This is a genomic window from Methylobacterium carpenticola (assembly GCF_042748905.1).
GTDB classification, from domain to species: domain Bacteria; phylum Pseudomonadota; class Alphaproteobacteria; order Rhizobiales; family Beijerinckiaceae; genus Methylobacterium; species Methylobacterium carpenticola.
The window spans coordinates 6,228,566-6,286,236 of the sequence record NZ_JBHZEO010000001.1; the positions used below are offsets into that span (position 1 = coordinate 6,228,566).

General features: G+C 71.1%; 43 protein-coding genes, 2 tRNA genes and 1 pseudogene (2 of these 46 running past the window's edge). 23 read left to right on the forward strand and 23 right to left on the reverse strand.

Annotated features, from left to right (window positions below; genetic code table 11):
• Positions 1-1,481, forward strand: partial view of a sodium-translocating pyrophosphatase gene (locus tag ACE101_RS28860; RefSeq protein ID WP_379137240.1) — the 3' portion only. 667 nt of this gene lie to the left of the window's left edge; only the last 1,481 of its 2,148 coding nucleotides appear in the window; the start codon falls outside the window, past its left edge; it ends in the stop codon at positions 1,479-1,481.
• A gap of 74 nt (positions 1,482-1,555) precedes the next feature.
• On the opposite strand, the gene ACE101_RS28865 is transcribed toward ACE101_RS28860, so the two are convergent.
• The 9 genes from ACE101_RS28865 to ACE101_RS28905 all read right to left on the reverse strand — a co-directional run bounded on the left by ACE101_RS28865 (position 1,556) and on the right by ACE101_RS28905 (position 23,429).
• A complete protein-coding gene (locus ACE101_RS28865; RefSeq protein ID WP_379137242.1) occupies positions 1,556-2,143 on the reverse strand; it encodes a hypothetical protein in 588 nt (195 codons plus the stop codon).
• A 196-nt stretch (positions 2,144-2,339) separates the two neighbouring features.
• Entirely contained in the window at positions 2,340-3,551 is a 1,212-nt protein-coding gene (locus ACE101_RS28870; protein ID WP_379137245.1) for a pyridoxal phosphate-dependent aminotransferase, read from the reverse strand.
• A gap of 58 nt (positions 3,552-3,609) precedes the next feature.
• A complete protein-coding gene (glgB, locus tag ACE101_RS28875; RefSeq protein WP_379139013.1) occupies positions 3,610-5,865 on the reverse strand; it encodes a 1,4-alpha-glucan branching protein GlgB in 2,256 nt (751 codons plus the stop codon).
• Between the two features lie 44 nt (positions 5,866-5,909).
• Positions 5,910-9,176, reverse strand: a complete 3,267-nt coding sequence (gene treS, locus ACE101_RS28880; RefSeq protein ID WP_379137248.1) for a maltose alpha-D-glucosyltransferase — start codon at positions 9,174-9,176, stop codon at positions 5,910-5,912.
• Positions 9,177-9,339: 163 nt separating this feature from the next.
• Entirely contained in the window at positions 9,340-12,708 is a 3,369-nt protein-coding gene (locus ACE101_RS28885) for a maltotransferase domain-containing protein (RefSeq protein ID WP_379137251.1), read from the reverse strand.
• A gap of 228 nt (positions 12,709-12,936) precedes the next feature.
• Positions 12,937-17,844, reverse strand: coding sequence for a malto-oligosyltrehalose synthase (locus tag ACE101_RS28890; protein WP_379139016.1), 4,908 nt, complete (start codon positions 17,842-17,844; stop codon positions 12,937-12,939).
• Complete coding sequence (gene treZ, locus ACE101_RS28895; RefSeq protein ID WP_379137254.1) at positions 17,844-19,661, reverse strand: malto-oligosyltrehalose trehalohydrolase; 1,818 nt, start codon at positions 19,659-19,661, stop codon at positions 17,844-17,846. The genes ACE101_RS28890 and treZ overlap by 1 nt, the downstream gene beginning before the upstream one ends.
• A gap of 163 nt (positions 19,662-19,824) precedes the next feature.
• Entirely contained in the window at positions 19,825-21,933 is a 2,109-nt protein-coding gene (gene glgX / locus ACE101_RS28900) for a glycogen debranching protein GlgX (protein ID WP_379137257.1), read from the reverse strand.
• 74 nt (positions 21,934-22,007) lie between these two features.
• On the reverse strand, positions 22,008-23,429 hold the full coding sequence (locus tag ACE101_RS28905; protein WP_379137260.1) for an alpha,alpha-trehalose-phosphate synthase (UDP-forming): 1,422 nt from the start codon (positions 23,427-23,429) through the stop codon (positions 22,008-22,010).
• A 330-nt stretch (positions 23,430-23,759) separates the two neighbouring features.
• On the opposite strand from ACE101_RS28905, the gene ACE101_RS28910 reads away from it, so the two are divergent.
• From ACE101_RS28910 to ACE101_RS28935, 6 genes are all read left to right on the forward strand, one after another.
• Positions 23,760-24,284 carry a hypothetical protein gene (locus ACE101_RS28910; protein WP_379137263.1) on the forward strand — a complete coding sequence of 175 codons (525 nt, stop codon included), beginning with the start codon at positions 23,760-23,762 and terminating at the stop codon, positions 24,282-24,284.
• A gap of 12 nt (positions 24,285-24,296) precedes the next feature.
• The gene (locus tag ACE101_RS28915; protein ID WP_379137265.1) at positions 24,297-24,692 is read left to right on the forward strand and encodes a phage holin family protein; all 396 of its coding nucleotides are present in this window, start codon (positions 24,297-24,299) and stop codon (positions 24,690-24,692) included.
• Positions 24,689-25,090 (forward strand): DUF3618 domain-containing protein, encoded by a 402-nt coding sequence (locus ACE101_RS28920; protein ID WP_379137268.1) that lies wholly within the window; start codon positions 24,689-24,691, stop codon positions 25,088-25,090. Before ACE101_RS28915 ends, ACE101_RS28920 begins: the two co-directional genes overlap by 4 nt.
• A 97-nt stretch (positions 25,091-25,187) precedes the next feature.
• On the forward strand, positions 25,188-25,955 hold the full coding sequence (locus tag ACE101_RS28925) for a hypothetical protein (RefSeq protein WP_379137271.1): 768 nt from the start codon (positions 25,188-25,190) through the stop codon (positions 25,953-25,955).
• A gap of 328 nt (positions 25,956-26,283) precedes the next feature.
• Positions 26,284-27,354 (forward strand): apurinic/apyrimidinic endonuclease family protein, encoded by a 1,071-nt coding sequence (locus tag ACE101_RS28930; RefSeq protein ID WP_379137272.1) that lies wholly within the window; start codon positions 26,284-26,286, stop codon positions 27,352-27,354.
• A 45-nt stretch (positions 27,355-27,399) separates the two neighbouring features.
• Positions 27,400-27,948 carry an RBBP9/YdeN family alpha/beta hydrolase gene (locus tag ACE101_RS28935; RefSeq protein WP_379137275.1) on the forward strand — a complete coding sequence of 183 codons (549 nt, stop codon included), beginning with the start codon at positions 27,400-27,402 and terminating at the stop codon, positions 27,946-27,948.
• Between the two features lie 135 nt (positions 27,949-28,083).
• Here the strand turns inward: ACE101_RS28935 and ACE101_RS28940 are convergent, their stop codons facing one another.
• Complete coding sequence (locus tag ACE101_RS28940) at positions 28,084-29,949, reverse strand: sigma-54-dependent Fis family transcriptional regulator (RefSeq protein ID WP_379137277.1); 1,866 nt, start codon at positions 29,947-29,949, stop codon at positions 28,084-28,086.
• A gap of 270 nt (positions 29,950-30,219) precedes the next feature.
• Here ACE101_RS28940 and adh point away from each other — a divergent pair, with 270 nt between their 5' ends.
• Entirely contained in the window at positions 30,220-31,740 is a 1,521-nt protein-coding gene (gene adh / locus ACE101_RS28945; RefSeq protein WP_379137279.1) for an aldehyde dehydrogenase, read from the forward strand.
• A gap of 118 nt (positions 31,741-31,858) precedes the next feature.
• A complete protein-coding gene (locus tag ACE101_RS28950) occupies positions 31,859-32,224 on the forward strand; it encodes a DUF779 domain-containing protein (RefSeq protein WP_379137282.1) in 366 nt (121 codons plus the stop codon).
• Between the two features lie 156 nt (positions 32,225-32,380).
• Here ACE101_RS28950 and ACE101_RS28955 read toward each other — a convergent pair whose 3' ends face one another.
• The 3 genes from ACE101_RS28955 to mbfA all read right to left on the reverse strand — a co-directional run bounded on the left by ACE101_RS28955 (position 32,381) and on the right by mbfA (position 36,720).
• Positions 32,381-34,654, reverse strand: coding sequence for a CDC48 family AAA ATPase (locus ACE101_RS28955; protein WP_379137284.1), 2,274 nt, complete (start codon positions 34,652-34,654; stop codon positions 32,381-32,383).
• A gap of 121 nt (positions 34,655-34,775) precedes the next feature.
• Positions 34,776-35,672 (reverse strand): metallophosphoesterase family protein, encoded by an 897-nt coding sequence (locus ACE101_RS28960; protein ID WP_379137287.1) that lies wholly within the window; start codon positions 35,670-35,672, stop codon positions 34,776-34,778.
• Positions 35,673-35,751: 79 nt separating this feature from the next.
• Entirely contained in the window at positions 35,752-36,720 is a 969-nt protein-coding gene (gene mbfA / locus ACE101_RS28965; protein ID WP_379137290.1) for an iron exporter MbfA, read from the reverse strand.
• Positions 36,721-37,001: 281 nt separating this feature from the next.
• Here mbfA and ACE101_RS28970 point away from each other — a divergent pair, with 281 nt between their 5' ends.
• Positions 37,002-38,303 (forward strand): 3-deoxy-D-manno-octulosonic acid transferase, encoded by a 1,302-nt coding sequence (locus ACE101_RS28970; protein ID WP_379137292.1) that lies wholly within the window; start codon positions 37,002-37,004, stop codon positions 38,301-38,303.
• Between the two features lie 2 nt (positions 38,304-38,305).
• Positions 38,306-39,289, forward strand: coding sequence for a tetraacyldisaccharide 4'-kinase (gene lpxK, locus ACE101_RS28975; RefSeq protein WP_379137294.1), 984 nt, complete (start codon positions 38,306-38,308; stop codon positions 39,287-39,289).
• 3 nt (positions 39,290-39,292) lie between these two features.
• On the opposite strand, the gene ACE101_RS28980 is transcribed toward lpxK, so the two are convergent.
• From ACE101_RS28980 to ACE101_RS28995, 4 genes are all read right to left on the reverse strand, one after another.
• Entirely contained in the window at positions 39,293-39,511 is a 219-nt protein-coding gene (locus ACE101_RS28980; protein ID WP_379137297.1) for a DUF2093 domain-containing protein, read from the reverse strand.
• A 65-nt stretch (positions 39,512-39,576) separates the two neighbouring features.
• A complete protein-coding gene (gene ldtR / locus ACE101_RS28985; protein WP_379137300.1) occupies positions 39,577-40,092 on the reverse strand; it encodes a transcriptional regulator LdtR in 516 nt (171 codons plus the stop codon).
• A gap of 171 nt (positions 40,093-40,263) precedes the next feature.
• Entirely contained in the window at positions 40,264-40,731 is a 468-nt protein-coding gene (locus ACE101_RS28990; protein WP_379137303.1) for a DUF6163 family protein, read from the reverse strand.
• 1 nt (position 40,732) lies between these two features.
• Entirely contained in the window at positions 40,733-41,782 is a 1,050-nt protein-coding gene (locus ACE101_RS28995; RefSeq protein WP_379137306.1) for an enoyl-CoA hydratase/isomerase family protein, read from the reverse strand.
• Positions 41,783-42,131: 349 nt separating this feature from the next.
• Here ACE101_RS28995 and hemB point away from each other — a divergent pair, with 349 nt between their 5' ends.
• The 6 genes from hemB to purB all read left to right on the forward strand — a co-directional run bounded on the left by hemB (position 42,132) and on the right by purB (position 47,768).
• Positions 42,132-43,184 carry a porphobilinogen synthase gene (hemB, locus tag ACE101_RS29000; protein ID WP_379137308.1) on the forward strand — a complete coding sequence of 351 codons (1,053 nt, stop codon included), beginning with the start codon at positions 42,132-42,134 and terminating at the stop codon, positions 43,182-43,184.
• Entirely contained in the window at positions 43,181-43,552 is a 372-nt protein-coding gene (locus ACE101_RS29005; protein ID WP_379137311.1) for a hypothetical protein, read from the forward strand. The genes hemB and ACE101_RS29005 overlap by 4 nt, the downstream gene beginning before the upstream one ends.
• A 103-nt stretch (positions 43,553-43,655) precedes the next feature.
• Positions 43,656-44,897, forward strand: coding sequence for a threonine ammonia-lyase (locus ACE101_RS29010; RefSeq protein ID WP_379137314.1), 1,242 nt, complete (start codon positions 43,656-43,658; stop codon positions 44,895-44,897).
• 70 nt (positions 44,898-44,967) lie between these two features.
• On the forward strand, positions 44,968-45,483 hold the full coding sequence (locus tag ACE101_RS29015; RefSeq protein WP_379137316.1) for an RDD family protein: 516 nt from the start codon (positions 44,968-44,970) through the stop codon (positions 45,481-45,483).
• Between the two features lie 133 nt (positions 45,484-45,616).
• Positions 45,617-46,363 carry an arginyltransferase gene (locus tag ACE101_RS29020; protein ID WP_379137318.1) on the forward strand — a complete coding sequence of 249 codons (747 nt, stop codon included), beginning with the start codon at positions 45,617-45,619 and terminating at the stop codon, positions 46,361-46,363.
• Positions 46,364-46,460: 97 nt separating this feature from the next.
• On the forward strand, positions 46,461-47,768 hold the full coding sequence (purB, locus tag ACE101_RS29025) for an adenylosuccinate lyase (protein WP_379137321.1): 1,308 nt from the start codon (positions 46,461-46,463) through the stop codon (positions 47,766-47,768).
• Positions 47,769-48,071: 303 nt separating this feature from the next.
• Here purB and ACE101_RS29030 read toward each other — a convergent pair whose 3' ends face one another.
• Positions 48,072-49,001, reverse strand: coding sequence for a dihydrodipicolinate synthase family protein (locus tag ACE101_RS29030; RefSeq protein ID WP_379137323.1), 930 nt, complete (start codon positions 48,999-49,001; stop codon positions 48,072-48,074).
• Between the two features lie 155 nt (positions 49,002-49,156).
• Between ACE101_RS29030 and ACE101_RS29035 the strand changes: the two genes are divergently transcribed.
• The 4 genes from ACE101_RS29035 (at position 49,157) to ACE101_RS29050 (ending at position 53,265) form a co-directional block, all read left to right on the forward strand.
• Positions 49,157-50,005 (forward strand): D-amino-acid transaminase, encoded by an 849-nt coding sequence (locus ACE101_RS29035; RefSeq protein WP_379137326.1) that lies wholly within the window; start codon positions 49,157-49,159, stop codon positions 50,003-50,005.
• Between the two features lie 176 nt (positions 50,006-50,181).
• On the forward strand, positions 50,182-50,529 hold the full coding sequence (locus tag ACE101_RS29040) for a hypothetical protein (RefSeq protein ID WP_379137328.1): 348 nt from the start codon (positions 50,182-50,184) through the stop codon (positions 50,527-50,529).
• A 162-nt stretch (positions 50,530-50,691) separates the two neighbouring features.
• On the forward strand, positions 50,692-51,984 hold the full coding sequence (locus ACE101_RS29045) for an adenylosuccinate synthase (RefSeq protein ID WP_379137331.1): 1,293 nt from the start codon (positions 50,692-50,694) through the stop codon (positions 51,982-51,984).
• Positions 51,985-52,062: 78 nt separating this feature from the next.
• A complete protein-coding gene (locus ACE101_RS29050) occupies positions 52,063-53,265 on the forward strand; it encodes a histidine kinase (protein ID WP_379137333.1) in 1,203 nt (400 codons plus the stop codon).
• Between the two features lie 34 nt (positions 53,266-53,299).
• On the opposite strand, the gene rpoH is transcribed toward ACE101_RS29050, so the two are convergent.
• Positions 53,300-54,190: an RNA polymerase sigma factor RpoH gene (rpoH, locus tag ACE101_RS29055; protein ID WP_379137335.1), complete on the reverse strand. Its 891-nt coding sequence runs from the start codon at positions 54,188-54,190 to the stop codon at positions 53,300-53,302.
• Between the two features lie 224 nt (positions 54,191-54,414).
• Positions 54,415-55,428 (reverse strand): RluA family pseudouridine synthase, encoded by a 1,014-nt coding sequence (locus ACE101_RS29060; RefSeq protein ID WP_379139019.1) that lies wholly within the window; start codon positions 55,426-55,428, stop codon positions 54,415-54,417.
• A 102-nt stretch (positions 55,429-55,530) separates the two neighbouring features.
• On the opposite strand from ACE101_RS29060, the gene ACE101_RS29065 reads away from it, so the two are divergent.
• Together ACE101_RS29065 and ACE101_RS29070 are read left to right on the forward strand one after the other, a co-directional pair.
• A tRNA-Glu gene (locus ACE101_RS29065) sits at positions 55,531-55,606 on the forward strand.
• 92 nt (positions 55,607-55,698) lie between these two features.
• Positions 55,699-55,774, forward strand: a tRNA-Glu gene (locus tag ACE101_RS29070).
• Between the two features lie 67 nt (positions 55,775-55,841).
• Here ACE101_RS29070 and ACE101_RS29075 read toward each other — a convergent pair.
• The 3 genes and pseudogenes from ACE101_RS29075 to ACE101_RS29085 form a co-directional block, all read right to left on the reverse strand.
• Positions 55,842-55,991 (reverse strand): annotated as a pseudogene (locus ACE101_RS29075) (IS3 family transposase); the annotation flags it as partial.
• A gap of 97 nt (positions 55,992-56,088) precedes the next feature.
• Positions 56,089-56,508, reverse strand: a complete 420-nt coding sequence (locus ACE101_RS29080; RefSeq protein WP_379137338.1) for a DUF2147 domain-containing protein — start codon at positions 56,506-56,508, stop codon at positions 56,089-56,091.
• A 261-nt stretch (positions 56,509-56,769) separates the two neighbouring features.
• Positions 56,770-57,671, reverse strand: partial view of an aldehyde dehydrogenase family protein gene (locus ACE101_RS29085; RefSeq protein WP_379137341.1) — the 3' portion only. Its footprint extends 508 nt past the window's final position; only the last 902 of its 1,410 coding nucleotides appear in the window; its start codon lies beyond the right edge, outside the window — the gene reads right to left on this strand; its stop codon occupies positions 56,770-56,772.

Here is a 57,671-nt window from a genome sequence, read left to right on the forward strand (position 1 = left end):
ACTGCGCCGGCATGGCCGCCGACCTGTTCGAGACCTACGCGGTGACCCTCGTCGCCACGATGGTGCTCGCGGCGATCTTCTTCTCCGGCCAGACGGATGTGGGCGGGCGCAACGTTCTCGAAACCATGCTGATCTACCCGATGGCGATCGGCGCGGCCTGCATCGTCACCTCGATCATCGGCACCTTCTTCGTCAAGCTCGGCGCCAACCAGTCGATCATGGGCGCCCTCTACAAGGGGCTGATCGGGGCCGGCGTGCTCTCCATCGCGGCCGTCGCGGCCATCAACGCGGTGCTGTTCGGCGGCTTCGCGACGCGCTTCACCACCAATACCGGCGTGAGCTTCACGTCGCTGAGCCTGTTCCTCTGCGCCGTGGTCGGCCTCGTGATCACGGCGCTCATCGTCGTCATCACCGAGTACTACACCGGGACGAACTTCCGGCCGGTCAAGTCGATCGCACATTCCTCGGTGACGGGCCACGGCACCAACGTGATCCAGGGGCTGGCGATCTCCCTCGAATCCACCGCCATGCCGGCGATCGTGATCGTGGCGGGCATCATCGCCACCTACTCGCTCGCCGGGCTGTTCGGCATCGCGGTCGCGGTCACCGCCATGCTGGCGCTCGCGGGCGTCGTGGTGGCGCTCGACGCCTTCGGCCCCGTCACCGACAATGCGGGCGGCATCGCCGAGATGGCGGGCCTGCCCAAGGAGGTCCGCAAGTCCACCGACGCCCTCGACGCGGTCGGCAACACCACCAAGGCCGTCACCAAGGGCTACGCGATCGGCTCGGCCGGTCTCGGCGCGCTGGTGCTCTTCGCCGCCTACACCTCGGACCTGAACTACTTCACGCAGAACGCCACGGAGACGCAGTACCGCTACTTCCAGGGCGTCAGCGTCGATTTCTCGCTGTCGAACCCCTACGTGGTGGTGGGCCTGCTGCTCGGCGGCCTGATCCCCTACCTGTTCGGCGGCATCGCCATGACGGCGGTGGGCCGGGCCGCGAGCGCGGTGGTGGAGGAGGTGCGCCGCCAGTTCCGCGAGAAGCCCGGCATCATGAAGGGCACGGACCGTCCGGATTACGGCCGCGCCGTCGACATGCTGACCCAGGCGGCGATCCGCGAGATGGTGGTGCCCTCGCTGCTGCCGGTGCTGTCGCCGGTAGTGCTGTTCTTCGTCATCAACCTCATCGCCGGCAAGGCGCAGGCCTTCGCGGCGGTGGGCGCCATGCTGCTCGGCGTGATCCTCACCGGCCTCTACGTGGCGATCTCGATGACCTCCGGCGGCGGCGCCTGGGACAACGCCAAGAAGTACATCGAGGACGGGCATCACGGCGGCAAGGGCTCGGACGCGCACAAGGCGGCCGTGACCGGCGACACCGTCGGCGACCCCTACAAGGACACGGCCGGCCCCGCCGTGAACCCGGCGATCAAGATCACCAACATCATCGCCCTGCTGCTGCTGGCGATCCTGGCGCATCACTGAGCGCGTGAACCCGGAGCCCGCGCGCAGTCGCCGCGTGCGGGCTCCCCGCATCCGGGGGGACCCGCGATGGCGGATCAGGGCTTCTCGCCCGCGATCGCCACGCCGCCGTCGAACCCGTCCCGGATCACGCCGACCAGAACCGTCTTCACGTTGAAGCCGCGCGGGGTGAAGGCGAGGCGGTAGCAGCTCCGCGCCGCGCCGATATCCGCGAACCGGCGATCGGATGCGGCCGTCGTGGCCTCCTCGTCGTAGGTCGAGGTGATCAGCCCGGCCTGTTCGAGGTCGAAATCGACCGCCGAGAACATCCGCATCTCGGATGTCGGCTTGCTGTACTGGCAGTGGACGCCGTTCTCCTCGAGGCTGAACAGGCGTTGCAGTTCCAGCCCGTTCAGGGCCTTGATCGTCGACAGGATCGTCTGCTGCTCGCCCGCATCCACTCCCGTGATGCGCGCGTTCTCCAGCGACACGACCAGGCGGTCCCTGTCCTTCAGGGTGAACTCGACCCAGCCCGCCTTCAAGCTCTGCACCCGCGAGGTCATCGCGAGGAGATCGCGGAACGCCCGGCTCACAGCGTTGAAATTGAGGAAGAAGATCAGCGCCAAGCCGACCGGCAGGACCACGCTCCAGATCATGCTGCCGGCGAGAGAAACAGCCTTTGCCATGTGCGCCTCCCGCCCGGGCGCGGTCTCCGCCGCAGCCCGGGCAGTTGCGAAGACTGTATTCAAGAGAGACGCCCGTCTGTGCGCCGCATCACTCTTCGATCGCGAAGGACAATTCTTTCCGCGATGCCAAGCTTTGCGTTCCGGTCGATCCGATCGACCGGAACGAGGTCCGATGAATAGCCTGCGCCCGCGGCGCTCAGCGCCCTGCCGCGAGCACCGGCGCGAGCCGCCGCACGGCCTCGTGCAGATCGGCGGCGCTGCGCGCGAAGCACAGCCGCAGGAAGCCCTCGCCGCCCGGACCGAAGGCGGTGCCGGGCGCCACGCCCACATTCGCCTCGTCCACGAGCCGCATGGCGAGGCGCCGCGCATCGGGCTCGCCGGGAATGCGCGGGAAGGCGTAGAACGCGCCCGCCGGCGGCGGCAGCTCGACGCCCGGCAGCCTTCCCAGTCCCTCGGCGAGGATGCGGCGGCCCTCGCGCGCCTGCGCGATCTGGGCCTGGATCAGCGCCTCGCCCTCGCGCATCGCCACGACGGCCGCGTGCTGGAGGAAGGTCGCGACGCCGGAGGTCCCGTAGAGGATCAGCCCGTCGACGATACGGCCCAGATCCGCCGGCCCTTCGAGCCAGCCCACCCGCCAGCCGGTCATGGCCCAGTTCTTCGAGAAGGTCTGGACGAACAGCACGCGGTCGCGGTCCTCCGGCTCCCAGACGTCGCGGAAGGAGGGCGCCCGCCCGAGGGCCTCGTGGGCCGGGTCGAAGCTGAAGCGGCCGTAGATCTCGTCGGCGATGATCCAGAGGTCGTACCGGCGCGCGATGGCGAGGAGCGCCCGCAGATCGGCATGGCTCGCGGTCCAGCCGGTCGGGTTGGCGGGCGAGTTCACCACGATGGCGCGCGTGCGCGGCGTCACCGCGGCGGCGAGGCGCTCGACGTCGAGGGCCCAGCCCGATTCCGGCGCGAAGCTCATCGGGACCATCACGCGGCGGGCGCCGCCGGCCTCGATCGCGCCGAAGAAGTTGGGCCATGTCGGCGTCGGCAGGATCACCTCGTCGCCCGGCCGCGCGGCGATCTTGAGGGCGATCTGGAAGGCCTGCATGCCCCCGACCGTGACGAAGACCCGGTCGGGGGTCGTCCCACCGCCGTAGACCCCGGCGAGATAGGCCGCGATGGCCTCCCGCAGCTCCGGGATGCCGAGCATGCGGGTGTAGAAGGTGTGGCCGTCCCGCAGGGCGCGGGCGGCCGCCTCGCCGATGAAGTCCGGGGTCGGGCGGTCGCCCTCCCCCACCCAGAGCGGGATCAGCCCCGGCCGGTCGACGCCGTAGGCGATCAGCTCGCCGATGCCGCTCGGCAGGACGTCGTCCGCCTCCGGGTTCACGGGCGGCAGCGACGGGGGCTTCGGCATCGGCGTCATGGGGGCTCCTGGCTGGGGGCTTCGAGCCCCCGAGCCTTGCCCCGGCCGCCCGCCGGACTCAACCCTCGCGAACGAGGATCAGGGTCCCGAGAGGCGGCAGCGTCAGGCAGAGGGAGAAATCCTGCCCGTGGGACGGCTCGGGCAGCGCCTCGACGCCCCCGTAATTGCCCACGTTGCCGCCGCCATAGGTCGCCGCATCGGTGTTGATCGCCTCCCGGTAGAAGCCCGGGGCCGGCACGCCGACCCGGTAGCCCTCGCGGGGGATCGGGGTGAAGTTCGAGACCACGATGGCGATCTCGCCCTCCCGCTTCCCCTTGCGCGCCCAGGCGATCACGCTGTTGTCGGCGTCGTCCGCCACCAGCCACTGGAAGCCCGCGGCCTCCGTGTCGCGCTCGTAGAGGGCCGGGGTCGCCGCGTAGAGGCGGTTGAGGTCGCGCACCAGCTCCTTGAGCCCGCCATGGAACGGGTCATCGAGGAGGTGCCAGTCGAGGCTCTGGTTGTGGTTCCACTCCCGCTCCTGGCCGAACTCGCCGCCCATGAACAGCAGCTTCTTGCCGGGATGCCCCCACATGAAGCCGAAATAGGCGCGCAGATTCGCGAATTTCTGCCAGCGGTCGCCCGGCATCTTGCCGAGCAGCGAGCCTTTCCCGTGCACCACCTCGTCGTGGGAGAGCGGCAGGATGAAGTTCTCGGAGAAGGCGTAGAGCAGCCCGAAGGTCAGGTCGTGGTGGTGGTAGCGGCGGTGGACCGGGTCCTTCGAGATGAAGCGCAGGGTGTCGTGCATCCACCCCATGTTCCACTTGAAGCCGAAGCCGAGGCCGCCCGTGTAGGTCGGATGCGAGACGCCGGGCCAGGAGGTCGATTCCTCCGCCACCGTCATGGTGCCGGGGGCGTGCGAATAGGTGGCCTCGTTGGTGCGGCGCAGGAAGTTGATGGCGTCGAGATTCTCGTTGCCGCCGTACTGGTTGGGGATCCACTCGCCCGCCCGGCGCGAATAGTCGAGGTAGAGCATCGAGGCCACCGCATCGACCCTCAGCCCGTCGAGGTGGTACTCCTCCAGCCAGAACCGGGCATTGGCGGCGAGGAAGGCCGAGACCTCCGTGCGCCCGAAATTATAGATGTAGGTGCCCCAATCCTGGTGGAAGCCCTGACGCGGGTCGGCGTGCTCGTAGAGGTGGGTCCCGTCGAACAGGCCGAAACCGTGGGCGTCGAGGGGGAAGTGCCCGGGCACCCAGTCGAGCAGCAGGCCGATTCCGGCCTCGTGCGCGGCGTTCACGAACTCGGCGAAATCCTCAGGGCTGCCGAAGCGGCTCGTCGGCGCGAACAGCGAGACCGGCTGATAGCCCCAGGAGCCGTCGAACGGATGCTCGGTGATCGGCAGGAGCTCGATATGGGTGAAGCCCATCTCCTTCACGTAAGGGATCAGGCGCTCGCCCAGCTCCCGGTAGGTGAGATAGCGGTTGCCCTCCTCCGGCACCCGCGCCCAGGAGCCGAGATGGACCTCGTAGATCGAGATCGGGCTGTGGCGATGGTCGGCCTTGCCGCGATTCGCCATCCAGGCCGCGTCGCGCCAGTGCGGCGCGGGGCGGCCCACGAGCCGCGAGGCGGTCTCGGGCGGCTGCTGGGCCGCGAAGGCGACCGGGTCGGCCTTGAGCGGCAGGAGCGACCCGTCCGGACCACGGATCTCGAACTTGTAGTGGGCGCCCTTCGGCAGGTCCGGGATGAACAGCTCCCAGACGCCGCCATTCTGCCACAGGCGCATCGGGTGGCGGCGGCCGTCCCAGTCGTTGAAGTCGCCGACCACGCTGACGCGACGGGCATTGGGGGCCCAGACCGCGAAGCGGAAGCCCGCGATGCCGCCGATCGTGATCGCCTGCCCGCCCAGCACCCGCTGCACCGCGTCGTTGCCGACGTCGCGCAGGAGCCCGATCTCGTCCTGGGTGAGGGTGGCGCCGAACTCGTAGGGGTCGCGCCGGACGCGCTCGGTGTTGTCCCAGCCCTCGACGGCGATGCGGTAATCCGGGCGACGCTCCTGGGCGACGCTCCCGACGAAGAAGCCCGCCGGGTGGCGGCGCTCCATCTCGATCCGCGTCTCGCCGACGATCAGGGCGGCGGCCCGCGCCTCGGGCAGCACGGCCCGCACCTCCCACTGGCCGGGAGCGACCTCGTGCGGGCCCAGCACCGCGAAGGGATCGCCGTGGTTCGCCGCCATGATCGCCTCGACGGCGTCGGGCTGGACCCCGCCATGGCGGGACGGCGTCGGCGTCCGGGCCGGCGCCGGGGCACCGGGCGGAATCGCGGCGTTCTGGGGCATCCGGGAGGGCGGAGCCGGTGGGCGGGCGCGGGTCGCGTCAACCGTCATTCGGGCACCTTTCGCATCTCGTCGAGCAGGGAGAGGACGCCGCGGGCCGGAATCTCGATCCAGTCCGGGCGGTTGTTGGCCTCGTAGTCGATCTCGTAGAGGGCCTTGTTGAGCAGGCAGAGCCGCAGCAGCCGCTCATGGGTGGCATCGTCCGTGACCGCGGCCCGGCTGCCCCGCACCGCGAGCCCGTAGGCTTCGAGGAAGGCGCCCTGGATCATCGCCCGCCACGCCGCCACCGCCGCGACCGTCCGGTCGCTGGCCTCGGCGAAGCGCGAGACGAGTTCGCGGGTCACGGTCTCGCCGCCATAGGCGAAGGAGCGCAGCACGCCCGCCACGTCGCGCAGGGGCGTCGCCTTGGCCCGGCGCTCGTCGACCGGCCGGGACGGCTCGCCCTCGAAATCGACGATGATGAGATCGTCCTGCGAGGCGAGCACCTGGCCGAGGTGATAATCGCCGTGGATGCGGGTCTTGTGCGCGCCCTCCGGCTCGTGCTGGCCGAGCCGCGTGATCAGCGCCTCGATATCCCCCCGCGCGGCCAGGATCTCGGCCGCCACCTCGCGCGCGCCCTCGGAGGCCGACGCACCGATGCCCGCGACGCCGCGCATCGCCTTCTCGGCCTGGCGGCGGGTGTCGGCGACGAGGCTGGCCAGATCCTCGGCCGTGAAGGGCTCCGCCGCGAAGGCCGGGTCGTCGGTCTCCATGGCGAAGGCGCGGTGCATCTCGGCGGTGCGCTGGCCGAGCAGGTTCGCCCAGCGCAGATGCGTGGCGAAGACCTCCTCGGCCGCCGGCGCCTCGCTCTCGGGCACGAGCACGATCGTGTCGAGGTCGCGGCGCAGGTACTCGCGCATCAGCGTCCACGCATCGCCCTGGTTGCGCACGAAGGCCTGGAGCAGGGCGAGGGCCGTGCGGGTGCCGTCGGGCGCCACCTGCTCGACGGTGCCGAGCAGCGCGGGCGTGTTGCGGAAGCCCGCCACCTCGGTGAGGAAGCGGCCGACCTCCACCTCCGGATGGGTGCCGGTCTGGAGCCGGCGCAGGATCTTCAGCATCAACCGCGAACCGAAGGCGATCGAGGTGTTGCTCTGCTCCGCGGTGAGGCGCCGGATGTCGGCCGGATCGAGGTCGAGCTCGGGATCGAAGGCGGAGGTCGCCCGGAACTGGATCTCGCCCGCCTCCGAGGGCAGGTCGAGGCCGCGGCGCATGCCGTCGACCATCGCGAGCGCGAAGTTCGCCGAGGAGGCCGCCCCGTAGAGGAGACCCATGCGGGCGCCGCGGCGCACGCGGGCCACCGCGTGATCGAGGAGCGCCTCGTCCTCGCGGCCCTCATCGACCGCGAGCGGCGTGAAGTATTCCTGCCGCTCGCCATTCGCCAGCGACACCGCGAGGCGCGGCAGCAGGAAGCCGCCCTTGCCCACGCGCTCGGGCAGCACGGCGCTGTCGGTGACCTGAACGCTGCGGATGCGCGAGCCCTTGGCGCCGAACCAGCGGCGCGAGCCGATGAAGAGCGGCGCCACCGTGCGCTCGAAGGCCTGCCGCTCGCGGCCCTTGATCAGGGTCTCGACGCCGCCGGTGAGGACGAGGGTGAAGAGTTCGGGCGCCTCGGCGCGGGGCGCGGCCTCGGCCTGACCCTGCGCGAGCTGGAACCAGTAGAAGCCGTAGGCCGGCAGCGTCAGCAGGTAGGGCAGATCGCCGATCGGCGGGAAGGAGGTGCCGCCAGTCAGCTCCACCGGCACGGCGGTGCGCAGTTCCGACAGGTCGAGCTGCACCGCCTGCGGCGCCCGCGACAGGTTGGCGACGCAGAGCACCTTCTCGTCGCCGGACTCGCGCAGCCACGCAAGCACCTTGCGGTTGTCCGGATAGAGGAAGCGCAGGGTGCCGCGCCCGAGAGCGGCCTGGTTGTTGCGGATGGCGATCATCCGCCGGGTCCAGTTGAGCAGGCTCGTCTGGGCGCGGCTATGGGCCTCCACGTTCACCGCATCGAAGCCGTAGATCGGATCCTGGATGGTGGGCAGGAACAGGCGCGCGGGATCGGCCCGGGAGAAGCCCCCGTTCCGGTCGGGCGACCATTGCATCGGGGTGCGCACCCCGTCGCGGTCGCCGAGATAGATGTTGTCACCCATCCCGATCTCGTCGCCGTAGTAGAGCACCGGCGTGCCGGGCATCGACAGCAGCAGGAACTTCATCAACTCGATCTTGCGCCGATCGTTCTCCAGGAGCGGCGCGAGGCGGCGGCGGATGCCGAGATTGATGCGGGCGCGCCGGTCGGCGGCGTAGAAGCTCCAGAGGTAGTCGCGCTCCTTGTCGGTCACCATCTCGAGCGTCAGCTCGTCGTGGTTGCGCAGGAAGATCGCCCACTGGCAGCCCTCCGGGATCTCCGGGGTCTGCCGCATGATGTCGGTGATCGGGTGCCGGTCCTCCTGCGCGATCGCCATGTACATGCGCGGCATCAGCGGGAAGTGGAACGCCATGTGGCATTCGTCCCCATCGCCGAAATACTGCGCCGTCTCCTCCGGCCACTGGTTGGCCTCGGCGAGCAGCATCCGGTCCGGATAACCCTCGTCGAGCGCGGCCCGGATCTTCTTGATGACCGTGTGCGTCTCGGGCAGGTTCTCGCAGTTCGTGTCCTCGCGCTCGATCAGGTAGGGGATCGCGTCGAGGCGCAGGCCGTCCACGCCCATGTCGAGCCAGTAGCGCATCACCTCGATCACCGCGTCGAGCACGCGCGGGTTGTCGAAGTTCAGGTCGGGCTGGTGCGAGTAGAACCGGTGCCAGTAATACGCCTTGGCGATCGGGTCCCAGGTCCAGTTCGAGGCTTCCGTATCGAGGAAGATGATGCGCGTGTCGCGATACTTGTCGTCGGTATCGGACCAGACGTAGAAGTCGCGCCACTTCGAGCCCTTGGGGGCGTTGCGGGCGCGCTGGAACCAGGGGTGCTGGTCCGAGGTGTGGTTGATGACGAGCTCCGTGATGACCCGCAGGCCGCGCTCATGGGCCTCGCGCACGAAGCGCCGGAAGTCGCGCATCGTCCCGTAGGACGGGTTGATGCCCTTGTAGTCGGCGATGTCGTAGCCGTCGTCGCGCAGGGGCGAGGGATAGAACGGCATCACCCAGATCGCCGTGACCCCGAGGTCGCGGATGTAGTCGAGCTTGGCGGTCAGTCCGTCGAAATCGCCGATCCCGTCGTTGTTCGAATCGAAGAAGGATTTGACGTGGACTTGGTAGATGATGGCGTCACGGTACCATTGCGGATCGCTGCGATCGATCATCGCGTCAGAGCCTCGTTCGACCGGGTTCCGTGCGCCAAGCGTGAGACGGTGAAGTCCCGCATGAACGTGGTGCGCCGGGAGGGAGTTCGGGAAACGACGGATGCGACCGGCCCGGGGCGGGGCCGCCTCGAACCGGCCGCGGGTCGTGCTGCCACGCGCGGCCTCAGACCGCAACCCGGCCGAGGCGCCAGATCACGACCGAGCGCTCGGCGGGGTCGAGGGCGATGCGGTGGGTCTTGCCGCGCAGCTGGAACTTGTAGCCGAGCAGCAGATCCTCCACCGCCACCGCTCCGTCGTCGGGCAGGCCGAACTGCCAGAGCGGCACCTCGTAGGTGCATTCCTGCCGGTTCTTCGGGTCGAGATTGACCATCACGAACACGGCGTTGTCGCGGGCCGGCGTCATCCGCAGGTAGGCGATGATCTGGTCGTTCCAGGCCGGCGTGAACACCACGTTGCGGAAGTCCCACAGGGCCGGGTTCTCCCGCCGGATGCGGTTGAGCTTGATGATGTGGTCGCGGATGTTGCCGGGCCGGTCGTGATCCCAGGCCTTGATCTCGTACTTCTCGGAATCGAGGTACTCCTCCTTGCCGGGGATCGGGGTGCCCTCGCAGAGTTCGAAACCGTTGTAGATGCCGTAGACGCTCGACAGCGTGGCCGCCAGCGTGCCGCGCACGATGAAGCCCGGCCGCCCGCTCGTCTGGAGGTAGAACGGGTTGATGTCCGGCGTGTTGGCGAAGAAGTTCGGCCGGTAGTATTCGCCCATCTCGCCGGCCAGCTCCAGGGCGTAGCTCGCCAGCTCGTCCTTGGTGTTGCGCCACGTGAAGTAGGTGTAGCTCTGCTGGAAGCCGGCCTTGGCGAGCTTCTTCATCATCTTCGGGCGGGTGAAGGCTTCCGCCAGGAAGAGGACGTCCGGGTAGCGGTCGTTCACGTCCCGGATCATCCAGTCCCAGAACGGGATCGGCTTGGTGTGCGGGTTGTCGACCCGGAAGATGCGCACCCCGAGTTCGACCCAGCCGACCACGATGTCGCGCAGGGTCAGCCAGAGCGAGGGCAGGCTGCCCTCCCGGTAGAAGTCGACGTTGACGATGTCCTCGTACTTCTTCGGCGGGTTCTCGGCGTACTTGATGCTGCCGTCCGGCCGCCAGTCGAACCACTCGGGGTGCTCCGTGATCCAGGGATGGTCCGGGGAGCACTGGATGGCGAAGTCGAGGGCGACCTCCATGCCGTAGGCGTGGCTTGCCGCCACCAGCCGGCGGAAATCGTCGATCGTGCCGAGTTCGGGATGCACCGCCTCGTGGCCGCCCTCGTCCGAGCCGACCGCGTAGACCGAGCCGACATCGCCATCCCGGGCCTTGAGCGAGTTGTTCTTGCCCTTGCGGTTCGTCCGGCCGATCGGATGGATCGGCGTGAAGTAGAGGACGTCGAAACCGAGTTCGCGGATGCCGGGAAGCCGCGCGATCACGTCGTCGAAGGTGCCGTGACGGTTGGGATCGCCCGATTGCGAGCGCGGGAAGATCTCGTACCACGCGGAGAAGCGGGCCGCGAGGCGGTCGGCGAAGACCTCCAGCACCACGGGGTAGCGCGAGAGGTTCACCTTCTCGGAATTGCGGTGGATCAGGCGCTGGTGCTCGATGATGCGCATGCGCTGGGCGTTCGAGCCGGGCTCGTCGGCTTCGAGGGCGGCGACGAGGCTCTGCAAGGCCGCGGCGTCGCTGCCGTCGGCGAGTTCGGCGGCGCGCCTGACCAGGGCCACGCCCTCGATGGTCTCCAGGTGGACGTCGACGCCCGCGAGCCGCTTCTTCTCCAGGCCGCGCAGCCAGGTCGAGAAATCGTCGCGCCACGCCTCCACGGTGTATTCGTAGCGGGCGTTGCGGTTGAGCGGGAAGGAGCCGCCCCAGCGGTCGTTGTCCACGAACACCATCGGGTCGCGGCGCCATTCGCGCTCGCCGGCGAGCCGCGAGAGCACCGCGGCGTTGATGACGTCGTGCCCGTCCGTGAAGATGTCCGCCTCGACGCGCAGGCGCTCGCCGACCACGCGCTTGATCGCCGAGCGGCCGCCGTCGATCTCGGGGCTCACCGCCTCGATGACCACGCGTCCCTCGAAGCTCGGATCGGCCTTGCGCCGCCGCGGCTGCACGGCGGCCGCGATGCGCCGCGCCGCCAGGATATGGATGGCGCCGGGCTGGAGATCGACCGACTGGTCGGGCCGGAAGGGCAGCGGGGCCGCGTCCGGCGTCAGGTCCTCGAAGGGGCCGAGTTCGCCGCCCGTGCCGGCGATGAGCGGGCCCGGATCGACCGGGACCGGCGCGTCGGTCGGATTGAACAGCACGATGACCGCGTGGTTGGCCGAGCCGGGATGGCCGGTATCGAGGCGCAGGAGCGCCACGTAGGGCGCGTCCGGGGCCGAGAGCCGCCACTGCGCCCCCTCGACATTGGCGGCCGGCAGCTCCGCCCGCAGGCGGTTCACGGCGGCGATGTAGTCGGAGATGTCGATCCCGCTGTCGGTCTCGCGGGAATCCGGGCTCGTCTCCACCACGTGGAGGGCTTCCCGGTAGCCCCATTCGTAGCCGATCGGCATCAGCACGCCGGCCGAGAAGAAGGCGGCGAGCGCGTAGCGGCTCTTCAGCCGCTGCGCGACGGCCTCCGGACCGCCCGTCACCCCGGCGGCGAGCCGGGCCATGTCGTGGTTCTCCGGGAAGGCGATCGAGGGCGCTACGGTGCGCAGGCGGTCGTACTGCTCCAGCGCCCAGGGGGCCTTGAGGTCCCACCACGCGAAGCTGTTGAACAGGTAGTCGAAGCCGGCTCCCGCGGTCGCCCGCGTCTCCTCGAAGGTGCAGCCGAGGGTCTCGGCGGCGAAGAGGGCGGCGTGGTCGCGCGCCTTCGCCCGGCCGATCAGCGCGCGCCAGACCTCCGGCGGAACCTTGTAGGCGGCGTCGCAGCGGAAGCCGCCGACGCCGAGCGCCTGGAGGCGGGCGATGTAGCCGTCCCAGTACTCGGTCAGCGCGGCGCGCGGCCCCTCCGCGTGGTAGTCGAACTCGGCGAGATCGCCCCAGACCGTGATCTTGGTCGGATCGTCCGGATCGACCGCCGCCGGGCTCACCGGGGTGCCGTCCGCCTCGCGCAGGAACAGGTCGGGCCGCTCATGCACCAGCCGCCCGTCATTGGCCGCGTGGTTGACGACGAGGTCGGTCATCACCCGCAGGCCCGCCCCGGTCGCCGCGGCCACGAAGTGCCGGATCTGCTCGTCGTCCGGGGTGCCGTCGGGATCGCGGAAGCGCGCGTCGAGGCGGTCCGGATCGCCGACCGCGTAGAGGGAGCCGGAGCCCCCGGTCTGATGGAAGGGGTTCAGGTAGACCCAGTCGAACCCCATCGCGGCGATGCGGGGCAGCTCGGCCGCCCAATCCGCCACACGCCCGACCAGCAGGGGAAAGAGGTTGTAGATGCGCGGCCCGGTGGCCGGCGGCGCGAGGGTCGCGGGCAACGGCGTCACGGCGCGCTCGGCGGGCGTGGTGCTGGTGCGGGGTGCGTTCATCGGACCGTTCCTGCCTGCATCCTGTCCTGGGCGATGGGCCGTATGCACGACGGCCGCGACGCGTCCGTGAAGTAGGGCCGGACGTGCACCTGACCTCCCCCTATCCCGGGGTGAAGTCGCGGATTCGCACGTTTCGGTTCGAGCCGACTTTCCGAGATCGAGCGCGTCTCCCCTCTCACAGGTGCGAGAAGGGTTCCGGCATCCGGCCTCGGATCGTCCGCTCAGGTATCAGGTCACCCGCCGCAGGGCCGCGACGGGAAGCCTCCGGAAGAGGCGTTCGACCGAAAGACGCCCGCCCTCCTCCCCGAGTTCCTCCCCGGTGATGAGATCGCGCCAGCGGCTGCCCTCCGGCACCGGGAGCGCGGTGTCGGCGAAGGCCTCGCCGACGCGGGCCACGTCCGCGTTCTGCCGCGGCACGACGACGAGAAGTTCGCCGCCGGCCGCGGGGTCGGCGCGCAGGAAGGCCAGGATCCGCCCGGCCCCGTCCCCCTCCGCCTCGACCGGATTGTAATCGGCCGCCGCGTAGAAGGCGGGCTCGGCCGCCCGGTCGGCGAGGAGCCGCGCCAGCACCATCTGCTTGATGCGCCCGTCCGGCCAGCCGACCAGCATCGCCTCCACCGGCCCGTCCTCGGTGAGCGCCCGCTCCCGCGCCGCATAGTCGACCGGCCGGCGGTTGTCGGGATCGACGAAGGAGAAGTCCCAGAACTCGGTGCCCTGGTAGGTGTCGGGCAGGCCCGGCAGGGTGCATTTGAGCACCGTGCGGGCGAGGCCCGTCACCATGCCGGCCTCGGCCAGCCGGCGGGCGAAGGGGCGGAAGGCCCGCAGGAATTCCGAATCCGGCGCGATCAGGACGTCGAAGAGCCGGGCCACCGCGCTCTCGTAGGCCTCGTCCACGTTGACCCAGCTCGACCAGCGCTTGCTCTCGCGCAGGGCCTTCTCCGCGTAGGTGCCGAGGCGCTTGCGGAAATCCTCGACCGCGGCGGCGTCCGAGAGATCGTCCAGCAATTCGAGCGGCCATGCCCCCAGGATCGCCTGGAGGAACATCCACTGGTCGTTGGCGTCCGGCGCCGGCTCGCCCTCCACCTCGGAGAGATGCGGTTCCGCGATCTCCCGCCAGCGCGCCCATTCGGCCCGCCAGAGATCGGGCATGGCCGAGAGGGCGAGGAGCCGGGCGCGGGCATCCTCGCCGCGCTTGGTGTCGTGGGTGGCGGTGGTGATCTGCGCGTTCGGCCAGTCGCGGGCGCGGGCGGCCTGGAGCGCGTGGAAATGCTCCGCCGTGAGCCCGTACTCGCCCGGATCACCCCCGACCTCGTTGAGCGCGAGAAGCTCCACGAAGCGGTAGAACAGGGTATCCTCCAGGCTCTTGGCCATGACCGGGCCGGTGAGCTGCTGGAAGCGGCGGCGCACCCGGCGCACGATCTCGGGCGAGGGCCGGCCGGGGCTGTCGGTGTCGATGCGCCCGAGGAGCACGCTCTGGGCGAAGTCGTGCACCGAGCGGTCGGGCAGGCGCGAATGGCGCTTGGCCTTGCGCACCGCTCCCTCGATCAGCCGCACGTCCTCCGGCTCCAGCTCGCCCTCGTCGAGATCCTGGGGCATGTAGCTGCGGTAGACGGGAAAGCGCGCCACGATCTCGGTGAGCGCCTGGCGCAGGGCGTTGACCGAGAAGTCGCGGGTCCGCCGGTCGGCATCGGCCACGCGCTTGAGGTCGGAGGTGAGCACTTCGAGCTCGCTGGCGAAGCTCGTCTCCAGGATCTCCGCCTTCACCGCGCGCAGCAGGAGCCCGTAGGGCTCGTCGGTGCCGGTGGCCTCCGCGTAGAGGGCGCGCACCGCCTCGCGCTGCGCCCGGTCGACGAACAGCCCGTCGATCTGGTTGAGCACGTCGTAGCCGGTGGTGCCGGCGACCGGCCAGGGCCGGAGCTTCTCGCCCGGCTCCAGGATCTTCTCCACCACGATGTAGAAGCCGGGCCCCACCGCCGCCTGGAGCGCCCGCACGTAGCCCGCCGGATCGGCGAGGCCGTCGATGTGGTCGATGCGCAGGCCGTCGATGCGCCCCTCGCGGATGTGGCGGAACAGCATCGCGTGCGCGCCCTCGAACACGCCCGGCCGCTCGACCCGCAGGCCGGCGAGGGAGTTCACGTCGAAGAAGCGGCGGTAGTTGATGTCGCTCGCCGCGACCCGCCAATGGGCGAGCCGGTAGGATTGCGCCTCCAGGATGCGGTGGAGCGCCCCGAAGCTGTCCGGGTGGCCCTTGAAGCCGTTCACCAGGGCGACCGCCCGGTCGATGGCCTCCCGCAGCGCCGGCGAGCCGGAGGCGGCCCGGGCGAGGCGCTGCTTGAGCCCGTCCGCCTCGGACGGGAAGCCCGCGAGGCGCTCGGGATCGGTCTCCTCGCTCATCCGGCGCAGGCGCTCGGAGATCGACAGCACCTCGGCGGAGGCGTCGTCGCCGACCTCCGGCAGGGCGGCGAGCGCCCGGTCGAGGATGATCGGATAGCTCAGGGGGCAGATCGGGAACTTGTGCTCGTAGTGCCAGACCGAGAAGCCGCCCTCCGCCGGGTCGAAGGCGAGCGTGAGGTCGCCCTTCTCCAGAGCCTCGCCGTAGCGGTCGCCCAGGAAGGGAACCACCAGCTTGTTGTGGGCGCCGAGGCGCTCCCAGTCGATGTCGAAGGCCTCGGAGGCCGGCGAGAGCGGGCCCCATTCGAGGACCGAGAGCCACCAGGGATTGTCGGCTCCGCCGACCCCCATGTGGTTGGGCACGATGTCGAGCAGGAACTTCAGCCCATGCGCCTTCAGCGTGTCGCTGAAGCGGATGAAGGCCTCCTCGCCGCCGAGTTCGGGGTTGATTTCCCGGTGGTCGACGATGTCGTAGCCGTGGGTCGAGCCGGGCCGGGCCTTGTGGATCGGCGAGGCGTAGACGTGGCTGATGCCGAGCTTGGCGAGGTAGGGAACGATCCCGGCCGCGTGGTCGAAGGTGAAGTCCTTGTGGAATTGCAGGCGGTAGGTCGCCCGCGGCGGTTCGGAGGCGAGCCGCGCGGCGCCCGAGCGCGGCCCGCGATCCTCGGAGGCGAGCGAGGCCGCGAGCTTGGCGAGCGGCCCGCCCGGCACCGCGATGGCGTCGAGGTCGCGGTCGAGCTTGCGGCGCCAGTTCGGGTAGCCCTCGACGATGCCCGGCATGTTGGCCTGGCTCACCTCGCCGAGCACGTCCTCGTACTGCACGGCGGTGAGCACCGAGGGCGCGCGGGCGAGGTAGCGCACGGCGGCGTCGAAGGGCGGCTGGTCCGGCGGCTCGGCGCCGGGCATCAGGGTCTCGTGGTGCAGGGCTTCGGCGAGGCGGCGGCGCTCGTTCACGCGCTCGGCCCGCTCCCCCTCCGCGCGCTCGGCATCGTAGAGGCCGAGCGACTGGCGCAGATCCGTGTCAACCCCTCGCCACCAGCCGACGAAGGTCGGCAGGTCGTGGGTGGTGATCGCGCAGAGCGCGTCGCGAGGATAGGATTTCGGGCTCTTGAACGAGCCGCCCTCGCCGCGCTCGAAGGCGAGGATGCGGTAGCTCAGGATGCCGGCCTGCATCAGCGCATCGGAGAAGCCCTCGGGCGCGGTGCCGAGATCCTCCGCGATGACGAGGCACTTGGAGCGGTGGCTCTCCAGCCGCAGCACGGCGAGCATCGGCTCGAAGGGCATCGCCACGTAGGCGCCGGCCTTCGCCCCCTGCCCCATCGGGATCAGGTAGAGCCGCGCGAGCTGGAAGGCGTGGTCGATGCGGATGGCGCCCGCGTGGCGCATGTTGGCCTGCACGAGCGCCCGGAAGGCCGCGAGCCCGTTGATCTCCAATTCCAGCGGATCGAAGGGCGGCAGGCCCCAATCCTGGCCGTTCGGGGCGAGGAGATCGGGCGGCGCGCCGATCGAGAGGCCGGTGGCGAAGCGCTCGGGGTGCGACCAGACCTCGGACCCGCCCCCGTCGGCGCCCACCGCGAGGTCGCGGTAGAGGCCGAGCCGCATGCCGGCGCCGTGCGCGGAGGCGGCCGCCTCCGCGAGCTGCCGGTCGGCGATGAACTGGAGCCACGCGTAGAAGGCGACGCGCTCCGGGTTCTCGGCCGCGAAGGCGCGCACCTCCGGCGTGCCGCTGCGGCGGTAGCCCTCCGGCCACTCGCCGAGCCAGTGCGCCCCCTGGCGGCGGAAATGCTCGGAGAGCGCGTCGAAGGTCGCGTGCGCCTCCAGGTTCTCGCCGCCCGCCGCCCGGAAGGCGAGGAAGGCGGTGTCCTGCCCGGCCCTGGCGCGGGACTCCTGCCAGAGGGCGTCGAGCACCGGGCTCAGCACCTCCCAGACGCCCGCGTGATCGACCAGAGCCGCGTCGCGCAGGCGCTCGATCTGCGGGCGCATCTCCGCGAGGAGCGCCGCCGCCCGGCTGCCGGCGAAGCCCGGCAGCGCGGCCGGGTCGATGTAGAGCGTCTCGAGGAAGAGGCGCGAGGAGGGCGAGTAGGGCGAGACCTTGTGGCGGTCGCTCGGGAACAGGGCATGGACCGGGCTGAGGCCCAGGAAGGCCGCGCCGCGCGCGCCCGCATCCCGCGCCGCCTGCCCCGCATCCGCGTAGGTGCCGATGCCGATATTGCCGGCCGAGCGCAGCCCGTAGAGCTGCGCGGCGAGGCCCCAGTCCCGCGCGCCCTCCTCGCCCAGCGCCCGTGGGCGCCAGCAGCGCTGCGGGGCCGCGATCACCGTCGCCTCGGCGCGGCTCCCGCCCAGCGTGACGGTGAGGCGGTGATAGCCCGGCGTCAGCGGCGGCAGGTCGAAGGCCGGGCTGTCGTCGCCCGGCGTCACCAGGGCGCGGCCGTCGCGGGCGCTGCCGCGCTCGTCGACGAGGCGCCAGTTCAGCGTGCCGCCGCCCCGCGCCCGCACCGGGATGCGGGAGGCGCGGCGCGCCTCCACCGGCACCAGCGGCGGCACCAGCCCGTGCCGAAGAGCCTCGACCTTGGCGAGGCTCGCGCGCGCCTCCTCCCCCGTGCCGCAGGGCAGGCCGAGGGCCGCGAGCACGCCGGCGCGCACGCCGAGCGGCGTCTCGACCCGCTGCCCGAAGGCGTCGGTGTAGCCGGCGGCGAGGCCCGCGACCTCGCTCAGCCGCGCGACGACATCCTCGGGTCCGGCCATCATGCCACCTCTTTCACGAACAGGCCCGTCCAGGCGGGCAGGATGATGTCGCCCTCCCCCTGGGAGCGCGCAGCCGGCGAGATCCAGATCACGCGGCCCGGGGGAAGCGGCAGGGTGAGATCGGCGCCGAAATTGGCGACGAAGCGCAGGCGCCCGTCCCGGAAGCGCCACGTCACGTCGAGCGCCTCCGGATTCGGCAGGGTGAAGGCGCCGCCGAGCCATTCGGACTTGGTGAGCGGCACGATCTCCGCCCGGCGCAGGGCCAGGAGCGCCGTCGTGTCCTCCAGCACCGCCCGGTGGGGCGGGCGCGTCCGCTCCGCCCAATCGAGCGTCGAGCGCCGGAAGGTCTCCTCCGCGGTCGGGTCCGGGATGGTCTTCGCCTTCTCCTCGTCCGAGAAGGCCGCGAAGCTGCGGAACTCCCGCCGCCGCCCCTCGCGCACCGCCCGGTTCAGCTCCTCGTCGGGGGCGAAATCCACGAAGAACAGGAAGGGCGCCGAGGCCGACCATTCCTCGCCCATCCACAGCATCGGAATCTGGGGGGCGAGCAGCCAGCCAGCCCGCGCCAGGGCGAGGCGCTGCGGGTCGGCGAGGTGGCTCAGCCGCTCGCCCATGGCCCGGTTGCCGACCTGATCGTGGTTCTGCAGGAAGGTGACGAAGGCGGAGGGCGGCAGGTGGCCGGAAGGCTCGCCGCGCGGGTGATTGTCGAGGGTGGGGAACGGCTCGCCCTGATAGGCGAAGCCCTCCGCGAGGCTGCGGGCGAGATGCGCCACCGGCTTGTCGGCGAAGCTCTCGTAATAGCCCGCATCCTCGCCGGTCAGCAGCACGTGCCAGCCGTGATGCAGGTCGTCGGCCCATTGGGCGCTGTGGCCAGCCGCCCGGCCGCCCTCCCCGCGTTCCAGCCAGCGGGCTTGGTTCGCCTCGTTCTCGAGGATCAGGTGGACCTCGCGGCCCGGGGTCGCGGCGCGGATGCGGGCCGACAGCTCGGCGAGGAAATGCGTCTCGGAATCGTCGAGGATGGCGTGGACGGCGTCGAAGCGCAGGCCGTCCACGTGGAACTCCTCGAGCCAGTAGAGGGCGTTGTGCAGGAAGAAGTCCCGCACCACCCGCCCGCTCTCCTGGCCGTCGAAATTGATGCCCGCGCCCCAGGGCGTCTGGTGGCGCTCGGTGAAGAAGGTCTTGGCGTAGGCGTGCAGATAGTTTCCGGCCGGGCCGAAATGGTTGTAGACCACGTCGATGAAGACCATCAGCCCGAGCGCGTGGGCGTGGTCGATCAGCCGCTTGAGGTCGTCGGGCGTGCCGTAGGCCGAGTCCGGCGCGTAGGGCAGCACCCCGTCGTAGCCCCAGTTGCGGCTGCCCTTGAAATCGGCGAGCGGCAGAAGCTCGATCGCGGTGACGCCGAGGTCGCGCAGCTCCTCCAGCTTGGCGGCGAGGCCCGCATAGGTGCCCTCCGGCGTCGCGGTGCCGACATGGGCCTCGTAGATCACCGCCTCCTCCCAGGGGCGCCCGCGCCAGGAGCCGTCGCTCCAGGGGAAGGCGCTCGGGTCGATCACCTCGCTCAGGCCCGAGACGTCCTCGGGCTGGAAGCGGGACGCGGGGTCGGGCACGACGAGGTTGCCGTCGATGCGGAAGCCGTAGCGCGATCCGGGCCGCGCCTCGGCGCGCGTCAGGCGCCGCCAGCCCTCGCCGGCCTCCGGCATGGGATGCTCGGTGCCGTCGAGAACGAGAGCGACGTCGCGCGCAGTCGGCGCCCAGAGCGCGAAGCGCACGCCCTCCGGTTCGACCTGTGCGCCGAAAGGCATGCTGTGGGCGCGCCGCATCGGAACCACCATCCTTCATTGGGGTGCGGGAGGCCGCGTGGAGCACTCCCCGGGAAAACCGGCTTCCCTCGGGGGCAATCCGCCGAGCTTCGCCCGGTTCCGCGCGTCCTCCGGTCCCGGATGGCGAGGTAAGGCGGTGTTGCGCCGGGACAACCGGCTCCGCTTACGCCCCGGTAGATTTCGCGGGCCGCGCCATGGTTCGCCCGAGCACGAGGAGGGCGCGCCCCGGCAGGGTCACGCTGGCGCCCGTGCGCAGGGATTCGTGACCGTGGGGCCGTCCGTCCGGGACCGAGGTGTCGAAGAGCGGCGTCCAGGGACCGCCGATCACCCGGGCGAGGTGGAAGGTCACCGGGTCCGGGGCCGCGTTGGCGAGGAGGAGCAGGCGCTTGCCGTCCGGCGCGTCGTTGCCGACCTGCATGCCGAAGCTGCGCCGGCTGCCATCCGCCCAGGCGGCCTCGTCCATCTCCTGCCCGCAGGGGGAGAGCCAGTGCACGTCCTTCAGGCCGGCGGGCGTCACGGTCTCGCCGGTGAGGAACTTGCGGCGGCGCAGCGCCCGGTGCTCGCGGCGCAGCGCCAGCAAGTTCGAGAGGAAGCCGGCGAGCGCGGGGTCGCCCCCGTCATTCTCCCAATCGACCCAGGAGATCGGGTTGTCCTGGCAATAGGCGTTGTTGTTGCCGCCCTGGCTGCGCGAGCGCTCGTCGCCCATCAGCAGCATCGGCACGCCCTGCGCCAGCACGATCGTGGCGAGCAGGTTGCGCTTCTGGCGCGCGCGCAGGGACAGGATGTGAGGATCGTCGGTCGGCCCCTCGACGCCGTAATTGCAGGAGACGTTGTGGCCGTGGCCGTCGCGGTTGCCCTCGCCGTTCGCCTCGTTGTGCTTGTGCTCGTAGGAGACCACGTCCGCGAGCGTGTAGCCGTCGTGCGAGGTGATGAAGTTGACGCTGGCTCCCGGCCCGCGGCCCGAGGGCGCGAAGATCTCCCGCGAGCCGGTGAGGCCCTGCGTGAGGCGCGGGAGCTGGCCGTCGTCGCCGCGCCAGAAGCCGCGGGCGGCGTCCCGGAACTGGTCGTTCCAATCGCTCCAGCCGATCGGGAAGCCGCCGAGCTGGTAGCCGCCCATGCCGACGTCCCAGGGCTCGGCGATGAGCTTCACCCGCGACAGCACCGGATCCTGCAGCATGGCCTGCAGCACGGCCGCCCGCGGGCTGAACTCGTGGGGCGTGCGCGCGAGGCTCGATGCGAGATCGAAGCGGAAGCCGTCGATCCGGTAGACCTCGACCCAGTGGCGCAGGGAATCGAGCACCATCTGCATCACCCGCGGATGGGAGACGTCGAGGGTGTTGCCGCAGCCGGTGAAGTCGAGGGTCTCGCGGCGATCCTCGGGGCGCAGCTTGTAATAGGCGGCGTTGTCGATGCCGCGGAAGGACAGGCTCGGACCCGTCCGGTCGCCCTCGCCGGTGTGGTTGTAGACGACGTCGATCAGCACCTCGATCCCCGCCGCGTGGAGCTGGCGGATCGCCGCCTTGAGGCCCGGGATGCCGGCAGGGCCGAGATACCGCGGCTCGGGGGCGAAGTAGTTGATGGGCTGGTAGCCCCAGAAGTTGGACAGGCCCTTGTCGACCAGGAAGCGGTCATCGAGGAAGGCCTGGATCGGCAGCAACTCGATCGCGGTGACGCCGAGGCGCCGGAGGTGCTCCACGATCGCCGGATGGCCGAGCGCCGCGTAGGAGCCGCGCCAGGGCAGCGGCACGCCCGGATGGGCCTGGGTGAGCGCCTTGACGTGGGCCTCGTAGATCACGCTGTCGACGAGCGGCCGGCGGATCGGCGGGTCGTCCGCCAGCACCGCCTCGGGCGCCGTGACGACGCCCTTCGGCACCATCGCGGCGCTGTCGCGCCGGTCGATCACGTCGTCGCGGTGCAGCCCGCGGCGGTAGGCGTAGACGGCGTCGTGCCAGCGCACCCGCCCGACGATCTCCCGCGCATAGGGGTCGAGGGAGAGCTTGTGGTGGTTGAAGCGGTGGCCCTGGGCCGGATCCCACGGCCCGTGCAGCCGGTAGCCGTAGACCTGCCCCGGCAGCAGGCCGCCGAGATAGCCGTGCCAGACGTCGTCGGTGCGCCGCGGCAGGCGGATCACGTCGGTCTGGTGCCGCCCGGTCGGATCGAACAGGCAGAGATCCACGGCGGTGGCGTGGGCCGAGAACAGCGCGAAGTTGACCCCGCGTCCGTCGAAATGGGCGCCGAAGGGGGCCGGCAGGCCGTCATCGAGGGCGATCATGCGCCCTTCATCGGCGCGGGGCTGGCCTATGGTCAAGCCTGCCCGTGGGGCGGCGGCGCGCCGTCCCGGGAAACCTATTGCGCCGCCTCCGCCGTGGTCGGCGGCTCGCGCTCGATCGTCCGGAAGGCTTCGAGTTCGGCGAGATAGGTGCGGGCCCACCAATCGACATCCTCGCGGGCCATGCGCTCGACCATCGGCCGCCAGCGCTCCAGGCGCTCGGCCTTCGGCATGTAGAGGGCGGCCCGGATCGCCTCGGCGACCTCGAACCGGTCGTAGGGGTTGACGAGGAGCGCCTCGGGGAGCTGGCGCGCGGAGCCCGCGAATTTCGACAGGACGAGGACGCCGGGATCCTCCTCGCCCTGCGCCGCCACGTATTCCTTGGCGACGAGGTTCATGCCGTCGCGCATCGGCGTGACGAGGCCGACCCGCGCCGCCCGGTACAGGCCCGCCAGCACCGCGCGCGGATAGGCCTTGGTGACGTACTGGATCGGCGTCCAGGACGGCTCGCCGAGGGAGCCGTTGATGTTGCCCAGCACCTCGTTCACCTCGCGGCCGAGCTGCTCGTACTCGGGCACCTCGGTGCGCGACTTCGGGGCGATCTGCAGGAAGACGACGTTGCCGCGCTGATCGGGGTTGGAGGCGAAGAAGCGCTCCACCGCCTCCATGCGCTCCGGCACGCCCTTCGAGTAGTCGAGCCGGTCGACGCCGATCAGGAGCTTGCGGGTGCGAAGGCCCGCCACGGTGTCGCGCACGGTCCGGTTCATCCCGGCCCGGTCGGCGGCCTGCCGGAAGCCCTCCACGTCGATGCCGATCGGGAAGCTGCGGATGCGGGTGCGGCGCCCGTCCACCATGATCGAGCCGCCGCCGAGCGGGATCGCCCGCAGCTCGTCGACGAGGTTGCGCGACAGGTTGTGGACGTCGCTCTCGGTCTGGAGGCCGATCAGGTCGTAATCGGCCACCGCCCGCAACAGCTCGTTCGAGGCCGGAAGGGTGTTGAACACCTCTCCCGAGGGCCAGGGGATGTGGTGGAAATAGCCGATCGGATTGGAGACGCCGAGACCGCGCAGCTCTGAGGCGAGCGGGATCAGGTGGTAGTCGTGAACCCAGATCAGGTCGCCCGGCTCGATCAGCCCGGCCAGCGCCTGCGCGAAGATGCGGTTGACGCGCTGGTAACCCGCGTAATCGGCCCGCGAATAGGCCGCGAGGCCGAGGCGGTAATGCATGATCGGCCAGAGGGCCCGGTTGGCGAAGCCGCTGTAATACTCGCGGTGATCCTGGGGCGAGAGGTCCATCACCGCGTAGCGGACGCGGCCCCGATCGGCGATGGTGGGGGTGCTGGACGGCTGATCCGCGATCTTCCCGCTCCACCCGAACCACAGGCCCTGATACGCGTTGAAGGCCTCCTTCAGCGCGACCGCGAGGCCGCCCGCCGCGACGGCCTTGGATCCCGCTTCCGGGACTGCGACGCGGTTCGAGACGATGATCAGGCGTGACACGGCGGTTACGGACTCCCTCGGTGGGAAGGGTTCCGGACCCCGGTCCCCTCCTCACGGCACGAACCTAGAACGCGCCGCAAGCAAGCGCGATCCGTAGGCCCTGGTCAACCCTTGCCGAACCTATCGGTTGCATTCCGGCCCGCCGGATGCGGGATGCCGCTCCACAGGAATCGGCCGCCTTCCCCGGCTCCGTCGCGGCATCGTCACCCGCTCCGTGCGAGCGTCGCATGGCGACCGGAACCGCGGGACGCGGCTGTGGTTACTCGCTCAACTGCATAGCGCGCCGGACGCCTGTTCGTCGCGCCCTGACCGATCCAAGGAGTTCCAGTGATGAGCGCGGGCTACCAGAACGGGCAACACCAGACGCGAGGGGCGGGGGCGTCCGTGGATCAGCCCGCCGATTGGACGGAGCTGCGCGACGACGTGCGCCAGCTCGGGGACGTCGCCATGGAGCGCGGCTACAGCCTCGTCGAGGCGGCCCGGGAGCAGGTGACCGGTTACGTGGACCGGCGCAAGGAGGATGCCGCGCAGTCGGTGGCGGATTTCGCCCGGGCCATCCGCGAATCCGGCAACGGTCTCGATCAGCAGCCGAACGTGAAGGCGTTCTTCGACAGCGCGGCCGAGGGGCTCGACCAACTCTCCGACACGATCCGGCAGCGCAGCTTCGAGGAATTCTACACCGACGTCGAGGCGATGGCCCGGCGGCGGCCGGCGGCGGTGGCGATCGCGACCTTCGTGACGGGTTTCCTGGCGGCGCGCTTCATCAAGTCCTCGGCCCATCCGGCCCACGCCATTCCGGGCCGCGAGGCGTTCGAGGCCGAGCGCCGGCCCGTCCCACGCAGCACCCCGCTCTGAGGAGAGGCAGCGATGGCCGAACTCGGCAACGGCAGTATTCAGGGCCTCCTGGCGGAGGCCCTGCGCGAGACGACCGACCTCGCCCGCAAGGAGATCGCCCTCTTCCGCACCGAGATGTCGAACAACCTGAGGACGCTGTTCCTCGGGCTCGGCATGATGGTGGGCGCCGCGGTCTTCGCGGTGGTCGCCCTGCTCGTGCTGGTCGACGCGCTCGTCAAATGGCTGGCGACGGTGGTCCATTCCGAGGCGCTCTCCGCGCTCATCGTGGGCGGCGTGTTCCTCGTCGTCGCGATCGGCCTCGCCTTCGCGGGCAGCCGGGCGATGTCGATCTCGACCCTCACGCCGACCCGCACGACGCGGCAGGTTCGCCAGGACGCCCGTGTTCTCTCGGAAAGGGTTTCCGGATGAGCCAGTCGATCTCGGATCTCGAGCAGGACATCGAGCAGACTCGCGCCCGGCTCGACCGGACCATCGATCAGATCCAAGACCGTCTGTCGCCGGCCAGCATCGTCGACGAGATGCTCGGCACGGTGCGCCAATCGCCGATGAACGGGCTCTACGACGGGGCACTGGCGGCGGTGCGGCGCAACCCGGTGCCGGTGATGCTCATCGCGGCCGGGGTCGGCTGGCTGCTGCACCGGGTCTCCGAGGATGCGCGGCGGCGCCGGCACATGGAGGAGGCGGCCCGCAGCGCCGAGGCCGTCGCGGTGATCAACGACGGAGCGGCCCGGGTCTACGACCCCGACCGCCCGACCGATCATCCGGCCGCGGACGCGGTCGCCCGTCCGCAGGCCGCCCGGATCTGACGGGGGCCAAGCCCCCGGCAGGCAAGCCCCCGGCAGGCAAGCCGCCAACGGGCAAGCCCGCCGACCGAGGATGTTTCAGCTCAAGGATGTTTCAGCGATGGCCGACCACACCGTGAAGCCCGCCTCTCCCGACGCCCCCTCCGCCCACGTTCCCGGCACCGGGCCCGAGCGCAATCTCCATCAGGACCACGACACCGTGCGTGCCGCCGCCAGCCAAGCCGCCAACGATGCGCGGGATGCCGCCGCCCAGGCGAGCGACCAAGCCGGGACCGTCGCGGCGCGCGTGGGCGAGCGGGTCGGCGAAGCCGCCGATCAGGTCCGCCAGGCGGCGGACGACGCCGCCGAGCGGCTCAAGCGCACCGCGAGCGACGCGGTCGCGCAGGCCCACGAGCGGGCGAGCCAGACCTACGGCACCTTCCGGAGCGGCGGCTCGGAGCAGATCGACCGCGCCCGCGACCTCGCCAACGACGCCATCGAGACCGGCGCGCGCCGCTACGCGGACCTGCGCGACCGCGGCGCCGCGCAATTCTCGCGCGGGCAGAGCGCGGTCGAGAAGTTCGTGGGCGAGAACCCGCTCCTCGTCGGGGTCGTCGGGCTCGCGGCCGGCATGCTGCTCGGCGCGCTGCTGCCGCGGACGCGTCGCGAGGATCAGGCGGTCGGCGCCTGGGCGGACGAGGTGCGCGACCAGGGCCTGCGCTATGCCCGCGACGCCACCGAGCGCGGCCGTCAATTCGTGGAGACCGCCCTCGATCAGGCGCAGGACGCCGCCTCCGCCGCCGCGACTGCCGCCTCCGACGAGCTGAAGCAGCGCGACACCGACACCCCCGCGCCGCGGCCCGGCGGGCCGACGATCCAGACGCATTGAGGCCGGGAACCGGAGCGGCGGCTGACGGACGCCGGTTTTGGCGCGCTTCCTCCCTCTCCCCGCGAGCGGGGAGAGGGCCTGCTCACGCCCGGACATGTGAATCCTCAGGCCTGCGTGGGACCGGGTTTTCTCGCGCTGCTTCCGTTAGGGAAGCACGAACGGAGAAGCCGCGACCTCGAAATCGAGGACTGCCCAGAACTTCCCTTGGCAAAACCGCCCTTGGCAAAACTGCCCTTGGCAAAACCTCCCTCGGCAAAATCTCCCTCGGAAAGCCGCTTTCTCCACCGGATCCGGTCGAACCCCGATCGCCCCGTGCCGTTATCGTCCCATGACGGATGAGACCCCCCGCCTCGGCTTCTGTTGCAAGTTCATCCCCGATGAGGCGCCCGATCGGCATGGGACCCAGAAGGCCGCCAAGGAGGCGGCGCTGGCGATGAACGTCACCAGCGTGACGATCGCGCATCTGCGCCGGCTCGATCAGGCCGCCGCCCGCGCGAAGCTGGGCGCGGTGGTCGGTCACAACCTCGCGGCGCTGCGGCGCCAGGTGGCATGGGTCGCGGCCCGGCCGCCACTGGAGCGGCTGCTGCGCCTCGCGAGTTCGATCCTCCCCGGCTACACCCATCCCGAGGTGCGCGACCTCTATGCCGACGCCGACTTTCGCCGCGCCATCGAGGCGGGGCTCGGCGCGGTCGGCGAGGCGGCCCGGGCCGGCGGCGTCCGGCTCAGCATGCATCCGGGGCCGTTCTGCATCCTGGCGAGCCGCAACCCGGCCGCCCTCGCGAACGGCATCGCCGAACTCGAGTACCACGCCGAGATCATGGCCATGATGGGCTACGGGAGCGGCTGGCACCCGCATGGCGCCCACGTGAACATCCATGTCGGCGCCCGCGATCCGGGGATCGCCGGCTTCCGCGAGACGCTGCCGCGGGTGAGCGAGGCGGCGCGCAACCTCGTCACGGTCGAGAACGACGAGGGCTCGTTCGGCATCGACGACGTTCTCACGCTCGCCGACCGCGTGCCGGTGGTGCTCGACCTGCACCACCACTGGATCCACAGCGGCGGGGAATACATCGAGCCGGAGGATCCGCGCATCGCCCGCATCCGGGAATCCTGGCGCGGCGTGCGCCCGGTGAGCCACATCAGCGTCTCGCGCGAGGAGTTCCTGCCCGGTCACGATCCGGACCGGCGGCCCGACTTCGCGGCCCTGCGCGCGAGCGGGCTCACCGGACGCGACCTCGCCGGCCATTCCGACCTGATGTGGAACCGGGCGGTCAACGCACTCGTGGCCCGCCACCTCGCCTGGAGCGACTTCGAGATCGAGGCCAAGCTGAAGAATCTCGCCTCGACCGGCATCGCCCGCCAGATCGGCGGCCCGGTTCCGGCCCTCGCCGCCGAGTAGAGCCGCCTCGACGCTCCGTCGCCCACGGGGTATCGATGGGGCATCATGCGAACCGCCGATTGCGACATCCTCGTCATCCCGGGCTTCGGCAATTCCGGGCCCGATCACTGGCAGAGCCGCTGGGAGGAGCGCCTCTCCACGGCGCGCCGCGTCGCGATGCCCGATTGGGAGCATCCGGAGCCCGGTCCCTGGCGCGATGCGGTGATCGCGGCCGTCCAGGCGGCCGAACGGCCGGTCATCCTGGTCGCCCACAGCCTCGGCGTGGTCTCGGCGGTCCAGGCCGCGCCCTACCTGCCCCCGGGTGCGACGCGGGGGGCCTTCCTGGTGGCGCTGCCCGACATCGAGCGTCCGGATACGCCGGCCCTGCTGCACGCCTTCGCGCCGATTCCGCGGGATCCCCTGCCCTTCCCGAGCGTGCTGGTGGCGAGCCGCGCCGATCCCTGGACGAATTACGGGCGGTCCGAAGACTTCGCGGCAGCCTGGGGCGCGGAGATCGTCGATGCCGGGGAATCGGGCCATCTCAACAGCGAGAGCGGTCACGGACCCTGGCCCGAGGGGCTGATGCGGTTCGCCGGGTTCCTGAAACCGCTCTGATCCCGGGGGAGGACGGGAATCCCGGTCCTGCATCCTCGCGTCTCGCAGGCCTGTCCGCGGAAACCATGGAGCGCCTCTCCCACTCGGGAGAGGGGTTCCCCGCGCTCGCAGTCCCGGGTTGATGATCGCTCTCGCTCAGAGCCGCTCCGACAGGCAACGCCGGTAGAGCGTGCTGCGGCTGATGCCGAGCCGGCGGGCGGCCTCCGAGACGTTGCCGCCCGCGGCATCGAGCGCGGCCCGCATCGCTTCGCGCGCGATGCTATCGAGCCGGTGGCCGGGCTCTGCCTGGGGCCGCGGCGCGGGCTCCGGCAGCGCGGCGGGCTGCCGCTTCCGGATCGGCTCCGGCAGGGCATCGATCCCGACGACGTCGCCCGGATCGGCCAGGGCCAGCAGGGCCCGCAGGGTGCCGACGAGCTGGCGGAAATTGCCCGGCCACTCGGCCTCCGCCAGGACCGCCGCGCAGGCCGGGGCCAGGGCGATGCCCTGCCGGGCGCCGCCGAGCCGCTCCCACAGCGCCCCGACCAGGGCGGCGCGGTCGCTGCGGTCGCGCAGCGGCGGCAACGTCACCCGGTAGGGGGCGATGCGGTAGAAGAGATCGGCCCGGAAGCGCCCCTCCTCCACCAGCCGGCCGAGGTCGCGGTGGGTCGCGCAGATGAGCGTGAAATCGACCGGCACGGGGCGCCCGCCGCCGACCGGCTGCACCTCGCGCTCCTGCAGGGCCCGCAGCAGCCGCGATTGCAGGGAGAGCGGCATGTCGCCGATCTCGTCGAGGAACAGCAGGCCGCCATCGGCCTGCCGCAGCAGACCCTTGGCGCCGTGCTTGGCGGCGCCCGTGAAGGCCCCGGGCTCGTAGCCGAACAGCTCCGCCTCGATCAGGCTCTCGGGCAGGGAGGCGCAGTTCACGGCCACGAAGGGCGCTTGCGCCCGGGCCGAGCGGGCATGGGCGGCGCGCGAGAACACCTCCTTGCCGGTGCCGGTCTCGCCCTCCACCACCACCGGTATGTTGGCATCGAGCAGGCGCACGGCGCGGGCGAGCAGCCCCTCGGTGCCCGGATCGAACACCGGCGCGTCGGCGGCCGGCAGGGCCGGTGCGGACCGGCTCCGCGGCCGGGCCGGCTCGGGCTGGAAATCGCCGTGCAGGGCACGGCCATTCCCGTCGCGCAGGTTCAGGCGGCCCGGCTCCCAGGCCCGCAGGTCGGGGAACAGGCTCTCGAACCCGGCCCGGTCGAGGGCGGCCCAGTCGAGCCCGAGCAGCGACAGGGCGGCGCGGTTGGCGCCGACGAGGCGGCGCTCGGCGAAGACCAGCACCCCCTCGCGGGGCGTGCCGAGCAGGGCCCGATCGGCATGGAGCCGCAGGATCGCGTGGTCCCGGCCCAGCTCCTCGAACTGCCGGTGCTCGATCGCGTCGACGGCGAGCCGGATCAGCCCGAGGGCGTGCATGTGATGCACCGCGGCCGGCCCCGAAAGATCGAGGGCGCCGAGGGTCTCGCCGCGCATGCCGAGGATCGGCATCGCAGCGCAGCTCAGGATCCGGTGCGGCTCGAAATAATGCTCGGCGCCCCGCACCTCGACCGGCCGGCGCTCGATCAGCGCGGTGCCGACCGCGTTGGTGCCCGTCACCGCCTCGCTCCAGGGCACGCCGGGCCGCAGGGCCACCTGCGCGGCCTTGCCCGCGAAGGCGTTGCTGCCGAGCGTGTCGAGCACCAGCCCGTCCGCATCGCTCAGGACCACGATGCTGTCGGTGGCCTGCGCATCGGCGTGGAGCGCCTCGATCTCCGGGCGGCAGCGGCGGCGCAGGGCCTCGTTGCGCTCGCAGGCCTCGCGGAGTTCGCGCGCGGAGAGCGGCTCGACCCGCGGCCGCGTGCCGAAATCGAGGCCGAGCGCCGCGCAGCGCTGCCAGGAGCGCAGGATCGGCTCCGGCACGCCCTCGACCCCACCCGCCGCGAAGACGCGCTGGCGCGCCGCCAGGAGCGTGCGGGGCGTCGCCACGCGGCTCTCCATGCTCAGCCTCCCGTCTGTCGCATGCTGCGACAGCTGTTGCAGCTGTCGCAGGATCAGTCGAGGAAAATCCGGCTCGAGCCGCGAGAAGCATCGTCGCATGCTTTCGTCCCCGTCGCGCAGATCTCGCCTGCTGGAAGCAGTCTCAAAGACTTACCGCGGCGCAACATCAATGCTCGACGCGGTTGCCCGCCCGCTGGCACGGCGGCTGCTCATCGGTGGGCGGGTCGCCGCGGCCGAGAAGACCGTGGCGACGGCCCTGGGAGGGACACGATGAACAAGCCCGAATTCCTGCACGGCAAGACTGCCTCGCCGTTCTCCGCGCGCTACGACAACTTCATCGGCGGCCAGTGGGTCGCCCCCGCGAGCGGGCGCTACTTCGAGAACACCTCGCCGCTCACCGGCCGGGTGATCTGCGAGGTGGCCCGCTCGGACGCGCAGGACATCGAGCGCGCGCTCGACGCCGCGCACGCCGCCAAGGAGGCCTGGGGCCGCACCGCGCCGGCCGAGCGCGCCCGCATCCTCAACAAGATGGCCGACCGCATGGAGGAGAATCTCGATCTCCTCGCGCTTGCCGAGACCTGGGACAACGGCAAGCCGATCCGCGAGACCACGCATGCCGACATCCCGCTCGCCATCGATCATTTCCGCTACTTCGCGGGCTGCATCCGCTCGCAGGAAGGCTCGATCTCGGAGGTCGATCACGACACCGTCGCCTATCACTTCCACGAGCCGCTCGGCGTGGTCGGCCAGATCATCCCGTGGAACTTCCCGATCCTGATGGCGGTGTGGAAGCTCGCGCCCGCGCTCGCCGCCGGCAACTGCGTGGTGCTCAAGCCCGCCGAGCAGACCCCGGCCTCCGTGCTGGTGCTGGCCGAGATCGTGGGCGACCTGCTGCCGGCGGGCGTGCTCAACATCGTCAACGGCTTCGGCCTGGAGGCCGGCAAGCCGCTCGCCTCCTCGCCGCGCATCGCCAAGATCGCCTTCACGGGCGAGACCACCACCGGCCGGCTGATCATGCAGTATGCCAGCCAGAACCTGATCCCGGTGACCCTGGAGCTGGGCGGCAAGTCGCCGAACATCTTCTTCAAGGACGTGATGGCGGAGGACGACGCCTTCCTCGACAAGGCGCTCGAAGGCTTCACGATGTTCGCCCTCAACCAGGGCGAGGTCTGCACCTGCCCCAGCCGCGCGCTGGTGCATGAGTCGATCTACGACCGCTTCATGGAGAAGGCGGTCGCCCGCGTGAACGCGATCAAGCAGGGCTCGCCCCTCGACCCCACCACGATGATCGGCGCCCAGGCCTCGGGCGAGCAGCTGGAGAAGATCCTCTCCTACATCGACATCGGCAAGCAGGAGGGCGCGCAGCTCCTCACGGGCGGCGAGCGCAACACCCTGGAGGGCGAGTTCGCGGAGGGCTTCTACGTGAAGCCGACCGTGTTCCGCGGCCACAACCGCATGCGGATCTTCCAGGAGGAGATCTTCGGGCCGGTCCTGTCGGTGACCACCTTCAAGGACGACGAGGAGGCGCTCGCCATCGCCAACGACACGCTCTACGGCCTCGGCGCCGGCGTGTGGACCCGCGACATCACCCGCGCCTACCGCTTCGGCCGGGCGATCCAGGCCGGCCGCGTCTGGACGAACTGCTACCACGCCTACCCGGCCCACGCGGCCTTCGGCGGCTACAAGCAGTCCGGCATCGGACGCGAGACCCACAAGATGATGCTCGACCACTACCAGCAGACCAAGAACATGCTGGTCAGCTACTCGCCGAAGGCGCTCGGCTTCTTCTGAGCGCCCGGACAGGTCCCGCCGGCGACGCGCCGGCGGGCTCGCGCACGCACCGCCCGGCCGGCCACGGCCGCGGCGGTGTCGTCGCCTCGACACCGAGAGAAGGCCCGAGGATACGCCGATGACCGACCTCCCCCTCCGCGTCACCGCCACGGACAAGACCCTCGCGCTGATCGACACCCTGCGCCGCGAGTACGGCCCGATCCTGTTCCACCAGTCCGGCGGCTGCTGCGACGGCTCCTCGCCGATGTGCTATTCGGTGGGCGACTTCCTCATCGGCGACAGCGATATCCGTCTCGGCGAGATCGGCGGGGCGGATTTCTACATCAGCCGCGCTCAGTTCGAATACTGGAAGCACACCCAGCTCATCATCGACGTGGTGCCGGGCCGCGGCGGCATGTTCTCCCTGGAGAACGGCCGCGACGTGCGCTTCCACGTGCGCTCGCGGCTGTTCACCGATGAGGAGAGCCGGACGCTGAACGGGTGAGGGCCGCCGCGAGGCGGCGGCGGAGGGTATCCGACATCCCGGGAATCGTCGCCTTCCAGGACTTGAAGATGGGGCGCCGCACCCCTCTCCCACTCGGGCGAGGGGTGCGGCGCGCTCGTCTCTTCCGGTGTTTGCCACAAGGTCCGCGAGAGCCCCCTACTCCGCCGCTCGCCGCACCGGCACGAAGCCGATCGGCTGGCGCTGCGGGCCCTCCTGCTTGAGGGTGCGCAGCATCGTCTCGTAATCCTGCTCCATCTCGGGCGTCACCGAGGGCCGCGTCTCGTGCAGCGCGGCGTCGAAATGCGCCCCCGTCACCTCGCTCGCCTCCAGATTCGCCCGCAGGGCCATCAGGCCGGCGCGCCGCGTCAGATCCTCCAGATCCGCCCCGGTGAAGCGCACCGTGCGCGCGGCGAGATCGTCGAGATCGACGTCGGGGCCGAGCGGCATGCCGCGGGTGTGGATGCCGAGGATGTGGCGGCGCCCCGCCGCGTTCGGCACCGGCACGTAGACGAGTTCATCGAAGCGGCCGGGGCGCAGCAGGGCCGGATCGACGAGGTTCGGCCGGTTCGTCGCGGCGATCACCACCACGCCCTGCAATTCCTCCAGCCCGTCCATCTCGGCCAGGATGGTGTTGACGACCCGCTCGGTCACGGCCGGCTCGCCGAGCCCCCCGCCGCGCACGGGTGCGAGGGAATCGATCTCGTCGATGAAGATCACGGTCGGGGCGACCTGCCGGGCGCGGGCGAACAGGCGCGAGACCTGCTGCTCGGATTCGCCGTACCACTTCGACAGCAGGTCGGAGGATTTCGTCGCCACGAAATTCGCCGAGGCCTCCCGGGCCACCGCCTTGGCGAGCAGCGTCTTGCCGGTGCCGGGCGGCCCGAACAGCAGGAAGCCCTTGGCCGGGCGGATGCCGATGCGCCGGAACGCCTCCGGATTCTTGAGGGGAAGCTCCACGCCCTCGCGCAGCTTGGTCTGCACCTCGCCGAGGCCGCCGACGTCGTCCCAGCCGACATTGGGCACCTGGATCATGATCTCGCGCAGGGCCGAGGGCTGCACACGCTTGAGCGCGTTCAGGAAATCCTCGCGGCAGACCTGGAGCTTCTCCAGGATCTCCGGAGGGATCCCCTCCTTGAGGTTGATCTGCGGCAGCACCCGGCGGAGCGCGTCCATGGCCGCCTCGCGGGCGAGCGCCGAGAGGTCGGCGCCGACGAAGCCGTAGGTGGTGCGCGCGATCTCGTCGAGATCAACGTTGTCACCGAGCGGCATGCCGCGGGTGTGGATGGTCAGCACCTCGCGCCGGCCGGGCTCGTCGGGCACGCCGATGACGATCTCGCGGTCGAAGCGGCCGGGCCGGCGCAGGGCCTCGTCGATGGCGTCGCGCCGGTTGGTCGCGCCGATCACCACGATGTTCTGGCGCGGCTCCAGCCCGTCCATCAGGGTGAGGAGCTGGGCCACGATGCGCCGCTCCACCTCGCCGCGGGCCTCCTCGCGCTTGGGCGCGATCGAGTCGATCTCGTCGATGAACACGATGGCGGGGGCGTTGCGCTGCGCCTCGGAGAAGATCTGGCGCAGGCGCTGCTCGGATTCGCCGTACTGGCTGCCCATGATCTCGGGGCCGGCGATGTGGAAGAACTGCGCCTCGGTCTCGTTGGCGACGGCGCGCGCGAGCAGGGTCTTGCCGGTGCCGGGCGGGCCGTAGAGGAGCACGCCCTTGGGCGGATCGATGCCGAGGCGCTGGAACAGCTCGGGATGGCGCAGCGGCAGCTCCACCATCTCGCGCACCTGATCCACCGTCGAGCCGAGGCCGCCGATATCGTCGTAGGTGACGTCGGCCCGGCGGGCCTCCTTGGGCTCCTCGAACATCGGCCGCAGCTCGACCTCGGTCTCGGCCGTCACCTGCACGATGCCGCGCGGCTGGGTCGAGACGACGACGAGGCGGATCTCCTGCAGGCCATAGGCCGGCAGGTTGAACATCGAGCGCAGCTCCGGCGGCACGTCGTCGCCGCCCATCCGCGACTGGACCGAGGTGGAGATCACGTCCCCGGCGACCACCGGACGGCGGTAGAAGGTGCGCCGCAGGGCCTCGCCCGAACCCTGGAGGCGCAGGTTCTTCTGCGCGGGCGCCAGCACGACCCGGCTCGCCGGGCGCACCTCGGCACGCTTGATCTCCACGTGATCGCCCGAGCCGACGCCCGCATTGACGCGCTGGAGGCCGTCGAGCCGGATGATGCTCAGGCCCTCGTCCTCGGAGCCGAGCGCGATGGCGAGCGCGGTGGTGTGGCGCTTGCCGATGATCTCGATCGCGTCGCCTTCCTGAAGGCGCAGGCTCTGCAGCACCGCCGCGCTCACCCGCGCCACGCCGCGCCCGACATCCTGCGCCCGCGCATTGGCGACCTGCGCCCGGACGGCGCCCGTTTCATCGGCCATGGTGACATCTCCCGCGCCGGCGCCTGGCGGCCGAGAGCCCGTCGTCGCGGGCCCTTTACCGGGCGAATGGATTACCCCGCTCGCCCGGAGAACGCCGGTTTCCGGGAAATGTTGCGCTGCCTCAGCCGTACAGGGTGAGGGTCCCGAGATCGCCGATCCGGTCGCCGGGCAGGAGCCCGCGCAGCGTCGCCGTCACGGCGTAGCCGTGATCGGTCCGCTCGAATCCGTAGACGTGGTAGCCGGCGCAGTGCTTGAGGGTCCCGCCGCGGGCGGAGGCCGAGGGCGCACCGATCACCGGCACGCGCCGCCCGTCCGGTCCGACCAGGAAGGCCACCGAGCCGACGTGGTTGTGGCCGTGCACGACGAGATCGGCCCCGACGCGGCGGATCATCGCCTCGAAGCCCGGGGAATCGGTGAGGTTGCGGCCCGGCAGGGCGCCGCCGACATGCGGCGGGTGGTGGATCATCACCACCCGGCAGGGGCGCTCGGGCTCGCGGGCGAGGCTCCCGAGCAGCGCCTCGACGGCGGCGATCTGGCGCGAACCCAGGCGCCCGCTCGCGACGAAGGGCGCGGTCGGGATCGCCGAGGACAGGCCGACCAGGGCGAGCGGCCCCCGGCGGCGCAGGTACGGGAAGGCGGATTCGCGCCCGGCATCGTCCCGGGTCCAGGGGCCGACCGCGCCGAGCAGGCCTTCGAGGGAGCCGCGCACATAGGCGTCGTGATTGCCCGGCACGAAGCTCACCGCCTCGGGCCCGCCGAGCGCCTCCATGAACACCCGCGCGGTCTCCCACTCGCTCGGCAGGCCGATGTTGCAGAGGTCGCCCGTGCAGGCGATGTGGTCCGGCGCGGCGGCCAGGAGATCGGCGACCAGCGCCTCCAGCACCGCCATGTCGTGGGTGAGGTGGCGCCCGCGGGTCCAGTTCACCCAGCCGGTGGCCCGCTTGCTGAGGAGCTGGCGCAGGCGGGGCTTCGAGAGCGGGCCGACATGCGGATCGGTCAGGTGGGCGAGGCGGAACATCGGGGGGAAACACCGCTCCGGCGAGCCGCGCGCGGGGCCCGGCCGGCTTATGTCCCAAGCGGGAAGCCGCCCGCAAGGTTCAGGCGCTGCCGATCACCACCCCGGCGAGCAGGACGAGCACGCCGCCCAGGATCACCTGAAGCGTCGCGCGCCAGAACGGCGTCGCCATGTAGCGGGTGCGGATGGTGGAGATGGCGAGCAGTTCCAGCGCCACCACGATCGCCGCGAGGACGGTCGCGATCGCGAAGGCGTTCGGCCAGCCATCCGGCACGAGGTAGGGCAGCGAGTGGCCGAGGCCGCCGACCGCCGTCATCAGCCCGCAGACGAGGCCGCGCAGGGCGGGCGAGCCGCGCCCCGTGATGCTGCCGTCGTCCGACAAGGCCTCCGTGAATCCCATGCTGATTCCCGCGCCGATCGAGGCGGCGAGGCCGACGAGGAAGGTCTGCCAGTTGTTGTGGGTGGCGAAGGCGGCGGCGAACAGGGGCGCGAGGGTCGAGACCGAGCCGTCGATCAGTCCCGCGAGGCCGGGCTGGACGTAGCGCAGCACGAAGAGCCGGTGGCGGGCCGCCGCCTCGCCCGCCGCGGCCGACTCGGTGAGATGCGCGGATTCCAGATCTTCCGCGCGGCGGCCGTGGCCGCGTTCCACCTCGGCGAGACGCGTGAACAGCCCGCGCACGTCGAGGTCGCGGGAGAGGTCCGCCGCGCGCTCGTAGAAGGAAGCCGCCTGGGCCTCCATGGCGCCCGCCTCCTGGCGCATCCGGGCCGGGTCGAGGCCGTCCCACCAGAAGGGGCGCCGCTTGACGAAGCCGCGCACATCCTCCCGCCGCAGGGGCGGCAGGTGCTGGCCGAAACGCTCCCGGTAGGCCGCCGTGAGCGCGTCGCGGTGGCCGCGCTCCTCCTGCGCCATATCCTCGAACAGGCCGGCGGAGGCCGGAAAATCCGGGCGCAGCTGCTCGGCGAAGCTCTGGTAGATGCGGGAATCCTCCTCCTCACTCGCGATGGCGAGGGCCAGCACCTCCCGCGGCGTGAGATCACCGAGCGCCTTCATCGACCGGCCTCCATCTGGAATGATTCCGATCTACACATTCGAATGATTCCAAACAAGCGAAAGGGGGCCATCCCGGACGCAGGCCCGGGCTGCGGGAGCCGCATGGAACGGCCGCGGTTCGTCCCGTCCACCTGCGGCCGAGCAGTGCCTGGGGTGAAGAGTTGCGCCGCGGCGGCCAAGAGCGGTAGAGGCGTGCGCATCCGGGACCTCCCATCCCGGGCCGCCGAATCGCGGCGGCCGCCGCGGCGTCACTCCCGAGGGTGTTCCGGTCGCATCGCCTCATGAGACCTCGCCCCGTTCCGCCCCTGCTGCGCGCCTACCATTACGGGCTCATCGCCCTCGAACCGGCTCTGGGCGGCCTGCTCGCGTGGCGCCGCCGCAAGGGCAAGGAGGATCCCGTCCGCCTGCCGGAGCGGGTCGGGCGTCCCGGCAAGCCGCGCCCGGCGGGTCCCCTGGTCTGGGCGCACGGGGCGAGCATCGGCGAGGTGCTGGCGCTGCTGCCCTTGGTGCAGCGGCTGACCCGGCGCGGCTTCACGGTGCTCGTCACCTCCGGCACCCGCACCTCGGCGGACCTCATCGCCGGCCGGCTGCCGCGGGGGGCGCTGCACCAGTTCGCGCCCCTCGACGCGCCCCGCTACGTCGCCCGCTTCCTCGACCATTGGCGGCCGGACCTCGCTCTCGTGGCGGAGTCGGAACTCTGGCCCAACACCATTCTGGCCCTCGACGCCCGGCAGGTGCCGCTGATCCTCGTCAACGGGCGGATGTCGGCGCGCTCGGCCCGCGGCTGGGAGCGCACCCCGGCCCTGGCGCGGGCGGTGCTCGCGCGCATCGCCGTCTGCCTCGTCCAGACGCCGGAGGAGGCGGAGCGCTTCCGCGATCTCGGCGCGCCGCGGGTGGCGGTCTCGGGCAACCTGAAATTCGACGCGCCGCCGCCGCCCGCCGATCCTGGCGCCCTCGCGCAGCTCGCCGCCATGGTGCGCGGCCGTCCGGTCTGGCTCGCAGCGAGCACGCATCCGGGGGAGGAGGCGGCGGTGATCGCCGCCCACAGGCACCTCGCCCCGCGCCATCCCGGGCTGCTCACGCTGGTCGTGCCGCGCCATCCGCGGCGGGGCGCCGAGATCATGGCGGCGGCCGCTTCCGCCTCCTTGCGCGCGTCGCGGCGGAGCGAGGGCGGCCTGCCGGACGGCCGCACCGACCTCTACGTGGCGGATACGGTGGGCGAACTCGGCCTGTTCTTCCGCCTCGCGCCCCTGGTGTTCATGGGCGGCTCGCTCGCCGAGCATGGCGGCCAGAACCCGATCGAGCCGGCGCGCCTCGACAGCGCGATCCTGCACGGGCCGCATGTCGCGAACTTCGCCCAGGCCTACGCGGTGCTGGCCGAGGCCGGCGGCGGCCTGCCGGTCACGGATGGGGCGACGCTCGCGGAAGCCGCGGGCCGCCTGCTCGCCGATCCGGCGCGCCGGGACGCCACGGCACAGGCGGCCCACCGGGCGGTGGCGGCCTGCGGGGGTGCCCTCGATCGCACCATGGCGGCCCTCGAACCCTTCATCTGCCAGATGAAGATCGCCGGCCGGCTCGATTGAGCATGCGCCCGCCCGGTTTCTGGTGGTCCGTTCCGCCCGCCCTGCCGGCGCGGCTTCTCGCCCCCCTGGGGCGGCTCTACGGACGCCGGGTGGCGCGCCGCATGGCCCGGCCGGGCGCGGAGGCGCCGCTGCCGGTGATCTGCGTCGGCAATGTCGGCCTCGGCGGCGCGGGCAAGACGCCGACGGCGCTCGCCGTCGCCGGGCTGCTGCGGGAGGTCGGGCGGAGCCCCGCCTTCCTCAGCCGGGGCTATGGCGGGCAACTGCGCGGCCCGGTGCGGGTCGATCCGGCCCGCCACGCCGCCGCGGATGTCGGGGACGAGCCGCTCCTCCTCGCGCGTGCGGCGCCGACGATCGTCGCGCGCGACCGCGTCGCGGGCGCCGCCCTGTGCGCGGCGGGGGGGGCCGGGGTGATCGTGATGGATGACGGGCTCCAGAACCCGTCCCTGCGCAAGAGCTGGTCGGTGGCGGTGTTCGACGCGGCGGTCGGCATCGGCAACGGCCTGCCCTTTCCGGCCGGGCCCCTGCGCGCATCGCTGGCCGAGCATTGGCCGTTCATCGACGCGGTCCTGATCATCGGCGCGGGCGCGGCGGGGGAGCGCGTGGCCGCGGAGGCCGCGCGGCACGGCCGGCCGGTGATCCGCGGGAGCCTGCGCCCCGATCCCGCGGCCGCGGCGGGTCTCGCGGGGCAGCCGGTGCTCGCCTTCGCGGGGATCGGCCGGCCGGAGAAATTCTTCGACAGCCTGCGGGCGATCGGCGCGGATCTCCGCGCGACCCGGGCCTTTCCCGATCACCACGCCTACGGGGCGGCCGACCTCGCCGCGCTCGAACGCGACGCCGCGCGCGCAGGGCTGCGGCTCGTCACCACCGAGAAGGACCGCGTGCGCCTGCCGGCGGGCGCGCCGGTGGCGGTGCTGCCGGTGAGCCTTCGTCTCGCGGACGCGGACGCCGTGGTCCTGCGCGCGCGTCTCGCCGCCCTGTTTCCGTGAGCCTCAGGGCCGGCCGGTCTCCTGCAGCCGCTGCATCGCGGCTTCCGGGCTGGCATAGGCCTCCTGCCGGGCGACGCTCCAGTAGCGCAGATCGTCGAGCGGGATCTCCGCGCCGGTCACGGCGCAGCGCACGAACCGCCCCGGCCGCACCACCTTGAGATTGCTGTCGCCGTACTCGACGACCGCCTCGCCCGATCCCCCGCGCTCGAACCGACCCAGCATGCCCCGCCTCCGTCTCCGATCGCGCGGTGTAGGCCGGAGCGGCCCGCCTGTCGACCGGTCCGCGTTCAGAGGCGGTAACGGATCTGGTCGGTCCAGAAGCGCTCCAGGCGGGCCAGCGACTGGTTCAGGCGCACGAAGTCGTCCTCGTTGATGCCGCCGATCGGCTGGATCGTCTTGGCATGCTTGTCGTAGAGGCCGCGCACGATCTCGTGGATCTCCCGGCCCTTCTCGGTGAGGCTGATCCGCACCGAGCGGCGGTCGGTCTTCGAGCGGGCGTGGTGCAGGTAGCCGGTCTCGACGAGCTTCTTGACGTTGTAGGAGACGTTCGAGCCGAGATAGTAGCCGCGGGTGCGCAGCTCGCTCGCGGTCAGCTCCTTGTCGCCGATGTTGTAGAGCAGCAGCGCCTGCACGCTGTTGACGTCCTCGCGGCCGCGCCGCTCGAACTCGTCCTTGATCACGTCGAGCAGGCGGCGGTGCAGCCGTTCGACCAAGTGCAGGGCTTCGAGGTATTGGTTGCGAACGGTCGGCTCGGCTTCGGGAGCCCGGGCCTGCTCGGCCACCTTCAGCGCCTGGTTCTTCATGGTTACGCCTCTCTGTACTGGGTGCGTTGGCGGTATTTCCCGCTCCGCTTATGCAGCCAACCTAGGCGGGCCCCGTGAATGTGGGTTTAAGCGACAGGCTAAATTCTCGATTTACCGATGAAGGTGAACTGACGATGAAGTCCGGGAACCGGGCCCGCGGATACTCCCGGTTCACCGTATCTCGCGCGACGCGAGCCAAGAGACCGTGAAGTACAACAGGACGATTGTTCCATCGAAAGCAAGGTTCGGTAAACTCATCGGCAGGAGCTGCGGCGTGAGCAGCGCCAGCACGAAGGCCGAGGTGGCGGCGAGCAGCCAGACCACGCCGCCCCAGGCGGTGGCGAGCCACAGCCCCACCGCCGCCAGGAGGTCGATCACCCCGAAATAGATGATGACCGCCTGCCGCCCGACCGGCGCGCCCTCGAAGGGCGGGGCGCCGGGCCGGGCGCCCAGGATCTCCGCCCAGGCGCTGAGCCCCTTGATCATCCAGATCACCGCGACGATGCGCATGAGCCAGACGAGGACCACGTCCCAGCGCGCGCCCTGCGGCTGGGGATTGCGCTCGATGCGGTCGCCCCCGTCCTCGGCGAGCGTCATCCCGGTTCTCGGCGGCGTGCGGACCTTGGACAGGGGGCGCATGTCAGCCGAACCGCGGCTCGTTAGGCAGCGGCGCGAAATGGGCCTCGACCATCTCCGGCGTGACGGCCTCCAGGCTGTCGGGCCGCCAGTGCGGGGCGCCGTCCTTGTCGATGAGCACGGCGCGCACCCCCTCGAAGAAGTCGTGGCCCTGGAGGATGCGCGTGACGATCCGGTACTCGGTCAGCATCGCCTCCGGGAAGGTCAGGGCGCCGCCCCGGCGCATCTGCGCGAAGGCGACGGCGAGGCTCGTGGGCGAGCGCGTCCGGATGGTGGCGGCTGCCCGGGCGGCGAAGTCCGAGCCCTCCGCCGCGGCGGCATCGAGCCGGGCCAGAACCGCGGTGACGCTCTCTGCCGAGAAGCACGAATCGATCAACGCCCGCTCGGCATGGACCGGGCCGGGGGGCACCGCCGGCCCCCGACCCAGCACCGTCTCGACGGGCTCGCCCGCGGCGAGCGCCTCGGTGATCGCGTCGAAGGATGCGGCGGGGGCTGCGTGGGTGGCGAGCCCGAAGGCGAGCCCGTCCCCCTGCCCCACCCGCTCGCCCGTGAGCGCCAGATAGGTGCCGAAGGCCCCCGGCAGGCGCGGCAGCGCGTAGGTGGCGCCGACATCGGGGAAGAAGCCGATGCCGACCTCCGGCATGGCGAAGGCGTAGCGCTCCCCGGCGACCCGGTGCGAGCCGTGCAGCGAGAGGCCGACGCCCCCGCCCATCACGATCCCGTCGATGAGCGAGATCACCGGCTTGCTCGAACGCTGGATCAGTGCGTTGAGGGCGTATTCCTCGCGCCAGAACGCATCGACCGCCGGCGGCCCGCCCGCCTTGGCCTCGTCGTGGATGCGCCGGATGTCGCCGCCCGCGCAGAAGGCCCGGCCGGTGCCGCGCAGCACGATCCGGGTCACGCCCCCGTCCGCGCTCCAGGCGTCAAAGGCCGCGCGGATCCGGCGGATCATCCCGAGATCGAGGGCGTTGAGCGCCTTCGGCCGGTTCAGGGTCAGCAGCCCCGCCGCGCCCCGCCGCTCGACCAGCACATCGTCCGAAGCGTCGCCCGTCATGGCCATCCTTCCTGATCCCAGCCGGAGACGCGTCGCCGGCTTGGTTCCCGACGTGCCGCGGCTCCCTGGACGGACGGCCGCGGACACGTTTCCGGAACCTGTCCTGCGCCGTTAACCGGCCGCCGGCCGGTGCGTCAACGCGACCGTCGCGCCAGGGCGTCGCTAGCCATGGCCCGAGGCGCTGCCGGCCATGGCCCGAAGGCGCTGCCAGCCATGCCCCCAAGACGCTGCCAGCCATGCCCAAGGCGCCTTGCCCACCGGGTTCCGGCGCGCGGGCGGAGTATGGTAGGCGTTCCTTAGAACAATGAGAGGGCCCGGCCCGGTCGGGTCCGGGAGGGTTCAGACTCCGATGCTCCAGATCCAGCCCTTCGCCGGGACCCTGGCCCGCGACACCGCCCGGTCGGAGACCGCTCCCGGCCTGAACCTCGCGCAGCGCCCGCGCCGGAACCGCAAGGCGGAATGGTCGCGCCGGCTCGTGCGCGAGACGACGCTCACCGTCGACGACCTGATCTGGCCGCTCTTCCTTATCGAGGGCGAGGGCCGCCGCGAGCCGGTCGCCTCGATGCCGGGCGTCGAGCGCCTCACCGTCGACGAGGCGGTGCGGGAGGCCGAGCGCGCGGCGCGCCTGCGGATTCCGGCGATCTCGTTCTTCCCCTACGTGGATCCCGCCCTGCGCGACGAGACCGGATCGGAGGCGCTGAACCGCAACAATCTCGTCTGCCGGGCGGTGCGGGCCGTGAAGGCGGCGGTGCCGGAGATCGGCGTCATCACCGACGTCGCCCTCGATCCCTATACGAGCCACGGCCACGACGGAATCCTGAACGACACCGTCATCGTCAACGACGAGACGGTGGCGCTCCTCGTCGAGCAGAGCCTGATCCAGGCCGAGGCCGGCACCGACGTGATCGCCCCCTCCGACATGATGGACGGGCGCGTCGGCGCGATCCGGGCCGGGCTCGACAAGGCCGGATTCCGCGACGTGCAGATCATGGCCTACGCGGCGAAGTACGCGAGCGCCTTCTACGGGCCGTTCCGCGACGCGATCGGCACCAACGCCACCCTGCGGGGCGACAAGCGCACCTACCAGATGGATCCCGGCAACACCGAGGAGGCCCTGCGCGAGGTCGCACTCGACCTCGAGGAGGGGGCCGATTCCGTGATGGTGAAGCCGGGCCTGCCCTATCTCGACGTGATCCGCCGGGTGAAGGAGGGGTTCGGCGTGCCGACCTTCGCCTATCAGGTATCGGGCGAGTACGCGATGATCGCCGCCGCGGCGCAGAACGGCTGGCTCGACGGCGAGCGCGCCATGGTGGAGAGCCTGATGGCGTTCAAGCGCGCGGGGGCGGACGGGATCTTCACCTATTTCGCGCCGACCGTGGCGGAGCGCCTGCGCGCGGGGTGAGAACGGCCTTCGCGCTCGCGGCGCTGTTGCTCCTCGCCGCCTGCGCCTCCGACCGCGATCCCGAGCGCGAGCGGGTCTGCCGCCGCGTCCTGCCCACGCTGGTGGCGACGGGCGGCAGCGTGCGCGTGCTCGGCGCCGCGCCCGGCCGCGCCCCGCGCAGCATCCGCGTCGATTTCGTGGAGGAGCGGGCCGGGCGCGCACCCCTGACGCGCTGGGCCGTCTGCCGCTTCTCGGAGATGAGCCGGACCGACCTCGCGGGCGTGACCAGCGACCGCGGGCCGGTGGGCGAGGCGGCGCTCTACCTGCTCAAGCACTATTATCTCGACACGCCCGACGCGGCGACGGCCGAGCCGGCCGGGGCCGGGTGAAGCCGTCGCCCAAGGGTGGGAAGCCCCCTCCCGCCTCGCGCCGCGCCCCGGATCGTGCTCGTATGCGGCGCGGCCCGGATGCGGGCGCATCCCGGAGCGAGCGGTGAGCGAATCCTACGCGATCAGTCCCGACGACGTCGCCCGGGCGGCCGAGACCATCCGCGGGCACGTGCTGCGCACGCCCCTCGTGCCTGCGCCGCGGCTGTCGGACCTCACCGGGGCGCGGGTGCTGGTCAAGCACGAGAACATGCAGGCGACCGGCGCCTTCAAGGAGCGGGGTGCGGTCAACCGGCTGAGCCGCCTCGATCCCGACGAGCGCCGCCGGGGCGTGGTGGCGATGTCGGCGGGCAATCACGCCCAGGCGGTGGCCTATCACGCGAGCCGCCTCGGGGTGCCCGCCACCATCGTGATGCCGGCGACGACCCCGCTGGTGAAGGTCGAGAACACCCGCGCCCACGGCGCCACGGTCGTGCTCGAGGGAGAGACCCTCGCGGAGGCGGCAGACGTGGTCGGCCATCTGGTGGCGCGCGACGGCCTCGTCCTCGTCCACCCTTACGACGATCCTGCGGTGATGGCGGGCCAGGGCACCGTCGCCCTGGAAATGCTGGAGGACGCGCCGGATCTCGACTGCCTCGTCGTGCCGATCGGCGGCGGCGGGCTGATGGCCGGCATGGCCGTCGCGGCCTCGCCCCATCCCCGGGTCGATCTCGTCGGCGTCGAGGCCGCGCTCTACCCCTCCTTCCGCAACGCCATCGACGGCGGCGCGCGGCCGATCGGAGGCCCGACCCTGGCCGAAGGCATCGCGGTCAAGACCGTGGGCCGGCTCACCCTGCCGATCATCCGCGACCGCGTGCGCGAGATCGTGCTGGTGGACGAGCCGCAGATCGAGCGGGCCGTGCACGATTACGCGACGCTCCAGCGCAGCCTCGCCGAGGGAGCCGGCGCGGCGGGCCTCGCGGCGCTCCTCGCACGGCCCGACCTCTTCGCGGGCCGCACGATCGGCCTCGTCCTGTGCGGCGGCAACATCGATGCGCGGCTCCTCGCCTCCGTGATGGTGCGCGAGCTGGAGCGGGAGGACCGCATCGTCTCCTTCCGCATGACCGCGAACGACCGGCCGGGCGTGCTCGGCCGCGTCGCCGGACGCCTCGGCGAACTCGGCGCCAACATCCTGGAGGTCTCGCACGGGCGCCTGCACCTCGACGTGCCGGCGAAAAGCGTCTCGATCGACGTCACCATCGAGACCCGCGGGCCCGGCCACACCGCCGAGATCCTCGGCACCCTCGCCGCGGAGGGGCTCGAGCCGCGCCGCATCGGGCCGCACGGGACAGCCATCACCGGAACCTGACGGCGGGCCCTTGAGCGGGGCGGATGCAAGCGCCACCTACATGCTGTGACGCGGCGCGAGGAGCGCGGACATGGCGAATTCTTGGCAGGGCAACGGCTGGCAGGGCCAGCAATGGCAAGGTCAGCCCTGGCAAGGCGCACCCGCGCCCGGCTACGGCGCGCCCGTCGTGGTGGAGCACGCCTCGCTGAGCCGGCGCTTCTGCGCCTATCTCCTCGACATCCTGTTCATCTTCGCCTTCACCTGTCTGCTCTGGCTGGCGATCGCCTTCATCGGCGTGATCACCTTCGGGCTCGGCTGGACGCTGTTCGCCATCCTGCCCGCGAGCGGGATCATCTACAGCGCCGTCACCCTCGGCGGGGCCTATCAGAGCACCTACGGGATGCGGATGCTCGGGCTGCGCGGCGTCCAGGCGGAGACCGGCGGCCCGGTCGACTGGATCACGGCCGGCGTCCACGCGCTCCTGTTCTACGTCGCGGTCTCCACCTTCCTGCTCTGGCTCCTCGACATCGGCATCGGCCTCCTGCGCGCCGACCGCCGCACCGGCCACGATCTCGTCGTCGGCCTCGCCATCATCCGGACCCCTTGAGGATTACGCCTCTGGACGTGGGGACAGGGATGAATTTCGCGGCTCGCCCGTGTGGACGTGTTGAGCCGCGAAGGTGGAATGTTATGGTGACAGCCGCGGTGTCCTCGTGCCGCCCCAGCAAGCGAACCGAAGCGTGACGAGCCACCCGCGCGACGCCCCCCAGTTCTATCTCACGGCGCCCTCGCCTTGCCCCTACCTGCCCGGGCAGCAGGAGCGGAAGGTCTTCACCCACCTCGTCGGCCGCCGGGCCCGCGACCTCAACGAGATCCTGACCCAAGGCGGCTTCCGCCGCTCGCAGACCATCGCCTACCGGCCGGCCTGCGAGACCTGCCGGGCCTGCGTCTCCGTGCGCGTCGTCGTCAACGACTTCGCGCCGAGCGCGAGCCAGCGCCGGATCATGCGGCGCAACAACGACCTCGTGGGCCAGCCGCAGCCGAACCGCCCGGCCTCGGAGCAGTACGCCCTGTTCCGCCGCTACCTCGACGCCCGCCACGGCGACGGCGGCATGGTCGACATGACCGTGCTCGACTACGCCATGATGGTCGAGGACAGCCACGTGGAGACGCATCTCGTCGTCTACCGCAAGCGCGGGCCGGACACGGCCATCAACGGCCGCGGGGTCGGCGGGCCGGTCGCGGTCTGCCTCACCGACGTCCTCTCGGACGGGCTGTCGATGGTCTATTCCTTCTACGAGCCCGCGGAGGCCGACCGGTCGCTCGGCACTTACATGATCCTCGACCACATCGAGCGGGCGCGGCTGCTCGGGCTGCCCTACCTCTATCTCGGCTACTGGGTCGAGGGCTCGCGCAAGATGGACTACAAGGCCAAGTTCGCCCCCCAGGAGCGGCTGATGCCGCAAGGATGGGCCCGGGTGGAGTGAGATGCGGGGCGCCGCGGGTGGCGCTTCGCGTTGAGCCCCTCCCCGGCCCATGCTACCGGCCGCGCATCCGAAGACGTCCTGGACAGCGAGGCGCCCGATGATCCCCCGTTACAGCCGGCCCGAGATGGTGGCGATCTGGTCGCCGGAAACCCGCTTCCGGATCTGGTTCGAGATCGAGGCCCACGCCACCACGGCGCTCGCCGAACTCGGCGTGGTGCCGAAGGAGGCCGCCGACAAGGTCTGGGAGAAGGGCCGCGACGCGGTGTTCGACGTCGCGCGCATCGACGAGATCGAGCGCGTCACCAAGCACGACGTCATCGCCTTCCTGACCCATCTCGCCGAGATCGTCGGGCCGGAGGCGCGCTTCGTCCACCAGGGCATGACCTCCTCGGACGTGCTCGACACCTGCCTCAACGTGCAGCTCGTCCGCGCCACCGACCTGCTGCTCGCCGACATCGACGCCCTGCTCGCCGCCCTCAAGCGCCGCGCCTTCGAGCACAAGCTCACCCCGACGATCGGCCGCTCGCACGGCATCCATGCCGAGCCGGTCACCTTCGGGCTGAAGCTGGCGCAGGCCTATGCGGAGTTCGCCCGGGCCCGGGAGCGCCTCGTCGCGGCCCGCGCCGAGGTCGCCACCTGCGCCATCTCGGGCGCGGTCGGCACCTTCGCGAACATCGACCCGCGGGTCGAGGAATACGTCGCGCGCCAGATGGGGCTGACCCCGGAGCCGGTCTCCACCCAGGTCATCCCGCGCGACCGTCACGCCATGTACTTCGCCACCCTCGGCGTCGTCGCCTCGTCCATCGAGCGGCTGGCGATCGAGGTGCGCCACCTGCAGCGCACCGAGGTGCTGGAGGCCGAGGAATACTTCTCGGAGGGGCAGAAGGGCTCCTCCGCCATGCCCCACAAGCGCAACCCGGTGCTGACCGAGAACCTCACCGGGCTCGCCCGCATGGTGCGCGCCTACGCCCTGCCCGCGATGGAGAACGTCGCCCTCTGGCACGAGCGCGACATCTCGCATTCCTCGGTCGAGCGCATGATCGGGCCGGATGCCACCGTGACCCTCGACTTCGCGCTCGCCCGGCTCACCGGCGTGATCGACAGGCTGCTGGTCTATCCGGAGAGCATGCAGCGCAACCTCGACCGGCTGGGCGGCCTCGTCCATTCCCAGCGCGTGCTCCTGGCGCTCACCCAGGCGGGCGTGTCGCGCGAGGACGCCTACCGGCTGGTGCAGCGCAACGCGATGCCGGTCTGGCGCGGCGAAGGCGAGTTCCTGACGCTGCTGAAGGCCGATCCCGAGGTGACCGCCGCCCTCTCCCCCGCGGCGATCGAGGCCTGCTTCGACCTCGGCTACCACTACAAGCACGTGGACACGATCTTCCGCCGGGTCTTCGGCGAGAGCTGAGGCGAGCACGCCGCTGCTCCCGCGCATCCGGCATGGCTGCGTGGAGATGAGAACGGGCACGTCCCCTCTCCCGAGCGGGAGAGGGGTTCCTCGCGCTCCTGCTGTTCACGGACAACCGTGCCGCATGCGGGGCGTGATACGGTTTCCGGAAGATCACTTTCGGAAACCGTATCACGAGCCCGCGCGGCGCCTGAGCGAGGCCGGTTTCCGCATCGCGAAGCGATCATCCGGAAACCGTATGAGTGGCTGCGAGGTGCTTCAGTCCCGCGCCCGCCGAACACCGGGCTCCTCACCCCCTGCCCGTCAGACGAGCCGCGCGCGCTCGTCCTGCCGCGCGAGGCGCGCGAGCAGGAAATCCACCTCCGCCCGCGCCGTCGCCGAGAGGCCGCCCGCGGGCTTGCGCTGGGCGTCCGAGGCGATCAGGCCGCGGCGCATCAGCACGTATTTGCGCACCGCGAGGCCCACACCCGGCTGCTGCTCGTAGCGCAGCAGCGGCAGATGCGCGTCGAACACGTCGTGGGCCTGCTCGCGTTCGCCGGCCGCGGACTGGCGCACCACGTCGACCAGCATCTCCGGGAAGGCGTAGCCCGTCATCGCGCCGTCGGCCCCGCGCTCGCACTCGAAATCGAGGAACAGGCCGCCGTTCCCGCACAGGATCGAGATCGGCCGCAGGGATCCGTCGCGCTGGAAGCCGCGCAGGGCCGAGATCTTCTCGAGGCCCGGCCAGTCCTCGTGCTTGAGCATCACGCAGGACGGGTTGTCGGTGACGATCCGCCGGATCACGCCCGGCGTCATCACCACCGACAGGGTCAGGGGATAATCCTGGATCACGAAGGGGATGTCGGTGCCGATCGCGTCGACCGCCTGGGCGTAGTAGCCGACGATCTGGTCGTCGGTGCGCAGGCTCGGCGGCGGGGCGATCATCACGCCCGCCGCGCCCGCATCCATGGCGGTCTTCGCCAGCGAGGCCATGGCGGCGAAGCCCGGCGCCGAGACGCCGACGATGACCGGAAGCGAGGTCCGCCGGATGAAGCGGGCCGCCACGGCGGCGGCCTCCGCCCCTTCGAGCTTGGGCGCCTCGCCCATGATGCCGAGCACGGTGAGGCCGGTCGCGCCGATCGCGCCGTAGAAGTCGGTGATCCGGTCGATCGAGGCGTCGTCGATCCGGCCATCGGACAGGAAGGGGGTCGGGGCGATCGGGTAGACGCCCTTCGCATCGGGAGAGAGCCGCATGAGCCGGGTCCATGCTGGAAGTGGAACGCGACCCTACGGACCCTGCGCATGTCGGCGCAACCGCCGTGCCCGCATGCGGACGGCCCGCGAATTGCGCTTGCGGCACGGCGGAGGTCGATGTTTGAAGGGGTGTTCCGCCCCCAAGGACCCGCACCATGTCCCGCATCGTCTACGTCAACGGCCGATTCCTCCCCTTCGAGGAGGCCTCGATCTCGATCATGGACCGCGGCTTCCTGTTCGCGGACGGGATCTACGAGGTGAGCGCGGTCCTGAACGGCCGGCTCGTGGACAACGAGGCCCATCTCGCGCGGCTCGACCGCTCGCTCTCCGAGATCGGCATCGCCAATCCCCACGACGCGGCCGGCTGGACGCAGCTGGAGGAGGCCCTGGTCGCCCGCAACGAACTCAAGGAAGGGCTCGTCTACATGCAGGTGACGCGCGGCGTCGCCGAGCGCGACTTCCCCTTCCCGATGCACGGCGTGCAACCCACCGTGGTGATGTTCACCCAGGCCAAGACGATCGCGGCGAATCCCGTCGCCGATCGCGGCGCCAAGGTGGTGTCGGTGGAGGACCTGCGCTGGAAGCGGCGCGACATCAAGTCCGTCGCCCTGCTCGCCCAGGTGCTCGCCAAGCAGGAGGCCGCCGCGGCCGGCGCCAGCGAGGCCTGGATGCACGAGGACGGCTTCGTGACCGAGGGCGGCTCCTCGACGGCCTTCATCATCACGGAGGACGGGCGCATCGTCACCCGGCCGCTCTCGACCACGATCCTGCCCGGCATCACCCGGCGCGCGGTGATGCGGCTCGCCGAGGAGCAGGGCCTCACCGTCGAGGAGCGGCCCTTCACCCTCGACGAGGCGCTCGGCGCGGCGGAGGCCTTCTTCACCAGCGCTTCGGCCTTCGTGATGCCGGTGACCGAGATCGACGGCCAGCGGGTCGGCGGCGGCCAGCCGGGCCCCCTCACCCGGCGCCTGCGCGCGCTCTACCTGGAGATGGCCGGCGCCTGAGATCCGGCGATCGAACCATCATTCCGCCGGCCGAAGCGGTCGATCGGAAACCGCATGATGCGAAAACAAAGACCTGAGCGGATTTACTCTACGCAATTCCGTTCGGGCCGCGAGCTTCGCCGGAACCGGACCGCGCCCGGCCCGGTTTCCTCCGCAACAGACGGAAGGAGACACCGATGCCGAAGCTGATGCGCGGCGCCGGGCTCGCGCTGGCGGCGCTCCTGAGCAGCGCCGCCCTCGCGCAATCGCCCGACGCTCCCCTCAAGGGACGCGACACCTCGCCCCTGCCGCCGCCGAACGAGCGCATCCCCGAGAAGATGCATCCGGGCGCAGCGCCCGCCGACACCGACACGACCGGCTCGACCTTGAGCGACCGCCTCCAGAAATCCGACGGCGTGCTGCGCCCGGCGCCGAACGCCGCGCCGGACATGAGCGTGACGCCGCCGGAGCCGAATCCGAACTCCACCCCGGTGATCAAGCCCGGCGAGCTGCCCGGCCGCGGGCCGGGCACCGAGGCGAAATAGCCGAGATTCGCCAGCGGCGTGGGCGGCGCATCCCTGGCCCGCTCCCGCCGCCGGGCCGGCTTCCTTGATTTCCCGGGCCGGATCGCCCAAGACCGCCGTCATATGACAGCCCCGGCCCCAGGGCCGAGGCTGTTTCTCTGCGTGACAGGATCGGATCAGCGCATGGCGAACGTCGTCGTCGTGGGCGCCCAGTGGGGCGACGAGGGCAAGGGCAAGATCGTCGATTGGCTTGCCGAGCAGGCCGACGTGGTGGTGCGCTTCCAGGGCGGCCACAATGCGGGCCACACGCTCGTCATCGACGGCACCACCTACAAGCTCTCGCTGCTGCCCTCCGGGGTGGTGCGCGGCGGAACCCTGTCGGTGATCGGCAACGGCGTCGTGGTCGATCCCTGGCACCTCGTCGACGAGATCGCCCGCATCGGTCAGCAGGGCGTCACGATCACCCCCGAGACCCTGCGCATCGCCGACAACGCGACGCTGATCCTGCCGCTCCACCGCGAACTCGACCATTTCCGCGAGACGGCCAACGCGGCGCTGAAGATCGGCACCACCAAGCGCGGCATCGGCCCGGCCTACGAGGACAAGGTCGGCCGCCGGGCGATCCGGGTGGTCGACCTCGCGGATGCCGACCTCCTCGGCGCCAAGATCGAGCGCCTGCTCGCCCACCACAACGCCCTGCGCCGCGGCCTCGGCATCGAGGAGGTGGATGGTGCCGCCCTGAAGGCGGAGCTGCTCGCCATCGCGCCGAAGGTGCTGCCCTATGCCGACACGGTGTGGTCGCTCCTCGACGAGGCGCGCCGGACCGGCCAGCGCATCCTGTTCGAGGGGGCTCAGGGCGCGCTCCTCGACGTCGATCACGGCACCTACCCCTACGTGACGTCCTCCAACATCGTCGCCGCGCAGGCCGCCACCGGGTCGGGCCTCGGCCCCTCGGCCATCGGCTACGTGCTCGGCATCGTGAAGGCCTACACGACCCGCGTCGGCGAGGGCCCCTTCCCCACCGAACTCACCGACGCGATCGGCGAGAAGATCGGCGAGCGGGGCCGCGAATTCGGCGTGGTGACCGGGCGCAAGCGCCGCTGCGGCTGGTTCGACGCCGCCCTAGTGCGCCAGACCGTGCGGACCTCCGGGATCAACGGCATCGCGCTCACCAAGCTCGACATCCTCGACGGGTTCGAGACGATCAAGATCTGCACCGGCTACCGCCTCGACGGCCGGATCATCGACCACCTGCCGGCGAGCCAGGCCGATCAGGCCCGCGTCGAGCCGGTCTACGAGACCATCGACGGCTGGTTCGAGACGACGGCGGGCGCCCGCTCCTGGGCCGAGCTGCCGGCCCAGGCGATCAAGTACGTGCGCCGGATCGAGGAGCTGATCGGGGCGACGGTCGCCCTGCTCTCGACCTCGCCGGAGCGCGACGACACGATCCTCGTCCACAACCCGTTCGAGGATTGATCGGCGGCTTAGCCGGCGAACCCCTCACGCGAAGCTTGACGCCAGACGCCTGCCGCGACATGGCAGGCGTCAGATCCCATGGCCGATTATTATCCCCTGCTCGCTCGGGCGCTCGACGCCCTGCCCGACCATTCGCCGGACATGCGCGAGGCGGTCTACGAGCGCGCGCGGGCGGCGCTGACCGGGCAGCTGCGCTCCCTCGATCCGCCCCTCTCCGAAGAGGACATCGACGCGGAGCGCCGCTCCCTCGACGCCGCCATCGACCGGCTGGAGACGGAGTATGGCGGCGCGCCGGCGCCGCCGGAGCCTGCGCCCGAGGCGGCGCTCCCGGAGCCTCCCGCCGCCGAAATCCTGCCCGAGCCGGGCCCGCCGGTCGCCCTGAAGCTGCCCGAGCCCGACCGGCCGAAGCCCGAGCCCGCGGCCGATTCCGCCGCCGAGGACGGTCAGGCACGGCAGCGCCCGCGCATCGACGTGGTGCGCCCCAAGGGCGACCGCTCCGGCCTCCTGCGCAACGGCATCGTGGCGAGCGTGCTCGCGGCGGTGATCGGCGCCATCGCCTTCACGGCATGGTCCCTGCGCGACACGCCCGCGACCCTGCAATCGAAGATCGACGAGAACGCCGCCGAGCGGCCGCCCGAGCCGCAGGAATCGAAGTTCGCGGACCGGGTCGGCGGCGAGCGCGCGCCGCAGGCCGCCCTCCCGGGGACGCCGGCCAAGCCGGCGACCGCAGCCGGCGGCGACATCACCATCGCGCAGCGCGCGACCCTCTACGAGGAGACGGGCGGCCCCAATAACGGACCGCGGGCGATGCAGGGGCAGGCCGTCTGGCGCCTCGACGCGGTCAATGCCGGGCAGGGCCAACCGCTCCAGACGGTGGTGCGGGGCACCATCGACGTGCAGGAGGCGGGCCTCTCCCTGGCGATGGTGATCCGCCGGAACACCGATGCCACCCTGCCGGCCTCGCACGTGATCGAGCTGACCTTCACGCCGAACGATCCGGCGCGGGCGGTGCGCGATGTGGGCCTGCTCCAGTTCAAGGACGACGAGAGTGCCCGCGGCTCGCCGGTCTCGGGCCTGCCGGTTCCGGTGCGCGAGAACATCTTCCTGATCGGGCTCTCCAGCCTGAAGGGCGACGTGGAGCGCAACGGCGACCTCCTGCTCCGCCGCAACTGGATCGACCTGCCGGTCCGCTACGCCTCGGGCGGACGGGCGATCCTGACCTTCGAGAAGGGGGCGGCCGGCGAGAAGGTGATGCGCGACGCCTTCGCGCAGTGGCAGTGAGCGGGGCGCCCCCGGCGGGAGGCGCCGCCCGCGATCAGGCGGGCACGCCCGCGCGGGCGGTCTCGCGGCTGGCCAGGTTGCGCTTGACGGCGTCCTGCACCTTCTCGAAGGCGCGCACCTCGATCTGACGCACGCGCTCGCGGGAGACGCCGAACTCGCTCGACAGATCCTCGAGGGTGATCGGGTCCTCGGCGAGGCGGCGCGCCTCGAAGATGCGGCGCTCGCGCGCGTTCAGCACGCCGAGCGCGTCGCGCAGGGCGGCGAGGCGGTTCTGCCCCTCCTCCTCGCGGGCGAGCACCGTCTCCTGGCTCGGGCTGTCGTCGACCAGCCAGTCCTGCCACTCCCCCTCGCCCTCCTCGCGCAGGGGCGCATTGAGCGAGGCGTCGCCCGACAGGCGGCGGTTCATGTCGATGACGTCCTGCTCGGGCACGCCGAGACGGGTCGCGATCTGCTTCACCTGCTCGGGGCGCAGGTCGCCCTCGTCGAGGGCCGAGATGCGGCCCTTCGCCTTGCGCAGGTTGAAGAACAGCTTCTTCTGGTTCGCGGTCGTGCCCATCTTCACGAGCGACCACGAGCGCAAAATGTATTCTTGAATCGCCGCCTTGATCCACCACATCGCGTAGGTGGCGAGACGGAAGCCCTTGTCGGGATCGAAGCGCTTCACGGCCTGCATCAGGCCGACATTGCCTTCCGAGACGACCTCGCCGATCGGCAGGCCATAGCCGCGGTAACCCATCGCGATCTTGGCGACGAGACGCAGGTGGGACGTGACGAGCTTGTGGGCGGCCTCGCGGTCTCCATGCTCGCGCCAGCTCTTGGCGAGCATGTACTCCTCCGTCGGCTCCAGCATCGGAAACCGGCGGATCTCGTCGAGATACCGGGACAGGCCCCCCTCATTGGCGAGCACGGGCAGTGCAGCAGCCATTCAAACCTCCTGGAAGCTCCCCGATCGGGCGAGCGCGAACGACCTCCGAGCGGCCGGCCGTCCGATCTGCCCTTATAGCAGGACGCGACGGCAACGGGTAGCGACGGACCGAAGGTCCGCCGCCATCAACGCGCAAACCTTCGGATTGGTGCGTGCGTCGCCATACAGCCCAGGAATCGCGTTCGCGCAGTGCGGCTTTGCACATGACCGCGCGGCTGCGGCGCTCAGACGCGGCGCGCGGTCGGTCCCGCCTCGGCGCCGAGCGCCGCGACGAGGCCGGCGAGATCCGGGGGCAGCGGGCTCTCGAAGCGCAGGAATTCATTGCTGAGCGGATGGACGAAACCCAGCACCGCCGCGTGCAGAGCCTGCCGTCCGAGGGCGTCGAGCGCCGCGCGCGCCGGCGCGTCGAGGCGCGCGGCCTTGGTGCGGAAGCCGGTGCCGTAGGTGGCATCGCCCAGGAGCGGGTGGCCGCGATGGGCGAGATGGACGCGGATCTGGTGCGTGCGCCCGGTCTCCAGGCGGCAGCGGACGAGGCCGACCGGCTCGCCCGTGCCGAGCACCGATTCCGTCCGGTAATGCGTGACCGCGTGACGGCCCTTCTCCGGGCGGACCACCGCGATCTTCTCACGGTTTCGCTCCGAGCGCGCCAGCGCGGCATCGATGGTTCCGGCCCGGGGCTCCGGCACGCCCCAGACCAGGGCGAGATAGGCCCGCTCCAGACGCCCGGTGCGACCGTGATCGGCGAATTGCAGGCTCAGGCCGATATGGGCCGCGTCGTTCTTGGCCACGACGAGGAGCCCGCTCGTGTCCTTGTCGAGGCGGTGCACGATGCCGGGACGGCGAACCCCGCCGATCCCCGACAGGCTCGCCCCGCAATGGGCGATGAGCGCGTTGACGAGGGTGCCGCTGTCATGCCCCGGTGCCGGATGCACGACGAGGCCCGGCGGCTTGTCGATGACGATCAGGTCGTCGTCCTCGTAGACCACGGCGAGGGCGCGCGCCTCACCCTCGGGCGTCGCGGGCCGGGCGGGCGGCACCGTGACCGCCACGGTCTGGCCGCCCGACACCCTGGCGGAGGCGTCGCGGATCTCGGCGCCGTCGAGCTGGACCCCCCCCTCCCGGATCAGGCCCTGCAGGCGGCTGCGCGAGAGGTCCGGCCATGTCCGCGCAAGGGCGCGGTCCAGCCGCTCGGGCCCCTCCCCGACCGGAAGCTGCGCCACCCGCACGTCGCTCTCCACGCCCTGCACCCATTGCTCCCAAGAAAAATGCGCGTCGGCCGCGCGATTCCGGCTTGTGCCGTCCGACCACCGTCGCTATACCCCCGCTCACCGCTCGGGCAAGCTCCCATCGTCTAGCGGTCTAGGACGTCGCCCTCTCACGGCGAAAACAGGGGTTCGAGTCCCCTTGGGAGCGCCATCTTCTTGATCGGCCCAATCGCGCAACCGAGACGGCATCCGCTGTTGCGGTTGAGCGTGTAATGTTCCGAGCGGATGCGCGATGCGCAGCCAGCTCCCATCGTCTAGCGGTCTAGGACGTCGCCCTCTCACGGCGAAAACAGGGGTTCGAGTCCCCTTGGGAGCGCCACTTCCGTACAGAACTGCGAATACCGGGCGCAGTCGATGATGCTGCACCGATGACAGCGGCCCGGCTACAGTTTTCCGGCGCTCATGTCCTTGAGCACCTGCTTCTTCAGAGACAGGTCGGCTACGAGACGGCGCGGGCGGACGTTCTCGGGCTCAAGATCCTTCATCCGACCTGCCTGATCGACCTGCAGGCCGCCGTACTCCTTTCGCCGACGGTGTTAGCGCTGGCTCGGAGAGCCGTCCGCCGCTTCGACGTGGATTCGGACTTGGACGGCGCCGATAGAACGCTCTCCGTTCAGCCAAACCGTCCCATCGTCACCGCGCTCGCGTCCAATGCTGAGTGCCGCAGATCGGCGCCACCAGACACCCCTTCAACTTCAGGGCATCGGCGCCGTCGAACGAGATGGTGCCGGAATAGGTCTTGCCGTCCTCCACATTGTAGATCTTGCCGCCCACCCACTCGGTCGGTCCACCCGAGAAGCCGGTGAGGACGGTGAGCCCTTTGATCGGACGGGCCCGCAGGGAGGCAACCGGGTTGTTGACGTCCTTGAGGCCCGGATCGTTCTGGATGTCGTCGGACGAGACGATCCGACCGCAGAGGCCGCCACCGCACTTCATGATCTCGACGAGGCCGTTGTGTCGCGGCGTCCGCCACAGGCCGACCGGGTCCGCCGCCCGGGCTGGAATGGACGTCGAGGCGAGCGCAGCGATGACGCAGAAGACGGGCTTGAGCATGAGATCCCCCCTTTTGTTGTGACCTTGAGACGGTCACGCATTACAGCTAATCAGCTCGATTTTGGTCTGTAAAGACCAGTATCTTGTGACTGATCCGTTCGGTTGCGGCGGCGGTCCGGCGATGCGCGGCGACGGATGGGAACCGAAGGGTTCGGTTCCCAAGCAGGGCTCGCAGAAGGCGGTCGCGGGTGTTGCGACGAGACCCTGCGACATGTCAGGAACCCGAGCGGACGCGGCGTCGGCTCGGCACCGCAATTCTGCTCAGGGCGCAGGAGCCGCCAGGGTGACGGCCTTGGCATTGGTGTAGGCGAGAAGACCCTCGCGGGCATTCTCCACACCGAGACCGGATTGCTTGTGGCCCCCGAAGGGGACCAGGGGAGACAGCGCCGACGCCTCGTTCACCCAGACGCTGCCCACCTCGAGCGCCCGCGCCAGGCGGCGTGCGCGCTCCATGTCGTCGGTCCAGACCGTCGCGGTCAGGCCGAGATCGCTGTCGTTGACCAGCGCGACGGCCTCCGCCTCCGAGGAGAAGCGCAGAAGCGGGAGGATCGGGCCGAATTGCTCCTCGCGGACGATGCGGCTGTGCCGCGGCGGATCGTCGACGATGGTGGCCGGAAAGAAATAGCCGCCTCCGTCGCAGACGGGCCCCTGATGCAGCCCGAAGGATCCGGAGCGGCAATCCTCGATCAGCTGCCGCAATCGCGCGAGCTGGGGCATGTTCTGGATCGGCCCCAACATGACGCCCTCGCGGTCCGCAGGTCCGGCCAAGGCCGTGGTGGCGAGGGCTCGCATCGCGCCGGCGAAACGGTCGTAGACAGCCTCGTGCACGTAGACCCGCTTGGTGGCGATGCAGGCCTGCCCGGAATTCGTCATGGCCGACCAGAAGACCGCCTGAGCGACGCGGTCGATATCGGCGTCCGGGAACACGATCGCGGCGTCGTTGCCGCCCAGTTCCAGCGTGAGGCGCTTGAGCGTCGGGGCGGCGCTCGCCATGACCCGGCGGCCGGTCGAGGACGAGCCGGTGAAGGAGATCTTGGCGAAGCCGTCATGCGCCGTCATCACCGGGCCGAGGGCATCGTCACCCGACACGACGTTGATGACGCCAGGCGGGCAGAGCGGGCGGATCAGGGCCCCGAGCCGGAGCACGGCGAGGGGTGCGAAGG

Coding starts and splice junctions, on each gene's coding strand:
- ACE101_RS28865 (WP_379137242.1), bottom strand. CDS start 2,143: ATGGCAAAGGCTGTTTCTCTCGCCGGCAGCATGATCTGGAGCGTGGTC.
- ACE101_RS28870 (WP_379137245.1), bottom strand. CDS start 3,551: ATGACGCCGATGCCGAAGCCCCCGTCGCTGCCGCCCGTGAACCCGGAG.
- glgB (WP_379139013.1), bottom strand. CDS start 5,865: ATGCCCCAGAACGCCGCGATTCCGCCCGGTGCCCCGGCGCCGGCCCGG.
- treS (WP_379137248.1), bottom strand. CDS start 9,176: ATGATCGATCGCAGCGATCCGCAATGGTACCGTGACGCCATCATCTAC.
- ACE101_RS28885 (WP_379137251.1), bottom strand. CDS start 12,708: ATGAACGCACCCCGCACCAGCACCACGCCCGCCGAGCGCGCCGTGACG.
- ACE101_RS28890 (WP_379139016.1), bottom strand. CDS start 17,844: ATGGCCGGACCCGAGGATGTCGTCGCGCGGCTGAGCGAGGTCGCGGGC.
- treZ (WP_379137254.1), bottom strand. CDS start 19,661: ATGCGGCGCGCCCACAGCATGCCTTTCGGCGCACAGGTCGAACCGGAG.
- glgX (WP_379137257.1), bottom strand. CDS start 21,933: ATGATCGCCCTCGATGACGGCCTGCCGGCCCCCTTCGGCGCCCATTTC.
- ACE101_RS28910 (WP_379137263.1), top strand. CDS start 23,760: ATGAGCGCGGGCTACCAGAACGGGCAACACCAGACGCGAGGGGCGGGG.
- ACE101_RS28915 (WP_379137265.1), top strand. CDS start 24,297: ATGGCCGAACTCGGCAACGGCAGTATTCAGGGCCTCCTGGCGGAGGCC.
- ACE101_RS28920 (WP_379137268.1), top strand. CDS start 24,689: ATGAGCCAGTCGATCTCGGATCTCGAGCAGGACATCGAGCAGACTCGC.
- ACE101_RS28925 (WP_379137271.1), top strand. CDS start 25,188: ATGGCCGACCACACCGTGAAGCCCGCCTCTCCCGACGCCCCCTCCGCC.
- ACE101_RS28930 (WP_379137272.1), top strand. CDS start 26,284: ATGACGGATGAGACCCCCCGCCTCGGCTTCTGTTGCAAGTTCATCCCC.
- ACE101_RS28935 (WP_379137275.1), top strand. CDS start 27,400: ATGCGAACCGCCGATTGCGACATCCTCGTCATCCCGGGCTTCGGCAAT.
- ACE101_RS28940 (WP_379137277.1), bottom strand. CDS start 29,949: ATGGAGAGCCGCGTGGCGACGCCCCGCACGCTCCTGGCGGCGCGCCAG.
- adh (WP_379137279.1), top strand. CDS start 30,220: ATGAACAAGCCCGAATTCCTGCACGGCAAGACTGCCTCGCCGTTCTCC.
- ACE101_RS28950 (WP_379137282.1), top strand. CDS start 31,859: ATGACCGACCTCCCCCTCCGCGTCACCGCCACGGACAAGACCCTCGCG.
- ACE101_RS28955 (WP_379137284.1), bottom strand. CDS start 34,654: ATGGCCGATGAAACGGGCGCCGTCCGGGCGCAGGTCGCCAATGCGCGG.
- ACE101_RS28960 (WP_379137287.1), bottom strand. CDS start 35,672: ATGTTCCGCCTCGCCCACCTGACCGATCCGCATGTCGGCCCGCTCTCG.
- mbfA (WP_379137290.1), bottom strand. CDS start 36,720: ATGAAGGCGCTCGGTGATCTCACGCCGCGGGAGGTGCTGGCCCTCGCC.
- ACE101_RS28970 (WP_379137292.1), top strand. CDS start 37,002: ATGAGACCTCGCCCCGTTCCGCCCCTGCTGCGCGCCTACCATTACGGG.
- lpxK (WP_379137294.1), top strand. CDS start 38,306: ATGCGCCCGCCCGGTTTCTGGTGGTCCGTTCCGCCCGCCCTGCCGGCG.
- ACE101_RS28980 (WP_379137297.1), bottom strand. CDS start 39,511: ATGCTGGGTCGGTTCGAGCGCGGGGGATCGGGCGAGGCGGTCGTCGAG.
- ldtR (WP_379137300.1), bottom strand. CDS start 40,092: ATGAAGAACCAGGCGCTGAAGGTGGCCGAGCAGGCCCGGGCTCCCGAA.
- ACE101_RS28990 (WP_379137303.1), bottom strand. CDS start 40,731: ATGCGCCCCCTGTCCAAGGTCCGCACGCCGCCGAGAACCGGGATGACG.
- ACE101_RS28995 (WP_379137306.1), bottom strand. CDS start 41,782: ATGACGGGCGACGCTTCGGACGATGTGCTGGTCGAGCGGCGGGGCGCG.
- hemB (WP_379137308.1), top strand. CDS start 42,132: ATGCTCCAGATCCAGCCCTTCGCCGGGACCCTGGCCCGCGACACCGCC.
- ACE101_RS29015 (WP_379137316.1), top strand. CDS start 44,968: ATGGCGAATTCTTGGCAGGGCAACGGCTGGCAGGGCCAGCAATGGCAA.
- purB (WP_379137321.1), top strand. CDS start 46,461: ATGATCCCCCGTTACAGCCGGCCCGAGATGGTGGCGATCTGGTCGCCG.
- ACE101_RS29030 (WP_379137323.1), bottom strand. CDS start 49,001: ATGCGGCTCTCTCCCGATGCGAAGGGCGTCTACCCGATCGCCCCGACC.
- ACE101_RS29035 (WP_379137326.1), top strand. CDS start 49,157: ATGTCCCGCATCGTCTACGTCAACGGCCGATTCCTCCCCTTCGAGGAG.
- ACE101_RS29040 (WP_379137328.1), top strand. CDS start 50,182: ATGCCGAAGCTGATGCGCGGCGCCGGGCTCGCGCTGGCGGCGCTCCTG.
- ACE101_RS29045 (WP_379137331.1), top strand. CDS start 50,692: ATGGCGAACGTCGTCGTCGTGGGCGCCCAGTGGGGCGACGAGGGCAAG.
- ACE101_RS29050 (WP_379137333.1), top strand. CDS start 52,063: ATGGCCGATTATTATCCCCTGCTCGCTCGGGCGCTCGACGCCCTGCCC.
- rpoH (WP_379137335.1), bottom strand. CDS start 54,190: ATGGCTGCTGCACTGCCCGTGCTCGCCAATGAGGGGGGCCTGTCCCGG.
- ACE101_RS29080 (WP_379137338.1), bottom strand. CDS start 56,508: ATGCTCAAGCCCGTCTTCTGCGTCATCGCTGCGCTCGCCTCGACGTCC.